General features: G+C 46.1%; 46 protein-coding genes and 1 pseudogene (2 of these 47 running past the window's edge). 38 read left to right on the top strand and 9 right to left on the bottom strand.

Annotation, left to right across the window (positions count from 1 at the left end; genetic code table 11):
• The 33 genes and pseudogenes from DWY57_RS12265 to DWY57_RS12420 form a co-directional block, all read left to right on the top strand.
• On the top strand, positions 1 to 2,290 hold the 3' portion of the coding sequence (locus DWY57_RS12265; protein ID WP_016273537.1) for an SLBB domain-containing protein. The gene continues 131 nt to the left of window position 1, outside the view; the window shows 2,290 of its 2,421 coding nt (coding positions 132–2,421); the start codon falls outside the window, past its left edge; its stop codon occupies positions 2,288 to 2,290.
• Positions 2,291 to 2,327: 37 nt separating this feature from the next.
• Entirely contained in the window at positions 2,328 to 3,419 is a 1,092-nt protein-coding gene (locus DWY57_RS12270) for a Wzz/FepE/Etk N-terminal domain-containing protein (RefSeq protein ID WP_016273538.1), read from the top strand.
• A 12-nt stretch (positions 3,420 to 3,431) separates the two neighbouring features.
• Positions 3,432 to 3,974: a dTDP-4-dehydrorhamnose 3,5-epimerase gene (gene rfbC, locus DWY57_RS12275; RefSeq protein ID WP_016273539.1), complete on the top strand. Its 543-nt coding sequence runs from the start codon at positions 3,432 to 3,434 to the stop codon at positions 3,972 to 3,974.
• Between the two features lie 2 nt (positions 3,975 to 3,976).
• On the top strand, positions 3,977 to 5,482 hold the full coding sequence (locus tag DWY57_RS12280) for a lipopolysaccharide biosynthesis protein (protein WP_098032048.1): 1,506 nt from the start codon (positions 3,977 to 3,979) through the stop codon (positions 5,480 to 5,482).
• A 99-nt stretch (positions 5,483 to 5,581) separates the two neighbouring features.
• On the top strand, positions 5,582 to 6,748 hold the full coding sequence (locus DWY57_RS12285; protein WP_192914857.1) for an O-antigen polymerase: 1,167 nt from the start codon (positions 5,582 to 5,584) through the stop codon (positions 6,746 to 6,748).
• Between the two features lies 1 nt (position 6,749).
• Positions 6,750 to 7,898 carry a glycoside hydrolase family 99-like domain-containing protein gene (locus tag DWY57_RS12290; RefSeq protein ID WP_016273542.1) on the top strand — a complete coding sequence of 383 codons (1,149 nt, stop codon included), beginning with the start codon at positions 6,750 to 6,752 and terminating at the stop codon, positions 7,896 to 7,898.
• Positions 7,899 to 7,908: 10 nt separating this feature from the next.
• Entirely contained in the window at positions 7,909 to 8,895 is a 987-nt protein-coding gene (locus tag DWY57_RS12295; RefSeq protein WP_016273543.1) for a sugar-transfer associated ATP-grasp domain-containing protein, read from the top strand.
• Between the two features lie 4 nt (positions 8,896 to 8,899).
• Positions 8,900 to 10,060 carry a glycosyltransferase family 4 protein gene (locus DWY57_RS12300; RefSeq protein ID WP_016273544.1) on the top strand — a complete coding sequence of 387 codons (1,161 nt, stop codon included), beginning with the start codon at positions 8,900 to 8,902 and terminating at the stop codon, positions 10,058 to 10,060.
• Complete coding sequence (locus DWY57_RS12305) at positions 10,057 to 10,686, top strand: acetyltransferase (RefSeq protein WP_016273545.1); 630 nt, start codon at positions 10,057 to 10,059, stop codon at positions 10,684 to 10,686. The genes DWY57_RS12300 and DWY57_RS12305 overlap by 4 nt, the downstream gene beginning before the upstream one ends.
• 12 nt (positions 10,687 to 10,698) lie before the next feature.
• The gene (locus DWY57_RS12310; RefSeq protein ID WP_016273546.1) at positions 10,699 to 10,929 is read left to right on the top strand and encodes an acyl carrier protein; all 231 of its coding nucleotides are present in this window, start codon (positions 10,699 to 10,701) and stop codon (positions 10,927 to 10,929) included.
• A complete protein-coding gene (locus DWY57_RS12315; protein WP_035457922.1) occupies positions 10,929 to 11,681 on the top strand; it encodes an SDR family oxidoreductase in 753 nt (250 codons plus the stop codon). The genes DWY57_RS12310 and DWY57_RS12315 overlap by 1 nt, the downstream gene beginning before the upstream one ends.
• Before the next feature lie 5 nt (positions 11,682 to 11,686).
• Complete coding sequence (locus DWY57_RS12320; protein WP_016273548.1) at positions 11,687 to 12,445, top strand: SDR family oxidoreductase; 759 nt, start codon at positions 11,687 to 11,689, stop codon at positions 12,443 to 12,445.
• A gap of 14 nt (positions 12,446 to 12,459) precedes the next feature.
• Positions 12,460 to 13,857 carry an AMP-binding protein gene (locus DWY57_RS12325; protein ID WP_016273549.1) on the top strand — a complete coding sequence of 466 codons (1,398 nt, stop codon included), beginning with the start codon at positions 12,460 to 12,462 and terminating at the stop codon, positions 13,855 to 13,857.
• Between the two features lie 14 nt (positions 13,858 to 13,871).
• A complete protein-coding gene (locus DWY57_RS12330) occupies positions 13,872 to 14,111 on the top strand; it encodes an acyl carrier protein (RefSeq protein WP_009126887.1) in 240 nt (79 codons plus the stop codon).
• An 11-nt stretch (positions 14,112 to 14,122) separates the two neighbouring features.
• Complete coding sequence (locus DWY57_RS12335) at positions 14,123 to 15,217, top strand: ketoacyl-ACP synthase III (RefSeq protein ID WP_098032047.1); 1,095 nt, start codon at positions 14,123 to 14,125, stop codon at positions 15,215 to 15,217.
• Positions 15,181 to 15,657 carry an acyltransferase gene (locus tag DWY57_RS12340; RefSeq protein ID WP_098032046.1) on the top strand — a complete coding sequence of 159 codons (477 nt, stop codon included), beginning with the start codon at positions 15,181 to 15,183 and terminating at the stop codon, positions 15,655 to 15,657. The genes DWY57_RS12335 and DWY57_RS12340 overlap by 37 nt, the downstream gene beginning before the upstream one ends.
• Positions 15,658 to 15,669: 12 nt before the next feature.
• Complete coding sequence (locus tag DWY57_RS12345) at positions 15,670 to 16,278, top strand: sugar transferase (RefSeq protein ID WP_098032045.1); 609 nt, start codon at positions 15,670 to 15,672, stop codon at positions 16,276 to 16,278.
• A 1-nt stretch (position 16,279) separates the two neighbouring features.
• Positions 16,280 to 16,867 (top strand): MBL fold metallo-hydrolase, encoded by a 588-nt coding sequence (locus DWY57_RS12350; RefSeq protein WP_098032044.1) that lies wholly within the window; start codon positions 16,280 to 16,282, stop codon positions 16,865 to 16,867.
• Positions 16,868 to 16,973: 106 nt separating this feature from the next.
• Positions 16,974 to 18,224, top strand: coding sequence for an aminotransferase class I/II-fold pyridoxal phosphate-dependent enzyme (locus DWY57_RS12355; protein WP_005836416.1), 1,251 nt, complete (start codon positions 16,974 to 16,976; stop codon positions 18,222 to 18,224).
• A 59-nt stretch (positions 18,225 to 18,283) separates the two neighbouring features.
• Positions 18,284 to 18,511 (top strand): annotated as a pseudogene (locus tag DWY57_RS12360) (hypothetical protein); the annotation flags it as partial.
• A gap of 187 nt (positions 18,512 to 18,698) precedes the next feature.
• Positions 18,699 to 19,199, top strand: coding sequence for an HU family DNA-binding protein (locus tag DWY57_RS12365; protein ID WP_119961864.1), 501 nt, complete (start codon positions 18,699 to 18,701; stop codon positions 19,197 to 19,199).
• Between the two features lie 32 nt (positions 19,200 to 19,231).
• Entirely contained in the window at positions 19,232 to 19,327 is a 96-nt protein-coding gene (locus DWY57_RS20905; RefSeq protein WP_005828262.1) for a smalltalk protein, read from the top strand.
• Positions 19,328 to 19,479: 152 nt separating this feature from the next.
• Positions 19,480 to 21,942 carry a phenylalanine--tRNA ligase subunit beta gene (pheT, locus tag DWY57_RS12370; protein ID WP_119961865.1) on the top strand — a complete coding sequence of 821 codons (2,463 nt, stop codon included), beginning with the start codon at positions 19,480 to 19,482 and terminating at the stop codon, positions 21,940 to 21,942.
• A 45-nt stretch (positions 21,943 to 21,987) separates the two neighbouring features.
• A complete protein-coding gene (locus DWY57_RS12375; protein WP_005828265.1) occupies positions 21,988 to 22,725 on the top strand; it encodes a YebC/PmpR family DNA-binding transcriptional regulator in 738 nt (245 codons plus the stop codon).
• Positions 22,725 to 22,970 carry a TIGR03905 family TSCPD domain-containing protein gene (locus tag DWY57_RS12380; protein ID WP_005828266.1) on the top strand — a complete coding sequence of 82 codons (246 nt, stop codon included), beginning with the start codon at positions 22,725 to 22,727 and terminating at the stop codon, positions 22,968 to 22,970. Before DWY57_RS12375 ends, DWY57_RS12380 begins: the two co-directional genes overlap by 1 nt.
• A 126-nt stretch (positions 22,971 to 23,096) precedes the next feature.
• Positions 23,097 to 24,362 carry an Nramp family divalent metal transporter gene (locus DWY57_RS12385; RefSeq protein ID WP_022401336.1) on the top strand — a complete coding sequence of 422 codons (1,266 nt, stop codon included), beginning with the start codon at positions 23,097 to 23,099 and terminating at the stop codon, positions 24,360 to 24,362.
• A gap of 32 nt (positions 24,363 to 24,394) precedes the next feature.
• On the top strand, positions 24,395 to 25,159 hold the full coding sequence (locus tag DWY57_RS12390) for an exodeoxyribonuclease III (protein WP_061411850.1): 765 nt from the start codon (positions 24,395 to 24,397) through the stop codon (positions 25,157 to 25,159).
• Positions 25,159 to 25,629, top strand: coding sequence for a C-GCAxxG-C-C family protein (locus DWY57_RS12395; protein ID WP_034532774.1), 471 nt, complete (start codon positions 25,159 to 25,161; stop codon positions 25,627 to 25,629). Before DWY57_RS12390 ends, DWY57_RS12395 begins: the two co-directional genes overlap by 1 nt.
• A gap of 150 nt (positions 25,630 to 25,779) precedes the next feature.
• Entirely contained in the window at positions 25,780 to 25,980 is a 201-nt protein-coding gene (locus DWY57_RS12400) for a winged helix-turn-helix domain-containing protein (protein ID WP_005828272.1), read from the top strand.
• Between the two features lie 124 nt (positions 25,981 to 26,104).
• Positions 26,105 to 27,886: a translation elongation factor 4 gene (gene lepA / locus DWY57_RS12405; protein ID WP_117600558.1), complete on the top strand. Its 1,782-nt coding sequence runs from the start codon at positions 26,105 to 26,107 to the stop codon at positions 27,884 to 27,886.
• 39 nt (positions 27,887 to 27,925) lie between these two features.
• Positions 27,926 to 29,245, top strand: a complete 1,320-nt coding sequence (nhaA, locus tag DWY57_RS12410; protein ID WP_119961866.1) for a Na+/H+ antiporter NhaA — start codon at positions 27,926 to 27,928, stop codon at positions 29,243 to 29,245.
• 191 nt (positions 29,246 to 29,436) lie between these two features.
• Positions 29,437 to 31,713 (top strand): PAS domain-containing sensor histidine kinase, encoded by a 2,277-nt coding sequence (locus DWY57_RS12415; protein WP_119961867.1) that lies wholly within the window; start codon positions 29,437 to 29,439, stop codon positions 31,711 to 31,713.
• 108 nt (positions 31,714 to 31,821) lie between these two features.
• Entirely contained in the window at positions 31,822 to 35,223 is a 3,402-nt protein-coding gene (locus DWY57_RS12420) for a TonB-dependent receptor (protein WP_117600555.1), read from the top strand.
• Between the two features lie 99 nt (positions 35,224 to 35,322).
• Here DWY57_RS12420 and DWY57_RS12425 read toward each other — a convergent pair whose 3' ends face one another.
• The 5 genes from DWY57_RS12425 to DWY57_RS12445 form a co-directional block, all read right to left on the bottom strand.
• Positions 35,323 to 36,405 carry an endonuclease/exonuclease/phosphatase family protein gene (locus DWY57_RS12425; protein WP_119961868.1) on the bottom strand — a complete coding sequence of 361 codons (1,083 nt, stop codon included), beginning with the start codon at positions 36,403 to 36,405 and terminating at the stop codon, positions 35,323 to 35,325.
• A gap of 100 nt (positions 36,406 to 36,505) precedes the next feature.
• Positions 36,506 to 37,462 carry a D-2-hydroxyacid dehydrogenase gene (locus DWY57_RS12430; RefSeq protein WP_119961869.1) on the bottom strand — a complete coding sequence of 319 codons (957 nt, stop codon included), beginning with the start codon at positions 37,460 to 37,462 and terminating at the stop codon, positions 36,506 to 36,508.
• 76 nt (positions 37,463 to 37,538) lie between these two features.
• Positions 37,539 to 38,810: a replication-associated recombination protein A gene (locus tag DWY57_RS12435; RefSeq protein WP_119961870.1), complete on the bottom strand. Its 1,272-nt coding sequence runs from the start codon at positions 38,808 to 38,810 to the stop codon at positions 37,539 to 37,541.
• A gap of 12 nt (positions 38,811 to 38,822) precedes the next feature.
• Entirely contained in the window at positions 38,823 to 41,408 is a 2,586-nt protein-coding gene (locus tag DWY57_RS12440) for a DUF5686 and carboxypeptidase-like regulatory domain-containing protein (protein ID WP_117964448.1), read from the bottom strand.
• Positions 41,409 to 41,707: 299 nt separating this feature from the next.
• A complete protein-coding gene (locus DWY57_RS12445) occupies positions 41,708 to 42,802 on the bottom strand; it encodes a UDP-N-acetyl glucosamine 2-epimerase (protein WP_117964447.1) in 1,095 nt (364 codons plus the stop codon).
• A gap of 189 nt (positions 42,803 to 42,991) precedes the next feature.
• Here DWY57_RS12445 and DWY57_RS12450 point away from each other — a divergent pair, with 189 nt between their 5' ends.
• Positions 42,992 to 43,618: a trimeric intracellular cation channel family protein gene (locus DWY57_RS12450; RefSeq protein WP_034528739.1), complete on the top strand. Its 627-nt coding sequence runs from the start codon at positions 42,992 to 42,994 to the stop codon at positions 43,616 to 43,618.
• Positions 43,619 to 43,809: 191 nt separating this feature from the next.
• Here DWY57_RS12450 and DWY57_RS12455 read toward each other — a convergent pair whose 3' ends face one another.
• On the bottom strand, positions 43,810 to 46,713 hold the full coding sequence (locus DWY57_RS12455; protein ID WP_117964446.1) for an insulinase family protein: 2,904 nt from the start codon (positions 46,711 to 46,713) through the stop codon (positions 43,810 to 43,812).
• 271 nt (positions 46,714 to 46,984) lie between these two features.
• Between DWY57_RS12455 and DWY57_RS12460 the strand changes: the two genes are divergently transcribed.
• On the top strand, positions 46,985 to 47,488 hold the full coding sequence (locus DWY57_RS12460; RefSeq protein ID WP_117600548.1) for an RNA polymerase sigma factor: 504 nt from the start codon (positions 46,985 to 46,987) through the stop codon (positions 47,486 to 47,488).
• 146 nt (positions 47,489 to 47,634) lie between these two features.
• A complete protein-coding gene (locus DWY57_RS12465) occupies positions 47,635 to 49,410 on the top strand; it encodes a biotin/lipoyl-binding protein (protein ID WP_117600662.1) in 1,776 nt (591 codons plus the stop codon).
• A gap of 89 nt (positions 49,411 to 49,499) precedes the next feature.
• Here the strand turns inward: DWY57_RS12465 and DWY57_RS12470 are convergent, their stop codons facing one another.
• The 3 genes from DWY57_RS12470 to DWY57_RS12480 form a co-directional block, all read right to left on the bottom strand.
• Positions 49,500 to 52,190 (bottom strand): ATP-binding protein, encoded by a 2,691-nt coding sequence (locus tag DWY57_RS12470; RefSeq protein ID WP_117600547.1) that lies wholly within the window; start codon positions 52,188 to 52,190, stop codon positions 49,500 to 49,502.
• 16 nt (positions 52,191 to 52,206) lie between these two features.
• On the bottom strand, positions 52,207 to 53,397 hold the full coding sequence (locus DWY57_RS12475; RefSeq protein WP_117600546.1) for a glycosyltransferase family 2 protein: 1,191 nt from the start codon (positions 53,395 to 53,397) through the stop codon (positions 52,207 to 52,209).
• Positions 53,398 to 53,601: 204 nt separating this feature from the next.
• Positions 53,602 to 54,804 carry a BamA/TamA family outer membrane protein gene (locus DWY57_RS12480; protein WP_098032475.1) on the bottom strand — a complete coding sequence of 401 codons (1,203 nt, stop codon included), beginning with the start codon at positions 54,802 to 54,804 and terminating at the stop codon, positions 53,602 to 53,604.
• Positions 54,805 to 54,963: 159 nt separating this feature from the next.
• Here DWY57_RS12480 and DWY57_RS12485 point away from each other — a divergent pair, with 159 nt between their 5' ends.
• Both DWY57_RS12485 and DWY57_RS12490 read left to right on the top strand, forming a co-directional pair.
• Positions 54,964 to 56,364 (top strand): C1 family peptidase, encoded by a 1,401-nt coding sequence (locus tag DWY57_RS12485; RefSeq protein ID WP_119961871.1) that lies wholly within the window; start codon positions 54,964 to 54,966, stop codon positions 56,362 to 56,364.
• 221 nt (positions 56,365 to 56,585) lie between these two features.
• A protein-coding gene (locus tag DWY57_RS12490; RefSeq protein ID WP_117600543.1) for a Na(+)-translocating NADH-quinone reductase subunit A crosses the window boundary here: on the top strand, positions 56,586 to 57,671 show its 5' portion. The gene runs 264 nt beyond the window's last position; the window shows 1,086 of its 1,350 coding nt (coding positions 1–1,086); it begins with the start codon at positions 56,586 to 56,588; its stop codon lies beyond the right edge, outside the window.

Raw genomic sequence — 57,671 nt, forward strand, 5'->3', positions numbered from 1 at the left:
GATGACTGCCGAACTGTTGCGCCGTGGTGTGACCCGCGAACAGGTGCTCCGCATCAAGGATAAATATGAGAACTCGGGTGTTGCTGTCCCGGGTTCCGAAGCTCCCTCACAGATGCGCAAGCGTTCGGTTGCTGTGGGAGAATCCTACGAGGCTGCCGAACTGGATGACCAGAAAGCGGTTGTTGATGAGAGACTTGAAAGCCAGTCCGCCCCTGAGGCTGCCGGCATACAGATTTTCGGTCATAATCTGTTCCAGAACCGTAATCTCTCCTTTGAACCTAGTGTGAATTTGGCTACTCCGGCAAATTATCGGCTGGGGCCCGGTGACGAGGTGATCATAGATATCTGGGGAGCTTCCGAGAATACCATCCGCCAGACCATCAGTCCCGAGGGGAGTATCCAGGTGAAAGACCTCGGTCCCGTTTATCTGAACGGCATGACTGTTAAAGAAGCCAACGCTTATCTGCAACGGGAACTGTCCAAGATCTATTCCGGTATCGGAGGGGGGGATCCCAATTCACAGATCCGTCTGACTTTAGGCGATATACGTACCATTCAGATTCATATTATGGGTGAGGTCACGGTGCCGGGTACTTATACACTTTCGGCTTTTTCTACGGTTTTCCATGCCTTGTACCGTGCCGGTGGTGTGAATAATATCGGTAGCTTGCGTGACATCCGTCTGGTTCGTAACGGAGAGACGATAGAGCATTTGGACGTCTATGAGTTCATCATGCAGGGCAAGATGAATGACGATGTCCGTCTGCAGGAGGGCGATGTGATTATCGTGAGTCCCTACCAGTCGTTGGTCGAGATAGTAGGTAAGGTGAAACGTCCCATGTATTATGAAATGAAGCCTGCCGAGACGGTTGCTTCCTTACTGAAGTATGCGGGTGGCTTTATGGGAGATGCCTATAAGAAGGCTGTACGCATCATCCGTAAAAGCGGACGTGAACATCAAGTATATAATGTGGATGAGATGGACTATTCTGTATTCCGTTTAGACGACGGTGACTTAATGACGGTTGACGCCGTACTCGACCGTTTTGAGAACAAGGTTGAGGTCAGTGGTGCCGTCTATCGTCCGGGGCTTTATCAGTTGGACGGTGAGGTGAATACGGTGAAGCAGCTGATAAAGAAGGCTGAGGGACTCCGGGGAGATGCTTTCCTTGCCCGGGTCCTTCTGGACCGTGAGCGTGAAGATCTTACGCACGAAATGGTTGCCGTTGATCTAGAGGGTATCATGAACGGTACGGTTTCTGATATACCCCTTCAGAAGAACGACCATCTGTATGTTCCCGGTATCCATGACCTGAAGGAGAGCGAGACGGTCTCCATTTATGGTGAGGTGCTCAATCCCGGTACTTTCCTGTACTCCGACAACTTAACGATAGAGGATATGATTGTCCAGGCGGGAGGTCTTACTGAGGCTGCCGCCACTACCTGTGTGAGCGTGACGCGCCGCATCAAGGATCCCAAGAGTACTGCCTACAGCAGCAAGCTTGCGGAGACATTCACCTTTGACATCAAGGACGGTCTTCTGACGGGTGCCGGTAGTTTCTACCTGCAACCTTTCGATGTAGTCCAAGTTCGTCGCAGTCCTGCCTACCAAGTTCAGCGCATGGTGACAATTGCGGGTGAGGTGCTTTTCAGCGGCAGCTATTCGTTGTTGAAAAAGAATGAACGTCTGAGTGATGTGATAGGTCGTGCAGGCGGAATTACTCCGGCGGCATATATAAAGGGGGGACGTTTGATTCGCAAGCGCAATGATGAGGAACGTCGGCGTGAGACGGATGTGCTTCGCATAGCTCAGGGTGGTGAGGGGAAGGATAGCATCTCTGTGGACAAGCTTGCCATCTCTGAGACTTATGCAGTAGGCATCGATATGGAAAAGGCTCTGTTTAATCCGGGAAGTGACTATGACATTGTCCTGCGTGAGGGAGATATCGTTTATATTCCTGAATACGTCAATACGGTGAAGATCAGCGGTTCAGTGATGTATCCTAATACAGTAACCTGGGAGAAAGATGCCAAGCTGAAACATTATATCAATATGGCAGGTGGTTATGGCGAAAATGCGAAAAAGAAGAAAGCATACATCATTTATCTGAATGGTACGGTAGCCCGTGCTAAGAAGAGTGACAGTGATTTAATCCAGCCGGGTTGTGAGATTGTGGTTCCCACGAAGTCTGAGAGGAAGCGTCTCCAGCTTTCCGAGATTATGGGTCTGAGCTCCACGACTGCGACTATTGCGGCGATGGTGGCTACTTTGGCTAATACTTTTAAATAAGAAACAAGTGGAAGATATAAAAAGAAAAGATACCGGTATGAGTGACGAACAACAGAATAAACATACACAGGAAGAGGAGATTGATTTGCTTGAGCTTGCCTTGAAGGTCTGGGCGGAGCGCAGGTGGATATTGAAGTGTTGCGGCTATGCGGTGATTGTGGGGCTGGTGATTGCTTTCAGTATTCCCAAGGAATATACGACAAGTGTAATGATTGCTCCGGAAGCTTCTGATAATAAAGGCGGAGGGCTTTCCTCATTGGCAAGTTTGGCTGGCATCAATCTGAATACATCTTCGGGATCTGATGCGATTTATCCTGATTTATATCCGGATATTGTGAGTTCCACTCCTTTTGTGACAGGGTTGTTTGATGTCCCAGTCCGTGATATGGATGGGGAGATAAACACCACACTTTATGACTATATGGACGAATACCAGCGTATGCCATGGTGGTCGTATATCATATCTGCCCCTTTCAAGGCTTTAAGTTGGACTATTTCTCTGTTTAAGGAATCAGAAGAAGAGGTGGATAAATTAGATCCTTTTCAGCTGACAAAAGAGCAGACTGATATTGTGAAAGCACTGAGTGATCATATAGGTGTTTCGGTAGATAAAAAGACCGGGGTTACTACAATTTCCGTCACGATGCAGGATCCCCGTATTTCAGCATGTCTGACAGATACTGTTGTGAACAGGTTGCAGTCTTACATTATTGATTATCGGACTAATAAAGCCCGTAAGGATTTTCATTTCCAAGAAAAGCTTTTTGAGCGTAAGAAGAAGGAGTACGAACAAGCTCAAGAAAACTATGCCAAGTTTGCCGATGCCAACAAGAATATCATCCTCCAGAGTTACCGTGCCGAACAAGTGCGATTGGAGAATGAAATGAATCTTGCTTATCAAGTATATACAAGCGTTGCGCAGCAGTTGCAAATGGCGGAGGCAAAGGTGCAGGAAATTACTCCTGTTTATACGGTGGTTGAGCCTGCGACAATTCCTGTAAAGGCGTCAAAACCTAATAAAGTTATGATACTTTTGGGTGTTGTATTTCTGGTCGGTATAGTATGTGTTAGTTGGATACTCTTGGGAAGGAGGTTTATTGATACTTTCAGAGGTGAAAAGTATGTATAGTAATGTTTTACAATGAATATAATAGAAACAAATATTGAAGGAGTTATAATTATTGAACCTCGTCTATTTGAAGATGAACGTGGTTATTTTTTTGAATCTTTTAATCAAAAGGAATTTCAAGAAAAAGTATGTAAAACCACATTTATACAGGATAATGAAAGTAAATCTAGTTATGGAGTAATTCGTGGTTTACATTTTCAAAAGCCTCCTTTTGCTCAAAGTAAATTAGTCCGTGTAGTGAAAGGATCGGTATTAGATGTAGCTGTTGATATAAGAAAGGGATCTCCAACCTTTGGTCAGCATGTAGCTGTAGAGTTAACAGAAGATAATCATCGACAATTTTTTATTCCAAGAGGTTTCGCTCATGGTTTCTCAGTTTTAAGTAAAGAAGTCATTTTCCAGTATAAATGTGATAATTTTTATGCTCCTCAGAGTGAAGGCGCTATTGCATGGGATGATCCAGATCTAGGAATAGACTGGCAAATTTCTATTGACGAAATCCTTTTAAGTGAAAAAGATAAGTCACATCCTAAGTTGGCAGAAATAATATTTTAAGCATGGCATCGGATAAACAGCGAATAGCTCAAAATACCTTATTTTTATATGTTAGAATGTTTCTAATAATAATCGTATCTCTATATACTGTTAGAGTTGTTATTAGAACACTTAATGTAACGGATTATGGTATATATATGGCTGTTGGTGGTATTGTATTGGCACTATCTTTTTTATCTCAGACAATAGCTTCTGCTTCTCAACGTTTTTTCGCTTATGAGTTAGGGCGAAAAGACTTTTGTCAATTGAGACATACTTTTAGCATGATTTTTATAGTCTATATAATTATTGTTTTGGCGATATTATTTATCGCTGAAACTTTAGGATTATGGTTTTTGAATAATGTAATGACTATACCAGTCAATCGTTTGGAAGCGGCTAATTGGGTTTATCAGTTTGCATTACTATCGTTTATAGTTAAGATATTGACAAATCCTTATAATGCAGTGATTATTGCTCGTGAAAATATGAAGATTTACGCATATGTTAGTATTGTAGAGGCTTTTCTTAAATTATTGATTGTTTATTTATTAGTAGTTTTTGCAATAGATAAATTGAAGTTATATGCTGTATTGACGTTCGCGGTGACCTGTATTGTTTCGGCTATTTATGTTTTGTTCTGCTTTAAAAAATATGAAGAATCCCGAATTTCACTATTTTGGGACAAAGCACTTTTCAAATCTATTTTCTCATATTCTTCATGGAGTTTGTTTGGAACAATGGCAGGAGTTGCTAATACGCAAGGTACTAATTTGCTGTTGAATGTTTTTTGGGGACCTGTTGTTAATGCTGCCTATTCGGTTGCCCAGCAAGTCAGTACGGTTATTCAACAATTTTCAGGAAATTTTTTCATGGCTATTCGCCCTCCTTTAATAAAGAGCTATGCAGAGGGGAATTATGTTGATATGATGCAATTATTTTATTTGAGTAGCCGTTTTTCTTTTTTATTGTTGTACGCCGTTATATTACCATTGATATTGGAGGTTGAATTTATTTTGAAATTGTGGTTGGGCGATGTAGGAGAATATATGATTTCTTTTACTAAGTTGATTTTAGTTTATTGCCTTGTCTTGGCAATAGGGAATCCCATAACTATCATTATGCAAGCGGCAAAGAAAGTGAAATTATATCATGGTATTGTGGATAGTTTTGTATTACTTACTTTACCTTTGTCATACGTATTCTTAAAATTTGGGTGTCCGCCAGAGGTTAGCTTGCTGGTTGCTGTTGTTATGCTTATGATAGCGCATATCATACGTTTATTTGTTTTTGCTAAAGTTGTGACATTTTCTTTTAAAGAGTATTGGAAGAAATTTGTTTTTCCAACTATGTTGGTAACTTTTTTTTCAGCACTACCTGCTTTTTATATTCAATCTGTCATTTCTGGTGGATTTGTACAATTTGTTGTAGTATGTTTGGTTTCTTTGTCGTGTATTGGGATAAGTGGCTATTTGGTTGTACTAACTCCAATAGAGAAGAGTTTTTTGTGTAGAAAGCTTAGATTCTGATTATGTGTTATGGATGCAAGCACTGTCATTTTAATTATAAATTCACTTTTCTATATAACAGCATTTGTGATGTATCAGATACGTATGAGAACATTTCAGATGGGAAGTTTTATTTTACTTTTTTATTCTTTACTTTCTGTTGGTAGTGTTTGGTTGTATAATATAGATAGTGTTTGGACCTTTGAAACTATCACGATTTTTCCTTTGGTATATTTATATATTGTTTTGATGATTTCTTTTTATCCTTTGTTGAAATTCTCCAATAAAAAAATGAGCAATATAAAAATGCCGGATGATATGGTGATGAGTATGATTTCTGTAGTAGTGATAATTGTCTATTTATGTTTCTTTTTCCAAACGATACTTTCAAACTTTTCTCTGTCGAATCTTTTTGATCCAATGACTTTAGCAGAAAATTATGAAACAAAATCAGATAATGTTGGATACAATGATGGGAAAGTAAATATTTTTGGGATACTGAAAAATATTTTTAATAGTATTCTGTGGATATTGTTTATGTACAATTGGATTCAGAAGAAGAAATTGTTGACTATTGGTGTATTTATAGCAATTATCATTTCGGTATTTACTAGTTTGGCATGGGGAGCTCGAGGTCCGTTGGTTTTTATTATTATGCAAGTTCCATTTGTTTATTTTGTGTTTTCTCCTTTGATGAGCCAAGAAATGCGGAGAAAATATCTTTTTACAGTGGCAGCTTTTGTCATTCTCATATTTGTAGGAGGAGCTGCATTAACATTGGGGCGTTTTAATGATGCTGCAGATTTTACTATTATGGATATCGTATTGTATTATGCTTCATCTAATTTTATAAAGTTTGATAATTTTGTATTAGATGTGGGAGGATGTAGGTATGGTGATAGGGTTTTTCCTCTAATTAGAGTCTTGTTAGGATTAGATACGGCTGGTGATTACAAAACACGTCGCTTGTTATATCCGAATTTGAAGGTAGATGATTCTCAGTTTACATTTTTTGTTGGAGAGTTTGTTATTGATTTTGGTCCTATTTTAGCATTTATAATTATTTCTTTGGCAGCATATTATTTTTATAAAAAGATCATCACTAATGAATATGATTTTGGAACAATATTAATATTATCCTTGGCTTATAATATAGTGGTAATCGGTTTTACTTTATTTCCGTATTCAGAGATAAGTGGCAATCTTTCTATTATTTATACCATATTTTGGATATTTGTATTTAAATACTTTACTTTTAAACGATTAGTAATAGGTAAGAATAAGTAGTATGACAAAAAAAACTCGTGTTATAGCCTTTTATCTTCCACAATTTCACCCTATTCCAGAAAATGACAAATGGTGGGGAAAAGGCTTTACAGAATGGACTAATGTCGGAAAAGCTAAGCCCTTGTTTAAAGGACATTATCAGCCCCGTGTTCCTGCAGATTTAGGGTATTATGATTTGCGTATGCCTGAAGTTAGAGAAGCTCAAGCTGAGATGGCACGTGCAGCTGGTATAGAAGGTTTTTGCTATTGGCATTATTGGTTTGGTAATGGGAAAAAGTTGTTAGAAAGACCTTTTCAGGAGGTACTTCTCAGTGGAAAACCTGATTTTCCGTTTTGTCTTGGTTGGGCAAACCATAGCTGGACTAACAAATCTTGGGAAGTGGGAACTAAAAAGGTCAAAGAGGCTACTTTGATGGAGATGATTTATAATAAGGAAGAGTATATAAAGCATTTTTATGAAGTATTGCCAGCTTTTAAGGATAAAAGGTATATTCAAGTAGATGGTAAACCCTTGTTTCTTGTTTTTAGACCATTGGAGATACCCAATCCTCGTGAATTTATTGAACTATGGCAGGCAATGGCACAAGAAAATGGCCTTAAGGGTATTTATTTTGTAGGAATTGCCTATAATATGCTTCCACAGGACTGGACTTTAAAAAATATTATTTTGAAAAATATAGCAGATAAATCGGCTTTATATTATAAAGCTGTGTTAAATGCAGGATATGATGCTGTTAATTCGCGAGGTTATCATCGGGCCGATTACTATTGCCGTTCTTTGAAAGAAGTTTTGTGGCGTAGTATCTGTATGCGCTTATTTAAGTACACTCCTGTTTCAAGGTGTGAGCAGAAGAATATAAATAAATATCTTTATGTCAAGGAAGATAGATGGGAAAATGTATTTCCTACTTTGTTGCCTAATTGGGATAGAACTGCAAGAAGTGGAGCAAGAGCAAGAGTTTATACGGGTAGTACTCCGGAAGTATTTAGTGAGCAATTGAAATCTGTAGTGGATTTATTGTCAGATAAAGAAGATGAACATAAAATTACTTTCTTAATGTCATGGAATGAATGGGCAGAGGGTAATTATGTGGAGCCAGACTTAAAGTATGGTCATGGCTTTTTAGATGTATTAAAGAAAATCGTTTAATTGTTTATATATGAATCTGAAACGTTTTTGTACACGATTTCGTGAAATGAGAACTTGTTATGTTGGAACGAAAGTTTCTTTTCTAGATAAAATCTTTTATGCTGTAGATTATGTTTTTGCTTTCATAATTCATGGGGCTTCTATTAGTGATTATTTTGCTTATGGTTTTTATAAACTTAGATATAAGGGAAGAAAGGAGTATATAACTTATAGGCGTTATCATGTTATACAAAATAAATGCAATAAAGTTTCAGATAGATGTTTATGTCGAGAAAAAAATAAATTTAATGAATTATTTAAAGAGTTTTTAGGGCGTGATTGGATTGATGTAAATAATGTTGATGAGATGCTGTTTATCTCATTTTGTCATAAATATCCTGTAATTTTTATTAAAGAAATTAATGGATATAGGGGTATAGGTACTCGTAAAATAGAGACGGAGAATTTGAATGCAAAAGACTTGTATAATGAACTGATTTCAGATATAAATTCTCACTATATAGCAGAAGAACAAATAACCCAAATTAGTGAACTGGCAAACTTTCATCCTTGGTCAATCAATACGATACGTATAGTAACGGTTTATGATACGATAAATGATAAAGTTCATATTATGAATGCTCGTTTACGAATGGGGAACAAAAAAAATAATGTTGATAATTTTCATTTTAGTGGAATTGGTGCAAATATAAATATAGAAACAGGCATCATAGATACAATTGGTTATGATGCACATAATAACACTTATATAGTACATCCGATTACAGGAAAGCAAATAATAGGTGCTCAAATTCCATATTGGGAAGAGTGCAAAACTTTTGTTGAGCGTGCAGCAAGACATATTCCAAGTGTTCGATATATAGGTTGGGATATTGTAATACAGAGTGGAGGTCACTTTTTATTGATAGAAGGTAATGATAATGCTGATCATGATTTTCAGCAATTGCACAATTGTGGTTTATGGAAACAATATCAATCTATAATCAAAAGATTTTAAGATTATGTATATATTGATGATTGCTCGTGGATATCCTACTGAAGAAGACCCTCAATGGGGATGCTTTGAACAAGATCAAGCTGAAGCATTATGTAATAATGGTCACCAAGTTGTTGTTCTTAGTGTTGATAGCCGTTTTTTATGGAAATTCAGAAAAGTAGGAATAACACATTATAGCAAAAATGGCGTAAATTATTATAATAGTTTTTGGTTTCCAGGTGTTTTGACGAGGACTATAAGTCGAAAATTTAATGTTTTCATAAAAAAATGCCAAGTGGATAAACTATATAAGAAAGTTGAGTTCTTGTATGGACGACCAGATGTAGTATATGGACAATTCTTTTTTAATACTGACATAGGAGTTTATCTTCAAAAAAAGTACAATTTGCCGTTAGTTGGTATAGAACATGCCGGTAGATTTAATTCTGACCGGCTAGATTCGATTACAAAATGGATGGCAACTAATGCTTATGCAAATGCTGACGAAATAATAACGGTCTCTCAAACTTTGCGAAAAAGGATATTATATCATTTTAAAAGAGATAGTTATGTTATCCATAATTTAGTCAATAATATATTTTTCGATTCTGTAAGGAAAGTCGAAAAAACAAATAGCTTTTCTTTCGTATCTACAGGGAGTTTAGTTTACGGCAAAGGTTTTGATTTATTAATAGAGGCATTTTCTCTTATTAATAGAAGAAATAAAGATATACATTTAGTTATAATAGGTGATGGAGTAGAAAGACAAAATTTGCAAAAGCAGATAGATAATTTAAAACTCTCGCATAATATTCATTTGGTAGGAAAGAAAACAAAGGGTGAGATTGTCCAAATATTAAGTGATAGTTCTGTTTTCATATTACCTTCACGTAGCGAAAATTTTTCAGTATCAATATTAGAAGGATTAGCTGTAGGTTTACCTGTTATTGCAACTCTCTGTGGCGGAGTTAAGGAGTGTATTAATGAAAAAAATGGGTTATTAGTTCCTGTTGAAAATGTACCAGCATTAGCTGATGCTATGAAAAAAATGTATGATACATTGGGTGAATATGATAGTCAGGAAATTGCTCAAGATTGTTATAATAGATTTTCACCTTCTGTGATTTCCGATAAATTGGTAGATGTTTTCCAAAAAGCAGTCGAAAAAAAGAAAAAAATGTCATGAAGAATCTTATAATTATTGCCGCCGGTGGTATGGGTCGTACTTTATATGATATGGCACGTGAAAGTTTAGGTTTTGCAACAGAATTTGTCATTAAAGGTTTTATTGATGATAATTTGTCCGCATTGAATGACTTTCCAAATTATCCTCCGGTAATAGATAAGATTAGTACTTATATACCACAGAACGATGATGTTTTTGTCTGCTCTATAGGTGGAAATGCCCGTAAAAAATGTATGGGTGAAATTATTAATAGAGGAGGACGTTTTATTTCCTTAATCCATCATACTGCTAGAATTGGTTCTAATGTAAAATTGGGTGAAGGAAATATTATCGGTGCTTATACAAGCATTGGTGCTGATGCTGTGATAGGTGATTATAATATGATACAATCTTATACAGTAGTGGGGCATGATGTTCGTTTGGGTGATTGGAATCGTATTGATACACATGTCACTTGTGTAGGTGGTACGGTTGTTGGAAATGAGGTAGATATTTATACTTCTTCCGTGTTAAATCATGGAGTTGTTGTAGAAGATAATGCTCATGTTGGCGCTTGTAGTTTTGTTATACGCAGAGTTAAAGCTGGTACTACTGTTATGGGAAATCCTGCTAAAAGATTAATATAAATAATAAATAAGATGGAATTAGTAGACTTTATTGAAAAATTTGCTGAGCAATTTGATGATGTAGATGTAGAACAACTTAGTTCTACAACTAAATTTCGCGAGTTAGATGGTTACACATCGCTGGTTGCTCTATTGATTATTACAATGATTGATGAGGAATATGATGTCACTGTTACTGGTGATGATATGAAACAGCAGGCAACTATTGGTGATTTGTATAATTTGGTATCTTCCCGTTTGTAATGTATAATCCTTTTTCTTTAGAAGGGAAGACTGTACTAGTTACAGGTGCTTCATCCGGTATCGGACGAGCTACTGCCATTGAATGTTCGAAGCTGGGAGCAACTTTAGTTCTGACAGGTAGGAATGAGAGTGCTTTGCAAGAAACTAAAGAGTTGCTATCTGATTCAAATAAAGAGCATTTAATGCTGGTTGCTGATTTAAGAATAGAAGAATCCTGTGAGAAATTGGTGGCTCAATTACCAGTATTGGATGGCTTTGTTTGCAATGCGGGAATAGGAAAAATGTTACCATTGCAATTCTACTCTTTGGATGTACTAAACGAAGTATTTCAGATGAATTGTTTTGTTCCTATGCTGCTACTGAAATTGTTGGTGAAGAAAAAGAAACTGAGAAATTCATCTTCAGTAGTCTTTACTGCATCAATTTCTGGTTATAATAATGTGGCGCCTGCAAATGGTATTTATGGAACTTCAAAGAGTGCCTTGAGCACTTATATGAAATATGCTGCCTTGGAGTTGGCAGGGAAGGGGATTCGATGTAATGCTGTACAGCCGGGAAGAATCAATACTCCTTTGATTTCTAATCGTTTGCTATCAGAGGAAGATGTGACTAAAGACATAGAACAATATCCGATGAAGCGTTATGGCAAGCCGGAAGAAGTGGCTCATGCTATAATTTATTTACTTTCCGATGCTTCTGCATGGGTTACAGGTACTAACTTGGTAATTGATGGAGGTCGTAGTCTGAAATAATTTGTATGGAAAGGCTTTTATATAATAAGATATGTATTGTTACCGGTGCCGCACAAGGCATCGGTAAATCTATAGCTGAACGTTTTGCTTCAGATGGTGCAATAGTTTATGCTTGCGACCGTGCTGAAGGAGTTATGGATGAATGGGCGAAGGCTTGTTCAGAAGATAATCATACCCGTGTGCTTCCTTTGTATTTTGATGTGACGGATGCTACTGCTGTAAAATCAGCCTTTATGTCCGTATTCAAACTAGAAGGTCGTATTGATGCACTGGTTAACAATGCGGGTGTGGTATTTAATAAGAAAATCGGTATGATATTGCGTCCGGAAACAGAACTGATGTTCCGTGTGAATGTAATAGCTGTAATTGAAATGATTCAGCTGGTTTCTCGTTTGATGGCTCGCAATCATAGTGGATCTATTGTAAACATTGCATCGGTAACGGCAGTACTAGGCTCACCGGGACAATCTGCTTACTCTGCAACTAAAGGGGCAATTATGGCTTTTACTAGATCTGCAGCCAAAGAGCTGGCATCTCAGGGGATTCGTGTGAATGCAGTTGCACCGGGTATTGTTAAAACGGAACGTTTTTCAGAACTTTATGAAGAAAGTGGCGAAAAAATCGATACTCGTATTCAAAAGATTGCTTTAGGACGCTTGGGAACTCCTGAAGATGTTGCTAATGCTTGTGCTTTTCTTGTTTCAGACCGTTCTTCTTATATTTCAGGCCAGATATTGGGAGTTGATGGCTGTGCTTCCATTTAGAATAAAATAACCGAATGATATTGAATTTAAATAAGCAGGCGCAGGATGCGTTTGCTGCAGTTGATGCTTTGGGGAATACCTTGAAGTATGGTGAGTTGTTGGATTTTTCCGAGAATATATCTACCATTCTTCCCAGTCGTTCCTTATTATTCTTATTGACAGAAAATAATGTCGGAGGTATAGCCTGGAGTGTAGGTTGTATCAATTCCGGCAATGTTCCTTTAATATTGAATGCACATATTGAAAAGGAACTTCTTTATAATTTGCTTGACATTTATCGCCCTTCTTATGTTTGTGTGCCCTCGTTGATGGCGGTTGACCTGCATTATGAAGTGGTGTGTGAATATTATGGCTATACCCTCTTGCGTACAGGAATGGAGGATTGTGCAATGCATCCGGATCTATCTCATCTTCTACCTACTTCCGGTTCAACGGGTAGTCCTAAGTTGGTACGGCATAAATATAGTAATATAGAAGCAGCGGCCTTAAATATCTCTACTTTCTTTGGCTTGACTTCCAATGACCGTCCTTTGCTTGTCCTTCCATTATATTATACTATGGGGCTGTCAGTGGTATTCAGTCATCTTTATGTTGGGGCTACTGTGTTGATAACCAATCAAAGTATGACCGATAAAGCTTTCTGGAGTTTCATGAAGGAGCAGCGGGCCACCAGTTTTACAGGAGTGCCTTACAGCTTTGAGATTTTGAATCTGATGCGTTTCTTCCGTATGGATTTGCCTGATTTGACCTTGCTTACTCAGGGTGGCGGTAAGATACCTCGCCAGCTGAATCTGAAGTTTGCTGAATATTGCCGTGACACCGGCAAACGCTGGATAGCTACTTACGGCCAGTCTGAAGGTACTGCCCGCATGGCCTATCTTCCTGCTGAATATGCAATATCCAAATGCGGGAGCATAGGTCGGGCAGTTCCCAATGCGGAACTGTCCCTGATAGATAGTGACGGAAATGTGATAGAAGGTTCTCACACGGAAGGTGAAATGTGCTACCGTGGCAAGAATGTGACGATGGGATATGCCCGTAGTCGGGAAGATTTGCTGCTGGGTGATGAGCGTAATGGCTTTATGCGTACCGGTGACTTGGCTTACAGGGATGAGGACGGCTGTTATTACATTGTAGGGCGTATGGGACGTTTCCTGAAGCTGTTTGGCATGCGTATCGGTCTGGATGAGTGTGAACAGATAATCAAAGGGAAATATCCGATAGAATGCGCTTGTGTGGGTACGGACGATAAGATGACCGTCTATCTGACCGATGAGAAATATGCAGTGGCTGTAAAGGAAGTACTGGTTGAAAAGACCAAGCTGGTAGCCTCGGCTTTTGAGGTAAAAGTGATAGCTGACATACCCAAGAATGAGGCGGGAAAAATATTGTATAGTAAGTTGAATTCATAAAAAAGACAGGAACGATGACAAATATTGAAAAGTATAATGACGCTTTTGTAGAAGTGTTTGGTGTGGACAGTGCAGTGTTGAACGATAGTTTTTCAAAAGACAGTGTGGAATCCTGGGATTCTGTTCACCAACTGAATATAATCGCATTGCTGGAAGAGTCCTTTGACGTAATGTTTGACCCGGAGGATATCATGGAGTTTACTTCCTATGGAAAGGGACGTGAAATCTTGAAAAAATACGAAGTCGAACTTTAAGGGTCAAGGTAATGGCAAGATGGGAAATTAAGAATGTCGGCATGAAGGGAGTGGCAATGGCTGTTCCGGAGAATGTGGTAAAAACTTCCGAACTGGGACTTCTTTCCCAAGAGGAAGCTGATGTATTTGACAATACAGTCGGTATAAAAGAAAGGCATATCGCTCCGGACACAATGTGTGCCTCGGATATGTGCCAGGCTGCCGCTGAGAAACTGCTTGAAGAGCTGGGTTGGGAGAAGGACAGCATTGATGTATTGCTGTTTGAGTCTGTTACGGGTGATTATCGTACTCCTCCTACTTCCTGCATATTGCAAGACAGGCTTGGCTTGTCGGAAAATTGTTTCTGTATGGATATTCCGATGGGGTGTTGCGGGTGCATGTATGCTATAACGGTTGCCGGTAATCTGTTGACGGCAGGTAATGTAAAACGTGCCTTGTTGCTTGTAGGTGATACGGCTTTGCGGATGGGGTCCATGAAAGACAAAAGCCGTGTACCTTTATTCGGTGACTGCGGTACAGCCATAGCTTTGGAATATGATGAGACTGCCAGTGATATTGTGGTTGATTTTCATACTTATGGCAAGGGATATGAAGCTTTGATGACCCCTCATGGTGGTTTCCGCCATCCGGCTACACCTGCTTCCTTTGAATATGAAGATTTTGGCAATGGCATTGTGCGTGCTCCCATTCATACATTGATAAATGGAATGAATGTCTTTTCTTTCGCGATATCCCGTCCTCCTAAATCCGTCGAGGCCTTTTTGGATGATTATAAAATTAATCGTGAAACGGATATAGACTATTTCTTGATTCACCAGGCGAACAAGATGATTGTGGATCGTATTGTGAAGAAGTTGAAGTTGCCCAAAGAGAAGGTTCCTTATAACCTGGAGGAGTTTGGAAACTTGGGTGGAGCTTCTATTCCTTCATTAATGGTGAGCCGCTTGCGTGAACGGCTGATGCAGGAAGAGACTACCTTGTTGATGTCCTCTTTTGGGCTTGGATTAAGCTGGGGGACAATGTGGATGAAGACGAAACCTATGGTGATACCTAAAATGCAGATTCTAAAATGGGAAAGGACAAATTATCTTATAGACAAAGAATAAGTAGATTAGTTAGTTTGACTTATAGTTTTTATTTGCGGAAAGTACGGAGAATTGACTTAGGAACTAATTGCCAGATATCTTGGAGAGCTACAATTGATAGAGCTAATCCTAAAGGTGTGCATATTGGCGATAATAGTAGGGTGGCTTTGGAAGCTTTGATTATAGCTCATGATTATTCTAGAGGGAAAAACATGTGGTGTGATACATATATTGGGCATCATTGTGTTATTGGAGGACGTGCAATAATATTACCAGGAGTATCATTGGGAAATCATGTTTTTGTAGGAGCCGGTTCTGTCGTAACTAAAAGTTTTCCCGATCATTGTTTAATAGCTGGAAACCCTGCACGAATTATAAAAAAAGGAATTGTAATTAGTGATAATACACAAATAATAGATGCGGGGTATCGTATAAAGAAAGAGAACTCTTTTGATCAATGAAATTGTAGGCTTATGTATAAAAGAGGATTAAAGCCTGGGTTAGACTTTGTAATTGTTTTTATAGCTCTGTTGGTTATCTGGCCCATATTACTTCTTCTGATAATTTTCCTCCATTTCACCAATAAGGGTGCCGGTGTCTTTTTCACCCAGGATCGCTCCGGAAAAAATGCTCGAATATTCAAAGCCATAAAGTTTAAGACAATGACAGATGAGCGGGATTCAGAGGGAAATTTGTTGCCAGATGCTGAACGTTTGACAAAGATTGGGAAAATAGTCCGTTCTTTTTCCATAGATGAATTACCACAACTAATAAATGTATTAAAGGGGGATATGGCATTAGTTGGTCCCCGTCCTTTATTGCCGAAGTATCTTCCTTTATATTCGGAGGAACAGTTCCGTCGTCATGAAGTCCGTCCGGGAATTACGGGGTGGGCACAGGTAAACGGGCGGAATGATATCAGTTGGAAACGTAAGTTTGAACTGGATGTGTGGTACGTGGATCATATTTCTTTCTGGTTGGACGTGAAGATTATTATGCTAACCATAAAGAAAGTGTTCGTTAGGGAAGGGATCAATAAGGAAGGTAATGCTACCACTGAGGCTTTCAACGGTCATAACTGAAATGAACATCCATCAGATTGTCAATTCTGTTTTCACCTCCAATGCTTATATACTGTCTGTTGAGGGGAAAGATGGGCATGTATTGATAGATATTGGGGATATTGCTCCTATAAAGCTGTGTGTTCAGGAAAAGTGCGGAACGGTACAAGCCTTGTTTCTGACTCATACTCATTACGACCATATTTATGGTATAAAAGATTTATTACGATTGTATCCTGATTGCACAGTTTACACTTCCTCTTTCGGTAAGGAGGCTTTAGGTTCGGATAAACTTAATTTTTCCCGTTATCACAATGATCCTGTAATATGGATGGGAGATAATGTGACGGTTTTACATGAGAATGATAAAGTGGAAATATTTCCGGGAATTTTCGTGGAAGTGTTTGAAACTCCCGGACATGATAAAAGCTGCCTTACCTATAAAGTCGAGAACAATGTTTTCTCGGGTGATTCATATATCCCGGGTGTTAAAGTCATTGCCTCATTCCCTAATAGCGATAGGGAAGATGCACGGATCTCGAAAGAACGTATCATGGAATTAACAAAGGATTGCAGTCTGTATCCCGGTCATGGAAACATTTATGAGTAAATTATCCCGATATCAGGAAAAGATTTATAAAGCCGTTTCCTTTCTTTTTATTCCCCACTATGTGAGGAATCCGGAGTCTGATCATTAAATAATCACATATATATTTATGGATAAAACTATTTATCTCTGCCTTGCCCATATGAGCGAGGAGGGTATTGAACAGAAATATGTAAAAGAAGCCTTCGATACGAACTGGGTGGTTCCTCTTGGTCCTAATGTGAATGCTTTTGAAGAGGATTTGAAACGTTTTGTAGGCGAAGGCAAGGAAGTGGTGGCACTTTCGGCCGGTACGGCGGCAGTACATTTGGCTCTGTTGGCTTGCGGAGTGGGACAGGGTGACGAAGTGATTGTACAAAGCTTCACATTCTGTGCGTCTTCGCATCCGGTCACTTATCTGGGGGCTGTTCCGGTATTTGTGGATTCTGAGAAAGAAACTTGGAACATGTCTCCGGAACTGTTGGAAGAAGCCATCAAGGACCGCATTGCCAAGACTGGAAAAAAGCCAAAAGCTATTGTTCCTGTGGCATTGTACGGCATGCCCTATGACTGTACACGTATCATGGAGATAGCCGATAGGTATGCTATTCCAGTGGTGGAAGATGCTGCCGAAGGTTTTGGCTCCCGTTTTAAGGGACAGGTACTGGGGACGTTCGGCAAGTTCGGGGTGCTGAGCTTTAACGGTAACAAGATGATTACTACCAGTGGCGGTGGTGCGTTGATTTGTAAAGATGCCGAAAGCAAGAATCAAATCATGTGGTATGCCACGCAGGCTCGTGAGGCTTATCCTTATTACCAGCATGAGGCGATAGGGTATAACTATCGCATGAGTAATATATGTGCAGGTATTGGTCGTGGTCAAATGACCGTTGCCGATAAGCATATTGCACATCACCGACATGTGCAGGCTCTCTATAAGGAACTGCTTAAGGATGTGGAGGGGGTATTGCTGCATGAAGCTCCTTCGGCTGATTATGACTCTAATTTCTGGCTTTGTACAATCACTCTGGATTCTTCACTTCGCATCAAAGGGCAGGAAAATGCTTATAAGGATGTTGTCAGGACTGCCGTAGGTGGTGCTGCAGGTGTGATTCATGCCGTAGATTGTGCTACGACAGATTGCCAACCCAACGAGAATGTGGAGGCTTTGCGTGCTTTTATGCTTGGCAAAAAAATAGAGGCACGTCCGGTTTGGAAACCGATGCACAAGCAGCCGGTCTATAAGGATGCTCCGGCTTATATCAATGGGGTATCCGAAGCTATTTTTAAAATCGGTATGTGCCTTCCTGCCGGGCCGTGGGTGACTGATGAAGATGTATATTATATCGTGGAGTGTATAAAAGAGGCTATAGTAAAATAATAGATGAAAATACAGCTTTTTTAACTACGACCTTGACAACGCTGTCGGTTGCCAATACGTTTGTCAATGCGGATTTCATCTATACCGTTGTCTGTTCCGTTCTAGTCTTCTGCTTCTTCAATTTCTGCAAGCGTGCCAAATATTCACCGCCTGATGCTTCATGAGAATATCGGACTACCGCATCGCAAACATCTTATCAGATTATGGCGAATGAGCTGAAGATTCCCCATATCATAGTATCTTTGACCTATATGGCAGTACAGGCAATCATCATCGTAGGATATCTTGATTAAGTTGGCTTGCCTAATCTGTCAGCTTGTAAATCAATACTTTATGAACTTATCTCAGAAAACAGCTTCAGCGAGGCTGTTTTCTTTGTTTGCAGGCAAATATATCCTCACCTTTGCATTGTTGATCAACAAAAGGAGATTAAAAACCATGTTGAATTAAAAATGTAAAAAGGAGAAAGATAGTATGCCTTTATTTTATTATGCAAGACAGTCGTCTCTGGCGACGAAAGAAGGTGCCAAACTTTGGCATCTGAGTTTGAAGAAAGTGGGAAGGGCCGTGGATGCGCAACAGCTGGCTGAGGTGATTGCCGAGAAGTCTTCATTGACTCCGGGTGACGTACATAATGTAATCCGTAACCTGATGACGGTAATGAGGAGCCAGTTGCTGAACAGCCGTACGGTGCGTCTGGATGGCCTGGGCACATTCACCATGAAGGCCCGTACGCGAGGTAAGGGAGTGGTCAAATCTGAAGACGTGAATCCCAATCAGGTGACTGCTTTGCGCTGCCAGTTTACTCCGGAATACACGCGCCCGGCTGCCATCGGCACTACGCGTGCCCTGCTCCAGGGTGTGGAGTTTGAGAAATGGATGGGAGTGGTTACGGACGGTAAGGATGATGCCGGTGATGGTGGTAATTCCGGTGGCGGTTCCGACGGTGACCAGGGAGAGAACCCATTAGGATAAGATGTATTTACTAATTTTGAAAGATTAAGACTATGAAAAAGAACGTTTGGGACAAGATTTTGAAGGTAGTGATAGCTGTTGCTTCCGCCATATTGGGAGCTTTAGGCGCCAATGCAATGAATGTATAAATTGTAGATTTATATAGAATATTAGGAGAAAGGCGCTGAAGGAAAAGCACTTCATCGCCTTTTTGTTATTTTCTTCATTTATAATTCCCTGCCAACCAAAAAATCTTATTACCTTTGCAAGTCACTTTTGGAAACAATAAAAATATAATGATATGAATATCTCTTATAATTGGTTGAAAGAGTATGTCGATTTCGATTTGACACCGGATGAAGTTGCTGCGGCACTGACCTCCATCGGACTGGAAACGGGAAGTGTGGAAGAGGTGCAAACCATTAAAGGCGGACTGGAAGGACTGGTCATCGGCGAAGTGTTGACATGCGAAGCTCATCCTAACTCAGACCATATGCACGTCACTACGGTGAACCTGGGACAAGGTGAACCCGTGCAGATTGTATGCGGCGCTCCGAATGTAGCTGCCGGACAGAAAGTGGTAGTAGCCACGTTGGGTACAAAACTGTATGACGGTGACGAATGCTTTACCATCAAGAAATCAAAACTTCGTGGCGTGGAATCTGTCGGCATGATTTGTGCTGAGGATGAAATCGGTATCGGTACAGACCACGCAGGTATCATCGTACTGCCGGAGACTGCTGTTCCGGGTACGCTTGCCAAGGACTACTATAACATCAAGAGCGATTACGTGCTGGAAGTGGACATCACTCCCAACCGTGCCGATGCTTGCTCACATTATGGGGTGGCACGTGACTTGTATGCCTACTTGATACAGAACGGTAAGCCGGCTACTTTAAAGAAACCTTCGGTAGACGCTTTTGCGGTAGAAAATCACGATTTGGATATTAAAGTAACTGTAGAGAACAGCGAGGCATGTCCCCGATATGCCGGCGTTACGGTGAAAGGGGTTACAGTGAAAGAAAGCCCCGAATGGTTGCAGAACAAGTTGCGTATTATCGGTCTGCGTCCTATCAATAATGTGGTGGATATTACCAACTATATAGTCCATGCTTTCGGCCAGCCGCTGCACTGCTTCGATGCAGATAAGATTAAAGGCGGTGAGGTGATTGTAAAGACCATGCCGGAAGGTACTCCGTTTGTAACTCTTGATGGCGTGGAGCGTAAATTGAACGAACGCGACCTGATGATTTGCAACAAGGAAGAGGCGATGTGTATTGCCGGTGTGTTCGGCGGTCTGGATTCCGGTTCTACGGAAACCACCAAGGATGTGTTCCTTGAAAGTGCCTACTTCCATCCCACATGGGTGCGCAAGACAGCCCGTCGTCATGGATTGAACACAGATGCTTCTTTCCGTTTTGAAAGAGGTATTGACCCGAATGCCACTATTTACTGCCTGAAGCTGGCTGCTTTGATGGTAAAGGAACTTGCCGGAGGTACCATTTCTTCTGAAATAAAAGATGTGTGCGCCGCTCCTGCCAAGGATTTCCGTGTGGAACTTGCCTATGAGAAAGTGAACTCACTGATTGGTAAAGTTATTCCGGTGGATACCATCAAGAGCATCGTGACAAGTCTGGAAATGAAGATTGTAGACGAGACAGCCGAAGGGCTTACACTGGATGTTCCTCCTTACCGTGTGGACGTGCAGCGCGATTGCGATGTGATAGAGGATATTCTGCGTATCTACGGATATAATAATGTGGAGATTCCGACTACCTTGAAGTCTTGTCTGACTACCAAGGGTGAATATGATAAATCCAACAAACTGCAGAACTTGGTTGCCGAGCAGCTGGTGGGCTGTGGTTTCAATGAGATTCTGAATAACTCATTGACTCGTGCCGCTTACTATGACAACTTGGAGTCTTATCCATCAAAGAATCTGGTAATGTTGCTGAATCCGTTGAGTGCAGACTTGAATGCCATGCGTCAGACACTGCTTTTCGGTGGATTGGAAAGCATCTCGCACAACGCCAACCGTAAGAATGCAGACCTGAAATTCTTTGAATTCGGTAATTGTTATCACTTCAACGAGAAAAAGAAGAATCCGGAGAAAGTGCTTGCCGCTTATTCCGAAGACTATCATCTTGGTTTGTGGGTGACTGGCAAGAGGGTGGCCAACTCATGGGCTCATCCGGATGAGAACAGCTCGGTATATGAGCTGAAGGCATACGTTGAGAATGTCTTTGCCAGATTGGGGCTGCACATGCATGATTTGGTTGTCGGCAATCTGACTGATGACATCTATGCTGCCGGTTTATCCGTACAGACAAGGGGTGGAAAGCGGTTGGCTACTTTCGGTATTGTAACAAAGAAGCTGCTGAAGGCATTCGATATTGACAACGAGGTTTACTATGCCGATTTCAACTGGAAAGAATTGCTGAAGGCCATCCGCAATGTGAAGGTGAGCTATACGGAAATCTCCAAGTTCCCTGCCGTGAAACGCGACTTGGCGTTACTGCTCGACAAGAAAGTGCAATTTGCGGAAATCGAGAAGATTGCCTACGAGACGGAGAAAAAGCTGCTGAAGGAGGTTTCTCTCTTCGACGTTTACGAGGGTAAGAATCTGGAAGCCGGTAAGAAGAGTTACGCGGTGAGCTTCCTGCTGCAGGATGAGAATGCCACGTTGAACGATAAGCAGATTGACAAGATTATGTCCAAACTAGTGAAGAACCTGGAGGACAAGTTGAATGCCAAGCTGCGTTGATTCATTATTCAGAATTTATAATTCATAATTTAAAATACAGTTCCAATGGGAAGAGCGTTTGAATATAGAAAAGCTGCCAAATTGAAAAGATGGGGTCACATGGCAAAGACCTTTACAAGACTGGGTAAACAAATTGCTATTGCGGTGAAGGCCGGTGGTCCGGAGCCGGAAAACAACCCGACACTGCGTTCGGTAATCGCTACTTGTAAGCGTGAAAACATGCCGAAGGATAATATTGAACGTGCTATCAAGAATGCGATGGGTAAAGACCAGAGCGACTATAAGGGTATGACTTATGAAGGATACGGTCCTCACGGTGTAGCTGTTTTTGTGGATACGCTGACTGATAATACTACCCGTACAGTAGCCGATGTGCGTTCCGTGTTCAACAAGTTCGGCGGTAACTTGGGAACAATGGGTTCACTGGCTTTCTTGTTTGACCACAAGTGTGTGTTCACTTTCAAGAAGAAAGACGGTATCGATATGGAGGAACTCATTCTTGACTTGATAGACTATGACGTAGAGGAAGACTACGAAGAGGATGAAGAAGAAGGTACTATCACTATTTATGGTGATCCGAAAAGCTATGCAGCTATCCAGAAACATTTGGAAGAGTGCGGTTTTGAAGATGTCGGCGGTGAGTTTACCTATATCCCGAACGATATGAAGGATGTGACTCCCGAGCAACGCGAAACTATCGACAAGATGATAGAGCGTCTCGAAGAGTTTGATGATGTACAGACGGTTTATACTAACATGAAACCGGAAGAAGGCGGAGAATAATGACATATACATACAAGACGCAAGGTACGTGTAGCAGTAACATCGAACTGGATGTGGAAGATGGTATTGTGAAAGAAGTGGCATTTTGGGGTGGATGTAATGGAAACCTGCAAGGACTTTCACGTTTGGTGAAAGGCATGCCGGTAGATGCGGTGATTGCTCGTTTGGAAGGAATTCGCTGCGGAAGACGTTCCACTTCCTGCCCCGACCAATTGTGCAAGGCATTGCACGAGATGGGGTATTGAGCCTCCTGCCTGAAAGAATGGATGAGAGCCCCTGACATTGAAAGATGCCAGGGGCTTTTTTTGAACCTAACATGGAGGTATTTGTTATTATTTGAGTATTTTTACGCTCTTAATTGAACAGACACAATGAAGAATATTTTTAAAGACTTGAAACGGAGAGACCACAAACGCTATCTGGGCGGTCTGGACGTTTTTAAATATATAGGTCCCGGACTGCTGGTGACTGTGGGCTTTATTGACCCGGGGAACTGGGCATCTAATTTTGCGGCAGGGTCTGAATTTGGCTATTCATTGCTGTGGGTCGTGACTTTATCCACTATCATGCTGATTGTATTGCAGCATAATGTGGCGCATCTTGGCATTGTAACCGGCTTGTGCTTGTCCGAAGCCGCTACCAAATATACTCCTTCCTGGGTGTCGCGTCCCATATTGGGTACAGCAGTGCTGGCTTCCATCTCGACTTCGCTGGCAGAGATATTGGGAGGTGCCATCGCTTTGCAGATGCTGTTTGACATTCCCATCATATGGGGCTCTATCTTGACTACCGTATTTGTAGTCGTCATGCTTTTCACTAATTCCTACAAGAAGATAGAACGTTCCATCATTGCTTTTGTTTCGGTCATCGGGCTCTCCTTTATCTATGAGCTGTTTCTGGTGAAGATAGATTGGCCGCTGGCTGCACAAGGGTGGGTGACACCTTCGTTTCCGCATGGGAGTATGCTGATTATCATGAGTGTACTCGGTGCGGTGGTGATGCCGCATAATCTGTTTCTGCATTCGGAAGTGATACAGAGCCATGAATATAATAAGAAAGATGATGCGTCCATCCGTAAGGTGTTGAAATATGAATTGTTCGACACGCTGTTCTCTATGATTGTGGGATGGGCCATCAACAGTGCCATGATACTGCTGGCAGCGGCAACTTTCTTTAAAAGCAGTATTCAGGTGGAAGAGTTGCAGCAGGCCAAATCCTTGCTGGAGCCGTTGCTGGGGAGCAGTGCTGCCGTGGTTTTTGCATTGGCATTACTGATGGCGGGTATATCTTCTACGATAACCAGCGGTATGGCGGCAGGTTCTATCTTTGCCGGTATTTTCGGAGAATCCTATCATATCAAAGATAGTCACTCGCAGGTGGGTGTGATTCTGTCGCTGGGCATTGCACTGCTGCTGATTTTCTTTATCGGAGACCCGTTCAAAGGACTGCTGATTTCACAGATGATACTGAGCATCCAGCTGCCGTTCACGGTTTTCCTGCAAGTAGGATTGACTTCTTCGCGCAAAGTGATGGGGCAGTATGTAAACAGCAAATGGAGTACATTTGTACTTTATGCCATTGCTGCGGTGGTCACTGTGCTGAATATCATGCTGCTGGTATCCGAGTTGACATCTTGAATAATTCATTTTTAAGAAATCAAATAAGTAGTATGAAGATTATTACATATAACGTAAATGGGCTGAGGGCTGCCGTGACAAAAGGTTTTCCCGAGTGGCTGGCACAAGAGCAGCCGGATGTGCTTTGTTTGCAGGAAACAAAGTTGCAACCGGAACAGTATCCGGCAGAGGCGCTGGATTCTTTGGGGTATAAGCATTACCTATATTCTGCACAGAAGAAGGGGTATAGCGGAGTCGCTATTCTGAGCAAGCAAGAACCGGACCATGTGGAATATGGTATGGGTATTGAAGAATACGATAACGAAGGGCGCTTTATCCGTGCCGACTTCGGCGATGTGTCCGTTGTGAGTGTTTATCATCCTTCCGGTACTAGCGGTGATGAACGCCAGGCCTTTAAGATGGTCTGGTTGGAGAAATTCCAGGAATATGTATTGGAGCTGGAACGTACGCGTCCTAAACTCATTCTTTGCGGCGATTATAATATCTGCCATGAGGCAATAGACATTCACGACCCTATCAGGAATGCCACCAACAGTGGCTTCCTGCCTGAAGAGCGGGAGTGGATGACGCGCTTTCTCAATGCGGGATTCATAGATTCCTTCCGTTGGCTTCATCCCGACAAGCAGGAATATACGTGGTGGAGCTATCGCTTTAATTCACGTGCCAAGAACAAAGGGTGGCGCATTGATTATTGCATGGTGAGTGAACCGGTGCGTCCGATGTTGAAGGAGGCGAGAATATTGGGTGACGTTGTTCATTCGGACCATTGTCCGATGTTGTTGGAAATTACAGAATAATGATGATGGAAACAAAAGACAGAATCGAAAAAGCTGTGGAGCTTTTCAAGAGTGGCTATAACTGTTCGCAATCGGTAGTGGGAGCTTTTGCAGATATGTATGGTTTTACAGAAGAGCAGGCTTTCCGGATGTCCGCCTCTTTTGGTGGTGGCATAGGTCGTATGAGGCAGACATGCGGTGCTGCATGCGGCATGTTCCTATTGGCCGGATTGGAAAAAGGAGCTGTGGAAGGCAAGGACCGTGAAGGTAAGGCGGCAAACTATGCGTTGGTGCAGGAGCTGGCTGCTGAATTCAAGAAACGAAACGGCTCTTTGATATGTGCTGAATTGTTGGGGTTGAGAAAACCGGAAGGTTCGTCCGTTCCGGAAGCCCGTACCGAGCAGTATTATGCTAAACGCCCGTGTGCCAGGATGGTAGAGGTAGCTGCCCAAATTTGGACCGAATACCTGGAAAAAACGTCCTCAAAGTAAGAAAAAAGAACTTTTTTACCTCTTAGTAAGAAAAAAAGTGCCTAATAACGTGTTGTATAACATAAATATACCTATCTTTGCAGCGATATAAAAACACCGACATCTCTATCTTTGGAGATGAGGATAACGTTTAACTAAAAGCAAATAGAAATGTTAAAAGAAAAAGCTGGTAATGTTGCAGGACAGATTTGGACTGCACTGAATGGCACAGATGGCTTGACTCACAAGCAAATCAAGAAAGCAACTAAACTGATCGACAAGGACTTCTTCCTGGGATTGGGCTGGTTGTTAAGAGAAGACAAGGTCTCTACTTCTGAAGTGGAAGGCGAATTGTTTGTAAAGCTGAACTAAGCGAGGAATTGATTGGAATGTTATAAAAAGATGCGTTGGTACATGAATATGTTATCAACGCATTTTTTTTATTTGCTCTGTTTTCACTATCTTTGCGCACCCAATTAATAGATAGTTATTGACAATGAAGAATATACGAAATTTTTGCATTATTGCCCATATCGACCACGGTAAATCAACTTTGGCAGACCGTCTGCTGGAATTTACCAATACTATACAAGTAACTAACGGACAGATGCTGGATGACATGGACCTTGAGAAGGAAAGAGGTATCACCATCAAGAGCCATGCCATACAAATGGAGTATACATATAAAGGCGAAAAGTATATTCTGAACTTGATAGACACTCCGGGACACGTTGACTTCTCGTACGAGGTGTCACGTTCCATCGCCGCTTGTGAAGGAGCCTTGCTTATTGTAGATGCTTCGCAAGGAGTGCAGGCGCAGACCATTTCAAACCTCTATATGGCGATTGAGCATGATTTGGAGATTATTCCCGTCATCAACAAATGTGACATGGCAAGCGCCATGCCCGAGGAAGTGGAGGATGAGATCGTCGAACTGTTGGGTTGCAAGCGTGATGAGATTATCCGTGCTTCCGGCAAAACAGGCATGGGAGTGGAAGAGATTCTGGCTGCGGTCATTGAGCGTATCCCTCATCCGGAGGGTGACGAGGAAGCTCCGTTGCAGGCGTTGATTTTCGATTCTGTCTTCAATTCTTTCCGTGGTATCATTGCATATTTCAAGATAGTGAACGGTGTGATTCGTAAAGGGGATAAAGTGAAATTCTTCAATACAGGCAAGGAATATGATGCGGATGAAATCGGAGTGCTCAAAATGGAAATGATGCCACGTCCGGAGTTGCGTACGGGGGATGTGGGCTATATCATCTCGGGTATCAAAACCTCTAAGGAAGTGAAAGTAGGCGATACGATTACGCATATTGCCCGTCCTTGCGAAGAGGCCATCGCCGGTTTTGAGGAGGTGAAGCCGATGGTTTTTGCCGGTGTGTACCCCATCGAGGCAGAAGATTTCGAGGACTTGCGTTCTTCTTTGGAGAAGTTGCAGTTGAATGATGCTTCGCTGACTTTCCAGCCTGAGTCTTCATTAGCTTTGGGCTTTGGTTTCCGTTGCGGTTTCCTTGGGCTGCTCCATATGGAGATTGTGCAGGAACGCCTTGACCGTGAATTTGACATGAACGTTATCACCACCGTGCCCAACGTTTCCTACAATATCTATGACAAGCAGGGAAATATGACTGAAGTGCATAACCCCGGCAGCATGCCCGACCCTACCATGATAGACCGTATTGAGGAGCCCTATATCCGTGCCTCGGTGATTACCGCCACTGATTACATCGGCCCTATCATGACTCTTTGTCTGGGCAAGCGTGGCGAGCTGGTGAAGCAGGAATATATTTCAGGTAACCGTGTAGAAATATACTATGACATGCCTCTTGGCGAAATAGTTATCGATTTCTATGATAAATTGAAGAGTATCTCTAAGGGATATGCCTCTTTTGACTATCATCCCAACGGTTTTCGTCCTTCCAAACTGGTGAAGCTGGATATTTTGCTGAACGGTGAGCCGGTGGATGCTCTTTCTACCTTGACACACTTTGACAATGCCTACGAATTGGGACGCCGGATGTGCGAAAAGTTGAAAGACCTGATTCCGAGACAGCAGTTCGATATCGCCATTCAGGCTGCTATCGGTGCCAAGATTATTTCCCGGGAAACGATTAAGGCTGTGCGTAAGGACGTAACGGCCAAATGTTATGGAGGTGACGTGAGCCGTAAACGAAAATTGCTTGAGAAACAGAAGAGAGGTAAGAAGCGTATGAAACAGATTGGTAATGTGGAAGTACCTCAGAAAGCGTTCCTTGCAGTCTTGAAGCTGGATTGATGTCGAAAGGATGAAATCTTAAATCAAATATACTTCTTTATGATTATTTTGCGTACTGTGAAAAACTTCTCGTCGCTGAATATAGCGGCGAGCATCTTGCTGTTTTTGATGGCTATTTTGGCGGCCGTTATTGCTAATTCGCCGATGGCTCCGCTGTATCAGGGCTTTCTTTTGCAGGAACTGCATCTGCGTATCGGAGACTTCAACTTGTTCTCCCATGGCGGTCATCCGTTGAAAATGATTGAGTTTATAAACGACTGCCTGATGACTGTTTTCTTTCTGGCTGTGGGGTTGGAGATAAAGCGGGAACTGCTGGTGGGTGAACTTTCTTCCTTTCGTAAAGCCTCTTTACCTTTTGTAGCGGCGTGTGGCGGTATGCTGGTGCCGGTCATTGTCTATTCACTTCTGGTCGTTCAGGGCACTCCGGAAACGCGCGGTATGGCTATACCGATGGCTACGGATATTGCTTTTTCATTGGGTGTACTCAGTCTGCTGGGTAAACGGGTGCCTTTGAGTCTGAAAATTTTCCTGACGGCATTTGCAGTGGTCGATGATATTGGCGGCATTCTGGTTATTGCCATTTTCTATAGTTCCGAAGTGGCTTACGGATACCTAATTGTAGCCGCTGCCCTTTATTTCTTCCTTTACTATATGGGGAAATTCGGTATGACACAGAAGATATTCTTCCTGCTTATCGGGCTGATTATTTGGTATTTGTTCCTTCAGTCGGGCATTCACAGCACTATTTCCGGAGTGATACTGGCCTTTGTAATACCGGCCCGTCCCCGTTTGGATGCCGGGAAATACATTAAGCGTATCCGCGATATCATCGGTGATTTTCCGGTTTCCAAATCGGATAATATTATATTGACCAATGAGCAGATTGCCACTCTAAAACAAGTAGAACGCGCTTCTGATTATGTGATTAGTCCTTTGCAATCCTTGGAAGACAATTTGCATGGTACGGTAAACTTTGTGATACTGCCGCTTTTTGCTTTTGCCAATGCTGGTGTGGTGTTCAGTGGAGGCGGTGGCGTTGTTGGAGCTGTTAGTATAGCGGTGGCTGCAGGATTGCTTCTTGGTAAGTTTATCGGTATTTTTCTGTTTACCTGGCTGGCGGTCAAGAGTGGTTTGTCCTCGATGCCTCCGGGAATGAATTGGAGAAGTGTTGCCGGAGTATCCTTGTTGGGGGGGATTGGTTTTACGGTATCTTTATTTATTGCCAACCTTTCTTTTGCAGGAGAATATCCGGATCTGCTGAACCAGGCGAAGTTTGGTGTATTGCTGGGAACGATTGTTGCCGGTATGTTGGGATATATGGTACTGAATGCGGTGTTGCCGAAGGTTAAGAACAAATAGATCTCCACTTTGGAATACTGGACGAAGAATCGGTTCTTTAGGGATATTCAGTAAATCCTTTGAAAGATAAGTTGGCATGTGTCAATGATTTAAGAAAACGTATTCTCTGTTACAGAAACAGAAGAAATAGCCCATTATTCTTAAAAAACATTCGTATCTTTGCTGATACAAGTCGAAAGGACCTTCCAGATATGAAACACATAAAGGCAGTTGCCGGATACATATTGATTCTTTCTCTCTGCCTCGTGTGTGCGCACCCTGCCCATGCGGAGACACGGCGCATTGCGCTGATACACTCTTTCGAGCCGGGCTATCCGCCTGCTGCGAAGGCTTTGGAACTGTTGCAAAAAGAGTTCAGCCTTCTCGGCTTGGACTGCGATGTACGCGAATACTATCTGGACTGCGACCGCTACATGGAGGAGGCAGAAAACCTTCGTATGGCCGGTTTCGTGGACGACCTCTCTGCCTGGGGAGCCGAGTTGATAGCTGTGCTCGACGACCAGGCTGCCTATGCGCTGATGGCATGCAGACACCCGTTGGCGCATGAAATACCCGTTGTGTTCAGCGGTGTGAACTATCCCAACATATCTCTGCTCCTGCAATACCCCAACATCACGGGCTATGCCGACACGCCCGATTACTTGCGTACCATACGCATGATAGAGAGTATCATGGGAAAGTCGCGCATCTGCCTGATGAACGGACAAGTGTTTCTGGACCGCAAGATATGGCATGCGTTGAATGAGCAGTGCCGTGGGCAGGGGTTCGCCATCGTGACCTCTACCGAGGGTGCTTACTTTGCCGGTTCCTCCTATCACCGTGTGCGCGAGAGGGAGACTATCAGCCCTATACTGAAACGGCAGAACATAGACGTGTTGCTGGACACCACGAAGATTGTGCGCATGACGAGCGACTCCATAGCGATACGCCATCTGATGTGGCTGGGACGCGGCGACAATACGTTGCTGCTCTACACCAAGCGAGACTATACCACCAAGCGTGTGGGCATGCTCTTCGACAATCCCACGTTTCAGACCATTAACGAGGGCTTCGGCTTTGCCGACTACTTGCTGGGAGGATATTTCACTCCACTGGAAAGCCAGATAAGATACATGGCGACCGGTATCAAGGAACGCCTCGAAGGGCGGATGCCCCGGCAGCAGGTGACGGAATGCGCCAAGCAGTACGTGCTGAACTGGCATGTGCTGCAGAAGTATGGTATCCCGCTCGAGAGCATTCCGGCAGAGTACACTGTGATGTATATCCCTTTTTCGGAGCGCTATCGCTATCCTATACTTATCGGTTCCATCTTGGGCGCTGTCTTCGTGCTGACGGTGATAGTCTTGCTCTCCTTTAGCCTGCTGCGCGAACGCAGGCGCAAGCGTGAGGCATTGCGAAACCTCCTCTACGAGCATGAGACCCTCTGCCTGGCCATCGAAGGAAATTCTACCTACGCCTGGCGACTGGAGGGAGATTCCGTGTCCTGCGACTCGCAGTTTTGCGAGCTTATTCATCATCGCCCCGGCCGTCTTCTGCTCGATGAAATCACTCCCTACATCCATCCCGACGACTTACCCGCCTTCCGCAAGAACATAGCGGCAAGGCATGAACGCACGCACCACAAGGGGCAGTATCGCTGTAACTTCACCGGTGAGTTCCAGTGGTGGGAGTTCAGCTACAATACCATCCACACCCCCGGACACGCACCCATCATAGCCGGATTGCTGCAGAATATCCAGGAACTGAAAGACCACGAGCAGGAGCTGATAGAATCCCGCGAGCTGGCGGAGCAGGCCGAACTGAAACAGTCGTTCCTCAACAACATGAGCCACGAGATCCGCACTCCGCTCAATGCCATTGTCGGCTTCTCGGACATGCTGGCCAATGAGCCGGAGTTTTCAAACGAAGAGCGGCAGGAGTTTGTGGACATTATCAACACCAATACCAAACTGCTGCTGAAGCTGGTGGGCGATGTGCTGGAACTGTCGCGCATCGAGTCGGGTAACCTCTCGTTCACCTTTCAGCGGGAGAGCGTGTGCCGGTTGCTCGATGACGTCTATCAGACGCATAGCCTGCTTATCCGGCCGCCGTTGCAGTTCCTCAAGGATTTCCCTCCCGAAGATGTGCAGGTGAATGTAGACCCCATGCGACTGACACAGGTACTCACCAACTTCCTGAACAATGCCAACAAGTTTACGAAAGAAGGCAGCATCCGGCTGGGGTATTGCTGTCCGTCCGGCATGAGCGAGGTACATCTTTATGTGGAAGACACCGGCATAGGCATTCCGCACAGCGAGCAGAAGATAATTTTCGAGCGTTTCTACAAGCGCAGCGAGTTTTCCCAAGGCGTCGGGCTGGGCTTGTCCATCTGTGTGCTCATTGTCGAAAAGATGGGAGGACGCATCGAACTCCAGTCCGAGGAAGGCCGTGGAAGCCGTTTCACAGTGGTACTGCCTTGTATTGAATAAATCCTTAAAAAATGTAATCGCGTTGTAATGCCTTTATATATAATTTTGCGTATCTTTGCCAATGTTTTAAGAAATATAACGTTTTAAGAAACTAATTTAAAAGACATTATGTTAAAGAGAGTAAGAATTATACTGACGGTGCTGCTGCTACTGGCCACCGTGGGTGTAGATGCGCAGGTCACCACAGCTTCTATGGCGGGTAAGGTGGCGGATGCAAGTAATGAGCCCATTATTGGTGCCACTGTCCAGGCGGTGCACCAGCCTTCCGGTTCGCGCTACGGAACCGTGACCAATGTCGACGGACGCTATTCCATCCAGGGTATGCGCACCGGTGGTCCCTATCGGGTAGAGATTTCCTATATCGGCTATCAGACAGTTATTTATAAGGACATCACTCTCCAACTGGGCGAGGTGTATAACCTGAACGTAGAGATGAGCGAATCTTCCGAGCTGCTGAACGAAGTGATTGTGACGGCTGCCAAGACCAAGTTTACCGCCGAAAAGACGGGTGCCACTACCAACATCTCTTCTGCACAGATAACGCAGCTCCCTACCGTGAACCGCAGTATCAGCGACATCGCCCGCCTTTCTCCCTACGCCAACGGCATGAGCTTTGCCGGAGGTGACGGACGTTCCACGAATTTCACCATCGACGGTGCCAACTTCAACAACAACTTTGGACTGAGTTCCAACCTTCCCGGTGGCGGAAATCCCATCTCGATGGATGCCATCGAAGAAGTGCAGGTAGTTGTCGCCCCGTTCGACGTACGCCAGACGAACTTCATCGGCGGTGGCATCAATGCCATCACCAAGAGTGGTACGAACACATTCAGAGGTACTGCCTATACCTATTACCGCAACCAGGACATGCGTGGTAACCGCATCAACGGCGAGGACCTGGGAGCACGTTCCGATGAGTCCAAGACCACCTACGGCTTCACGCTGGGTGGTCCCATCATCAAGAACAAGTTGTTCTTCTTTGTGAACTACGAAAAAGAGAAGACTCCGGGAGAGGTTATAAAGTATCGCGCGCGCGAGGACGGCGAAGATGCGAAAGGTATGGTGTCCCGTACACTGAAGTCGGACATGGAGAAGGTGTACAACCATCTGAAGGACAAATACGGCTATGATGCAGGCTCCTACACCAATTTCCCTGCCGACGAGGAGAACACCAAGCTGCTGGCCCGCATCGACTGGAACATCACGGACCGCCATCGCTTGAGTCTCCGCTACAACAATACGAAGAATACGGCTTGGAATGCCCCGAACGGTAACTCTTCCGATACGGGATATCGTTTGAACAATACTTACCGCGTAGGTACGCAGTCTATGGCGTTTGCCAACAGCATGTATTCTATGGACAACAAGGTGCAGTCTTGGGCGGCAGATTTGAATAGTCGTTTCACCGATAAGATTTCCAATCAGTTGCTGTTTACCTACACCAATATTGAGGACATGCGCGGCACCAATTCTTCTCCTTTCCCCTTCATTGACATCATGGCAGGCAAGGACGAGAATGGAAACCAGATTCTGGAACCGTATATGAGTGCCGGTTACGAGCTGTTCACTTACAACAATGGTGTGAAGAACAAGATTACGAACATTACCGATAACTTCACCTTCTTCACCGGTAACCACAAGCTGACGGCAGGCCTTAGCTACGAGCACCAGTTTGCCAATAACGCCTATATGCGTAACGGTACGGGATACTATCGCTACAACAGTCTGGAAGATTTCCTGAGTGGCGCAGCTCCCGAATCATTCGCTTTGACTTATGGTTTCAACGGTGTGGCCAACCCCAATGCCCAGGTTACCTTCAACCAGCTTGGCTTCTATGCCCAAGATGAATGGAATCTCGGCAACAGTCTGAAACTGACCTACGGTATCCGTTTCGACAACTTGATGTTCGACAACGACGACCTCCAGAGAAACGATGCCATCTATGAGCTTGACTTCGACGGGCAGCACATCGACACCGGCAAGTGGCCGGATTCCAGATGGCAGATTTCTCCCCGTGTAGGTTTCGTTTGGGATGTGTTCAAGGACAAGTCGCTGAAAGTACGTGGAGGTACGGGTGTGTTTACGGGACGTCTGCCGTTGGTTTTCTTCACCAATATGCCGACCAATGCTTCTATGGTACAGAACTCTGTTACCTTTAAGACCCAATATGACAATGGAAAAGTGGTGGGCCACGATTCCCGTCTGGATCAGTTGGCAGGTGGCATGATTACGGACATGAACCAGATAATCGACAAGTTCAACCTCCCCACCACGATTGAGAAACACGTGGCGGGGAGTAAGATTTCGGGTGTGGCCAAGGACTTCAAGATGCCACAGGTGTGGAAGTCGTCTATTGCGGTGGATTATCAGGTACCCGTATCTTTCCCCTTGACCGTGACGGGAGAGTTCATGTTTACAAAGAATGTGAATGCCGTTACCATCAACAATATCAATATCAAGAACCCCGACGAATGGAAATACAATAAGCTGACCACCGTCAAGGGCGCTGATGGAAAAGAGGTGACAACTACGGAACTGCTGCATACAGGTATGCAACGTTTCAATGGTGCGGATAACCGCATGGTGTACTCTTATTCTCTTTATGACAACCCCGATAAGAATGTGAAATATGCAGGCGACTTCGTGCATTACAATGGCAAGAATGCCGTGGTGCTCGACAATACATCCAAAGGCTACGGCTATACGGCAAACATCACGGTGAATGCCCAGCCGTTGGACGACCTGATGCTGATGCTGGCTTATACGCACACGGAGTCCAAAGAAGTTTCCGGTCTTCCGGGCAGCGACCCCATCTCTACTTGGCAGGGACTGAACACGATTGACGGTTCCAATTATGTGGATGCACAACGTTCACAGTATGTGGTTCCCGACAAGGTGATTGCTTCCGTGGGCTACTACATTCCCTTCAGACACAAAGGCCTGCTTCGCGGTACGCACCTGAATCTGTTCTATTCCGGTTATTCTTCCGGCGGTTACAGCTTCTGCTACACCAATGACATGAACGGTGACGGCATCAACAACGACCTGATGTACATTCCGAAGGACGATAGTGAAATCAACTTCAAGACAGAGGAAGACCGCGTTGCTTTCTGGAAATTCGTAGAGCAGGATTCGTACCTGAAGAATCACAAAGGACAGTATGCCGAGGCTTATGCTGCCCGTGCTCCGTGGGTGCACCGCTTTGACTTCCGTCTGCTGGAGGATTTTGAATTCAAGATTGGCAAGACCAAGCATTGCTTCCAGTTGAGTTTCGACATCATGAACGTGGGTAATCTTATTAACTCCAAATGGGGTATCTCCAAGACCAACACCGTTTCCAACAGCAACCGAATCCTGAAGTATGAAGGGGTGAAGAGCGTCACTGATCTGACTCCGGTATTCTCCATGTATAAGGTGAACGGTGAATATCCTACCAAGACTTACGACACCTATCAGAACTACAGCGAATGCTGGAAGTTGCAAGTCGGCATCCGTTATGTGTTCAACTAACCGGATGTAGACAACCTCCGCTGAATGGCGGAATATGATAAGGCAAGGGCTGTCCTGGAAATTCCGGGATAGCCCTTGCTGTTTTGGGCTTTCTTTACTTTATTGTATTTCAACCTCCATAATCACTGGATTGTGGTCGCTGCACAAATCCAGGTCCGGAGAGTAGTATGCAATACCCTTCAGACTGGGGGAGTGGAAGATGTAGTCAATACGCAACATGCGTTTGGCATAGCGGTAGGTGTACATGTATCCGTTTCCGGCAGTGCGGAATCCGTCTTTGAGGGTTTTCCTCAAATGGTGGTAGGTGTAGGAGGAAGGTATCGAGTTGAAATCGCCGCATAACAGCACGGGATAGGGGCTGGCCTTGGCGTAGTGGCTGATGACGTAAGCCTGTGTGGCCCGTTTCACGAAGTTTTCGTGCAGGGTGCCTGCGGCATCTTTGGCTGCCTGGACTTCGCGGCGGGTGTCGTCGGTGGCCAGCTCGCGTTCCCACTTCCTGCGCTTCTGGCTGACGCTGGTGGTCTGCAGGTGGTTGTTTATCAGACGTATGGTATCTGTATCCATCACTACATCGCACATCATGCTACAGTTGGAGCTGCGCTGGTAAGTGATGAAACGGTGGTTCGCCAATGGATAGCGGCTGAATACGGCGATAGGCAGTACGCCCTTGGAGTCTTCGGAAGGGATGAGCGCGTGTGACCAATGCGAGAGTATGCGCCGTATGCTGTCCGTGGGGAAGTCGCTGTTGTCTCCGAACTCCTGGAAGCACAGCACATCCACGCCCTCCTGCTGCATGTACCGGGCTATCTCCTTGCAGGAATAACCGGTAATCTCACCTCCAAAGTTGTGTATGTTGTAGGTGGCTATCTTCAGATACTTGCCTGCCGGGGTTTTGTCTTTCGGCAGGTGGAGCTGGAAGACAGACGTCAGATATCCCCAGTTGCAGAAGAATGCCGCCAGCGGAACCAGTGCCCAGCGCTTATGGGCCAATGCCCAGCAGAGTGCCGTTATCAGATTGACAATCAGGAGTACGGGCACTGCCAGCCCCAGTAATGGCATGATGGCGGAATCGACCGGAGCCACGTTTCTTGAGAAGGCTGCCACTATGGTGATGGTGGCCAAAACGAATGTTGCTGCTATCAGGCAGATGTAGAACAGACCTTTTACGGCGGACTTTCCCATGTTGTTTGCTTGTTTGTTTTGTTATGGTACCCTGCCATACAGAGCTTGTTACAGCATCTCTTCCACCGGGATATACAGCGAAGAGATGCTGTAATGTCTGTTATTTATTCACTACGTTCACCGGCTTGCCGTCTTGGTAGGCTTTGATGTTTTCGAGCATAATCAGCATGAGGCGTTCGCGTGCGGCCGTGCTTGCCCAGGCAATGTGCGGAGTGATGTAGCAGTTACGGGCAGAGAGCAATGGATTGTCGGCACGGGGAGGCTCCTGCGAGAGTACGTCTACGCCGGCGGCATAGATGGTGCCGTTGTTAAGTGCATTGGCAAGGTCTTGTTCGTTGATGAGCGGGCCGCGTCCGGTATTGATGAGGATGGCGGTGGGCTTCATCAGCCGGAGCCGTTCTGCATTCACCATCTCGCGGGTGGAGTCGGTGAGGGGACAGTGCAGGCTGATGATGTCACATTCGCGGAACAACTCGTCCAGCTCCATCTTGCGGATTTCGGGAGGAAGCTGGAAGTTGGTCTTGGAGGTGTAGGCACATACCTTCATACCGAAGCCGATGGCGATGCGGGCGGTGGTGAAGCCGGTGTGCCCCAGGCCTACGATTCCGAGCTTTTTTTCGCGCAGTTCGATGAGCGGCGTGTCCCAGAAGCAGAAGTCCTTGCTTGCTGTCCAGCGGCCTCGGTGCACCTCTTCAGAGTGGTGTTGCACTTGTTGGGTGATGTTCAGAATATGGGCAAAGACCATCTGGGCAACGGAGTCGGTGCTGTAGGCGGGAATATTGGTGACAATGATGCCGCGTTCTTTGGCAGCGGCGGTGTCTACGATGTTGTATCCGGTAGCCAGCACACCGATGTATTTCAGTTCGGGCAGTGCCGTCATGTGCTCAGCGGTGAGCACGGTTTTGTTGGTCAGCAGGATTTCTGCACCAGCGGCGCGTTCCAATACTTCCGCAGGGGCGGTGCGGTCGTAGATGGTGCACTCGCCCAAGGCTTGCAATTCGTCCCAGCAAAGGTCGCCGGGGTTGGCGGCATAGCCGTCTAATACTACTATATTCATGGAGTTATAAGTTATTTGTTGTGGGGATTTTCTGTATCCGAGTTTTAATCTCTAACTTTTAATTTTAATTGATAGTTTACCATTTCTTTTCCTCTCCCCAGAGTTGCTGCATCCGTTCCTTGTGCTTCTGCTCGGCAGGGTTGAGTTGTGGCTCCCAGATACGGCGGTCTTTCAATTTGTCGGGCAGGAATTGCTGCTTGACGAAGTTGCCGGGGTAGTCGTGAGCGTACTTGTACTTCTCGCCGTAGCCCAACTGCTTCATCAGCTTGGTAGGGGCGTTGCGCAGGTGCAGGGGGACGGGGAGGTTGCCCGTTTCACGTACCAGTTCCAGGGCATTGTTGATGGCCATATAGGCGGAGTTGCTCTTGGGGCTGGTGGCAAGGTATATGGTGGCTTCTGCCAGTGGGATACGTCCTTCGGGCCATCCCACTTTCATCAGCGTGTCGAAGCAGGCGTTGGCAAGCAGCAGTGCGTTGGGGTTGGCCAGTCCGATGTCTTCGGAGGCGGAGATGACGAGGCGGCGGGCTATGAAGGCAGGGTCTTCACCTCCTTCGACCATGCGCGCCAGCCAGTAGATGGCGCCATCCGGGTCGCTGCCGCGAATGGATTTGATAAAGGCGGAGATGATGTCGTAGTGCATCTCGCCGTCCTTATCGTAGGCAAGAGGGTTCTGTTGCAGGCGTTCGGTCACCATGTCGTCGGTGATGAGGACAGGGTCTGCGGCTTCGGAGTCTACCACCAGTTCGAGGATGTTGAGCAGCTTGCGGGCGTCTCCTCCGCTGAAGCGGAGCATGGCGGTGGTTTCTTCCAGTTCTATCTTCCGTTCCTTCAGCACGGTGTCTGTGGTGATGGCACGTTGCAGCAGTTCCAGCAGGTCGTCCTTCTCCAGTGACTTCAAGGTATAGAGCTGGCAGCGGGACAGCAGCGGGCGGATGACCTCGAACGAAGGGTTCTCCGTGGTGGCGCCTATCAGCGTCACGGTGCCTTGCTCCACGGCTCCCAGCAGTGAGTCTTGCTGCGATTTGCTGAAGCGGTGTATCTCGTCAATGAAGAGGATGGGACTGGCTTGCGAGAAGAAACGGTTGCTCTTGGCGCGCTCTATCACGTCGCGCACGTCCTTCACGCCGCTGGTCACGGCACTGAGCGTATAGAAAGGAGTTTCCAGCTTGTTGGCGATAATCTGCGCCAAGGTTGTCTTTCCCACTCCCGGAGGACCCCATAGGATAAACGAAGAGATACGTCCTGCATCAATCATCTTACGCAGCACTGCACCTGGTCCCACTAAATGTTTCTGACCGATATATTCATCTAATGTTCTTGGTCTAAGCCGTTCTGCTAATGGTTGCATAGTATGTAACTCTTAAAATATCATTAATATCATGAAGCGTATACCGCCCTTCTTCACTCCCGGTATGTCCGTATAGGTCAGCCTACGTACATATTCTATGTGGAGCAGTTTGAAGATATTGTAGATACCTACGCTGGCTTCCACATAGGGAGTCTTGCCCATGACGTGGCTGGTGGGTACACCGTCGCGCATGGGGAAGAGGAATAAGTCGGGATTGTTGCTCTTGTACGGGTTGTTCTTGTCCGTCAGCGTGCCCCACAAGCCACGGATGCGGAACATCTCGCGCCACTTCAGCTTCTTGATGAGCGGGATGCGGTTGAAGAGTTTTCCGTTCATGTCGTAGCTTAGGTTGAGGGAGGCGTAGCGGTCGTTCAGGAACTCCATGTTGTTGATGAGGTTGAAGGACTCGTTGTTCTGCGTGATGTACGAGAGGTTCGCCATCGGCAGGTTCAGCAGGGGGAAGGGAACGGTGTTCCATTGCGCACCGGCACGTGCCGTTACGTCCAGCTTGCCCCACGAGCCGAGCCAGAAGCGCTTGCGGATGCTGGCTTCCGTCAGGTTGAAGTTATACTCTCCACCCAGCACGCCCTTGAATCCGGCGGTGTGGGAGAGGGTGAAGGTGGGCGCATCCAACGATACGGGCACGCGGCGTTGCTTGGTGTTGACGAAGGTCTCACCGGGAGCGTAACGCAAAGTCACACCCAGCTCGGTGGTGGTGATGTCGTGCACCAACGTATTTTTTTCGTCCCATTGTCCGGGTGTCCCTCCGTTGTTCTTCCAGTATTGCAATTGTCCGGCAGGCTGGTCGTTACGATGGCGCGCCATGGCCTGTACGGAGAAGCCGGTATTGGTCTCCAGCTCGTAAGTCAGCGTGGCGTCGCGCATGTAGGACATCTGGTCCACCGTCGTCCATTTCCAGCCGACAAACAAGTTGTCCTTGTCCGTGGCGAGATACTTGTCCATGGGAGACATCACGTCGTAGGTGTACTTGAAGGCGATATAGTGTTTCGGGAACTCCCACAATACGTATTCGCGCTTGTTGAAGGAGTAGGCCACCTGTCCGGAGTAGAACCATTTCTTGTCCTTGGTTCCGTAGGCACCGTAGCCGCTCAGGCTCCAATGCGGGTCAAGGTTACCTGTTGTCATACCGCTCAGACGGAAGCGCGTGCCGTTGACGTAGTTGCTGGTTATCATCGTGTTGATGGGACCGAAGTCGAACTTGCTGGGATGCTTCTTGCCACCCGTCTCCACGAAGTTCTCAATCAAGGCTTTCGCCCCGAAGATAACGTACTTGAAGCCGGGAATCTGCTCGATGCGGTTCATGAATACGTCCATCGTGCTCTCTTTCTTGGTGAGGGGCACTTGGCGGACTTTCGCCCAGTATTCGTCGCTCTTGGCAAGCATGTTCGCTTCCTTGATGACGTTTCCTTTCAGACGGAAGAGGCGGGGCTCTATTTCCGTGAATTGATAGTCGCTGTATTTGGTGGTCCGTTGCACTTCCAGGCCTTGGATACCTTTCACGAAGTGCAGTTCCACGGTCATGTCGTCGTCGGTCAACACCCAGTTGCTGTCGGGCAGTTGTTCGAACTGCTGCACGATGTCGAGGTTTTCCACGAAGTTGACACCCGTCTTCTTGGGTAGGTTCATGGTACATTTCTTCACGGCATAGGTGGAGTCCTTCACCACGTAGAGGTGCCCCGTGAAACCGAAGTCCTGCGGGTTCTGCGGAACGAAGGTGAGGTGCACGCACTCCTGCTTATCCACCATGAGCGTGTCCATCAAGTAGTATTTGTAGAAGTTGATGGCTCCGCGACCGATGGGGCTGACGAAGCGGCGTTGCAGCAGCCGGATGTCGTCGTCGTAGATGTTGATGTCGGAGAATACGTCCGTAAGGATGGTCCCCAGCATGTCTCCGGTGTTGAAGAACTCTTCGATACCAGTGGAGTTCATGCCTTCGATGATGGTCTTTTCGCTCTTGGGGCTTTTACGGAAAATGGTCTTGCTCGCCGTCTCCTTGATGGAGATGGGTAGAATCATCTTGTTGGTCTTGGGCGATACCTCCACCTGGTCTTTGAAGAAGGAGAATTTCTTGTAAATACCTTTCTCCATTTTGTCGGGGGTAACGTCGTTGAGCGACATCTTCATCTTTTCATATTTCTGATACTGATAGTAGTCGTTCTCTTCCAGTTTCAAGGCCTTCTTGTTCTCGATGACCTTCTTCATAAACTCCACGGCGGGGTTGTTCTTGCGGGAATATTTCTCCTTCTTGGGTTTCACGACGACCTCGGAGAGCATGATGTCGTCCGGTTGCAACTTGACGTTCAGCACCCGGGTACCGGGATTCAATTTCACTTTCTTGGTGATATAACCTACAGCGGAGAATGTCAGCTCATCCCAGCCTTTGTGGGTTTCAACCTGGTATTCACCGTTTGCGTTGGAGATGCCGCCTACACCTTTCCCTTCATACTGTACGGTGATATACATCAGCGGTTCGTTCGTGAGAGAGTCTGTGATGACACCCTTAATTTGGGCGGATGCGCTGATGGAGACAAACAGTGACAGCAGGAAAAGGGCATAAATTATATATCTTTGCTTCATAAGTTACAGATAATTCGGGCACAAAGTTAACAAATTAAGGTTAATCAAGAAGCAAATATAGACTAAAGAAACGGGAGATATGGTTAAATGAACGTGAAAGTCGTATGTCTTGTTTGCTGGATACAGATAAAAAATGTACGGAATCCTTGTAGAGAAGTTGCCGGATATAAAGGATAAAGTTGCGCAATGTATGGAGAAAGCTCTATCCCAAGCCTTGGGATAGAAAGACCCAAGCTTGGGATAAGCGTCCGTAGGTTTGGGATAGACGTTTGCAAGCTTGGGATGGAATTTATGGAGGATTATGAATTGTTGCCGTTCAGTAGTGTCTGTACGATGCGTTCCGCCGTCCGTCCGTCCCAGCGGTCGGGTAGGATGGCGTGCTTCCATTCTCCGTGCAGCAGCTTGTCGAGCGAGGCGGAGAGGGCGAAGGAGTTTTCGCCGACCAGCTCGTTGGTACCGATACGCCAGGTTTCGGGATGCTCGGCGTAGGTGTTGAGGGTGATGCAGGGGACATCAAGGAAGGTGGCTTCTTCGGCAATGTTGCCCGAGTCGGTGACGATGCCCCGTGCCTGATTGATGAGGAACCCGAAGTGCAGGTAGCTCTGTGGAGGCAGGATGTGCAGGTTAGGGGCATCCAGTCCCAGTGACTTCACTGCCTTTTGTACATAGGGGTGCAGAGGGGCGACGATAGGCATGCCGTCGGCTTTTTCGATGACGGTTTGGAGCAGGGAGTGCAGCACGGCCTTCTTTTCCAGCAGGTCACGGCGGTTGAGGGTTAGTAGCAAGTAGTTTCCTTTCCGCAGGCCGAGGCTGGAGAACCACATGGGCTGCACCAGGCGGTGGCGGTTGAAGCGGATGGTGTCAATCAGTATGTTGCCCACGTAGTGGATATAGTCGGGTATCATACCCTCTTGGTTGAGATTGCGGTTGGCCACCATGCCGGCAGTGAAGAGATAGTCGGAGATGGCGTCCACGATGGTTCGGTTCACTTCGCGGGGCATGTTCATGTCGAAGGAGCGCGTGCCTGCTATGACGTGCGCCACCTTCAGCCCGCGCTTCTTGGCGACGATGGAGCAACTCATGGTGGCGGTCATGTCATCTACCACCAGTACGACTTGTGCTGGGTGCCCGTCCAACTCGCGCTCGAAGGCAAGCATGATGGAGGCTGCCACCTGCGAGTGGTCATGTCCGGTGACGCCGAGGCAGGCATCCGGTTTCCTCATAGAGAGGTCGGAGAAGAGCGAGGCATCCAGGCTGGTGTCATCCTGCGGACCGGTGTAGACGATGCGGTAGGAGATGTTCTTTCCTGCCTCTCTGGCGGCGTCGATGGCGCGGCAGATGGGGGCTATTTTCATGAAGTTGGGGCGTGCGCCCGATACGATTGTTATTTTCATTGTCGTAATTGGTAAAAAAATGTCGATACAAAAATACGCTTTCTTAGGGAAATTATTTGTTACTTTGCCTATTATTTTCAGAGTGTCTGTTGAAATATGTATTATCTTTTTCGGTTTTGGATGCTCGGATTTAATTTTGGATACTCGAAGCACTTGTTTAATTTTTAATTTTTAATTCTCGAAGTGATAATGCCAACATTTGTTCAGATACTCGATTTCATTGGCACATTTGCCTTTGCCATTAGTGGCATACGTCTGGCCTCGGCCAAGCGGTTCGACTGGTTTGGAGCGTATGTGGTGGGTTTTGTGACGGCCATCGGAGGCGGTACGATACGCGACCTGCTGCTGGACGTCACCCCGGGTTGGATGACGGACCCTATTTATTTGATTTGTACCGGACTGGCCTTGTTGTGGGTCATCCTCTTCGGTAAGCATCTCATCCATCTGCACAATACATTCTTCATATTCGACAGTATCGGCCTGGCACTGTTCACGGTCGTTGGTGTGGGCAAGAGCATCGCGCTGGGCTATCCCTTCTGGGTGGCCATCATCATGGGCAGCATTACCGGAGCTGCGGGAGGTGTGATACGTGACGTATTCATCAACGAAATTCCGCTGATATTCCGGAAGGAGATTTATGCGATGGCTTGTGTGGTGGGAGGAACCTTCTACTGGATGTGCCACCTTCTGGGGATGGAGTCTTTCGTGTGCCAGATTGTGGGTGGTGTGACGGTGTTCGTTACCCGTATACTGGCAGTAAAGTATAGGATTTGCCTTCCTATCCTTTCGGGTAATGAAGAGGAGCAGGAAATGTAGTCTGTTGTTTGCAGTCTGAAAACCTCAGGGATTTTCCGGTGAAACTCGGACATTCCGGAGAAGCACTTCCCAGATGTTTTAAAATAAGATTCCCCGGCATTTTCAAACCGAAATGTCGGGGAATTTTTCATATGTCTCGTTCCCCTTATTAAAGGGAGCGAGGATAGGATTGCTAAAGAGATAAGACTAGGTTAGAACAATGCATCCTTCGTGTTGAAGAGCTTGCGTTCGTTCAGTTTCACTACCTTGCCGAATTTCTCCAGCCGCTTCAGGTCGATGTCCTTCGGGTTGCCCATGATGGAGATGCAGTAAGGTTTGCCTTTGATGTTCTCTTCGTAGAACTTCACGATGTCGTCAAAGGTCAGTGCATCTACTTTCGGCAGGTTTTCTTTGGCTGGGTCGTCCGTGTAGCCTCTGTAGCCCAAGTCTACCAGTTCCATAGCTTTGTTGCGGAAGCTGGGGTGGCTGGTCAGCATGGCTTGGCGGAGGTAGCTCTTGATGTTGCCGATACGTTCCGGATTCTTCGGCATGTCATTGACGAGACTCATCAGTACGTCCAATGCATCGTTTGCCTTGTCGTTCTGGGTACCGATGTAGCCGCGCAGGTAGCTTGCTTTTCCGGCTATGCCTTGCGTGCCGACGAATGCGTAGGCTGTATAGGCCATGGAGCGTTTTTCGCGTATTTCGTTCAGAACGATGCCGGTGAAGTCGAGACCGAAGTACTGGTTGAATGCGCTACGCAGCACGTCGTCCTTCTTGTCAGCCTTCTGCATCGGGATGTAGAGGTGGATTTGGGCTTGTTCTGCATCGTTGTTAGGCAGGAAGTAGACGGTGTTTTCGGTTACCGGCATCATCTCCTTTGCCTGCGGGGAGTTGGACGGGCGTTCGTTGGCTACCAACGGGAGGTTCTTGCTCAGGATGTCGTATACTTGGTCGAAGGGGAGTGTTCCGGTAAAGAATACCTTTGCCTCGTAGTTGGAGGCACGGTTGATGTCGCCCGTCAGTTCTGAAATCTGCAATTCGTAAATCTCCTTGTCGGTCAGCTCCTTGATGTAGTCTGATTTCTCTCCGTAGAGCATGTACTGGCGCAGCGCTTCGTTCAGGATGCTGACGTTGTCTTTACGCTGCTGGCGCATACCCATTGCCGAACCTTTCAGACGTGCTAGTTGCTTTTCGTCCAATTTCGGCATCAGAATCTGGCGTGAAAGTAGCTGGCAGGCTTGCGGCAGGGTGGCTTCGTAGCCCTCCATGATGATGTAGAGGTTGTCTTCATCGGCTGTCACGTGGCAGGTTGCGTTCAGCTTGCTGAGTTCTTCTTTCAGCTCTTGCGGTTCGTAGGCTCCCATGATACCTGCGTTGTTCATCAGTTGGGCGGCATAGCCCAGTTTCGGGAATTCGCGTTCACCGGCTCCGTATTGTACAATCAGCTGGAATACGTTGTTCTCCTTGTTGGGCGTGTAGTACATCTTGGAACGGTCGTTCAGCTGCTTGATTTGCACTTCGCCGTAGTCTGCGAATTTCTCTTCCATCTGTCCGATGGGCAGGTTCTTGAATTGCGTTGCATAAAGCGATTCCTTGCCTACCGGAGGTTCTACGGGTTTGTACCCCGGCTTCTCAATCTTGGCGTTTTTGTCAGGTTTCCCTTTTTCGATATATAGGGCCAGGTAGTTGTCCGACAGGTATTTCTTGGCTACCCGCTTGATGTCGTCAGTAGTGATGGCCATAATCTTGTCCTTGTAGTTGAGTATGTCGCCCAAATCCTGCTCGTTGTAGAAGGCGTTCATCAGTATCATGGCCTTGTCCTCGTTCGACTCCATTTCCAGGTCGAACTGGCGGCATTTCTCGGCTTTGATGGCATCAATTTTCCAGTCCTCGAATTCTCCGTTGGCGATTTGCTGGATGGCTTTCAAGGCTTTCTTTTCGGCGCTTTTGGTAGACTCGAAACGGCGCTGGTTTTCGTCGTAGAGGGGAATGGCCGCTACGATGGCGCGCCCTTGTTCACGGAAAGTACGGGTGTAGGCTCCGGCGCTGGTCAGCTCACCGTCCAGTACCAGCTTGTCCATGGTTCCGGTCTGGCTGTTGTTGTTCAGCAGTGCCAGGGCGATGTCCAGAGCATCTTCGTCGGGATGTCCGGCAGGCACTCCGTTGAATACCATTGCCACTTGCGGGTAGAATCCCACTTTGGCCGAATATTGTTTGCGGCCTTTTATTTCGAGGTTCTGGTAGACCTTGCGCTCGGGTGCGGGCTTTGCAGCCAGACGCCCGAAGGCGGCATTGATGCGTCCGCTGATTTGTTGGGCTTTGATGTTTCCTACGAGTACCAGTACCATGTTTTCGGGTACATACCATTGTTCGTAGAATTCAATCAGCTTGCTCAGGCGGGGATTCTTCAGATGTTCGGGCAGGCCGATGATGGAACGGGAGTAAGGATGTCCCTCAAAAGCTTTCTCCATCACGAACTGGTTCTGTGCACGTCCCTGGTCATCTTGTGAACGGTTATATTCTTCGTACACGTTTTCCAGCTCCGACTGGAAGGAACGGAATACGGGATGCAGGAAACGTTGTGAGGAAATCTCCAGCCATTTGTTTATCTGATAGGCAGGGAAGGAGCTGTGATAGAAGGTCCAGTCATAGTAGGTTCCTGCATTTACCCCTTTGGCGCCCATGCTTTCCATCAGGTTGGAGTATTCATTGGGAAGCCCCAGCTTTCCGGCCTTGACGGTCAGCTCATTGATTTCCTTGCTGATGGCTTCTTTTTTTACCGGGTCGGCTTCTTCGGCCATCTGGTCGTACTTGGCGATGATTTCCTTGTAGATCGGTTCTTCTTCCGTCCAGTTCAGCGCGCCTATCTTGTCTGTTCCTTTAAACATGACGTGCTCCAGGTAGTGTGCAAGTCCCGTGTACTCTTCGGGGTCGTTGATGGAACCGGCACGTACGCCTACCAGTCCGAATACGTCCGATTTGGATTCGTCTTCCCATATATATACGGAAAGACCGTTCTTCAGCTTGAACGCTTTCAGTCCTTGTCCAAAGGAGGGCAGGGAGATGATGACGGCAGCCAGCAGAAGAAGTGACTTTAATTGAAATGATTTCATAAAATAAAGTGTTTTTATATAATAAAAGTGTTTCCCTATATGTAGGCAAAGCTATAAAAAAATCACGTAACATTTACGAAATCTTCGGAAAAATGATGATTTTCAGTACATGATATCACCCGTAAACTATCATAGAGGGGGTGGAAACTGTCAAATGATAGTTTTTACCCCTAATAAAAACCGTATTCCGTCCCCCGGAGCTTCAAATCTTCCTTATACTTGCAACCGTAAAACCTAAACCATTATTAACTATTTAAAAATTGAGCAAAGTATGAATACTTACAGTTTTAGAAAAGATTTACTTGCAGTGCAAGAAGAACTGCTTCGCTTTGCATACAAGTTGACAGCCGACCGGGAAGAAGCGAATGATTTGTTGCAAGAGACGTCTCTCAAGGCTTTGGATAACGAAGACAAATTTGAACCCGACACCAATTTCAAAGGTTGGATGTATACCATTATGCGCAACATCTTTATCAATAATTACCGGAAAATAGTTCGCGAACAGACTTTTGTAGACCAGACGGACAATCAGTATCACCTCAGTATGCCCCAGGACTCTGGTTTTGCCAGTACCGAAGGTGCCTACGACCTGAAAGAAATGCACCGCATCGTCAATGCCCTTCCACGCGACTATAAAGTCCCTTTCTCCATGCACGTGTCCGGTTTCAAGTACCGTGAGATTGCCGAACGTCTCGGTCTTCCACTCGGAACAGTGAAAAGCCGCATCTTCTTTACACGTCAGAAGTTGCAGGATGAACTGAAAGATTTCATCTGATAATAGTTTGGTAGTAGCAATATGATATATAACATATTGATTGCGATGAATTTTTAAGGATTATTCTTGACTATATGTCAGAATAATCCTTTATATTTGTATATGTTAAGTTAACCGAAGAAAAAAATCTCTTATTACTGACTATGATGAAAAAGGAAATTAAATTCAGTCTTGTTTACCGGGACATGTGGCAGTCGTCCGGTAAGTATCAACCCCGGGTAGACCAGTTGGTACGCATTGCTCCGTTGATAGTAGAAATGGGCTGTTTTGCACGCGTCGAAACGAACGGAGGAGCTTTTGAGCAGGTAAACCTTCTGTACGGCGAAAATCCCAATAAGGCTGTACGCGCCTTTACCGCGCCTTTCAGGGAAGCAGGTATACAGACGCATATGCTTGATCGCGGGCTGAATGCACTGCGCATGTATCCCGTTCCAGCAGATGTGCGCCGGCTGATGTACAAGGTGAAGCATGCCCAGGGTGTGGACATTACCCGTATCTTCTGCGGACTGAACGAGACGCGGAACATAATTCCTTCCATCAAATATGCCCTGGAAGCGGGCATGATACCGCAGGCTACGCTCTGCATCACGTATTCTCCTGTCCATACGGTGGAATACTATGCCGGTATTGCCGACCGATTGATTGAAGCCGGGGCACCCGAAATCTGCTTGAAGGATATGGCTGGCATCGGACGTCCGGGTATGCTGGGACAGCTTGTCAGAACCATTAAGGAGAAGCATCCCGATGTGCTGATACAATACCACGGGCATAGCGGTCCCGGACTTTCTATGGCTTCCATTCTCGAAGTCTGCGAGAACGGTGCCGACATCATCGATGTGGCGATGGAACCCATGTCGTGGGGCAAGGTTCATCCGGACATCATCTCCGTGCAGGCCATGCTGAAAGATCTGGGTTTTCAGGTGCCCGACATAAACATGAAAGCCTACATGAAAGCCCGTGCCATGACGCAGGAGTTCATTGACGATTTCTTGGGTTATTTCATGGATCCCACCAATAAACATATGTCCTCACTCTTGCTGAAGTGCGGTTTGCCGGGTGGCATGATGGGCTCCATGATGGCCGACTTGAAGGGAGTGCATTCCGGCATCAACATGATACTGCGCGGCAAGAATGAGCCGGAACTCAGTCTGGACGACTTACTCGTCATGCTGTTCGACGAAGTGGAATATGTATGGCCCAAACTGGGCTATCCTCCTTTGGTGACTCCTTTCAGCCAGTATGTGAAGAATGTGGCTCTGATGAACCTCATGCAGCAAGTAAAGGGAGAGGAGCGCTGGACGATGATAGACAACCATACGTGGGACATGATTCTGGGCAAGAGCGGACGCCTGCCCGGTACTTTGGCGCCCGAGATAGTGGAACTGGCCAAGTCCAAGGGTTTTGAGTTCGTGGATACGGACCCGCAGCTGAACTACCCGGATGCTCTGGATACATACCGGAAAGAGATGGACGAAAACGGTTGGGAATATGGCGATGATGACGAGGAACTCTTCGAGCTTGCCATGCACGACCGGCAGTATCGCGACTATAAATCCGGCGTTGCCAAGAAACGTTTTGAGGATGACCTGCAGCGTGCCAAGGATGCGGCGATGGCCAAAAATGGATACTCGGAAGAGGAAATCAAGAAGCTGAAGCGTGCAAAGGCAGACCCGATAATCGCGCCTTCCAAAGGGCAAGTGCTTTGGGAGGTTTCTGTCGAAGGTCCTTCTTCTGCTCCTTTCATTGGACGCAAGTACCAGCATGATGAGGTGTTCTGCTACATCTCTACGCCGTGGGGTGAATACGAGAAGATATGGACCGGATTTACCGGACGTGTGGTGGAAGTCTGTGCCAAGCAAGGGGATGTGGTCAATAAAGGCGATGTGATAGCCTATATCCAGCGGAGTGATATCTTTGCATAAATGAGAACTTGAAAAAGTGGAATTTCACTGAAAGTTGATAACGTAGTAGGGTGATAATGCGATAGTTTATCACCCTACAGTCCTTTCAGTCATCCTTTATTGTCCAACCATTTCTTGATGGTTTCCTTCAGTACTTCTTGGGTGAAGGGTTTGGTAAGGAAGTCGTTGCAACCTGCTTCCAGGGCAGCCTGCTTGTCGTGTTCGTAGGCATAGGCTGTAAGGGCGATGATGGGGATGTCCGGCGCCAGTTCACGGATGATGCGTGTGGCGTCGATTCCGTCAAGGTTGGGCATTTTCATGTCCATCAGGATGAGGTCGGGATGGACTTCCTCGAACATAGTTACGGCTTCCATGCCGTCTTTGGCATGTTTCAACCGATAGAGCCGGCCTAAAATGGCGTTAATTAGGATGAAATTGCTTTCTGTATCTTCGGCAATCAGGATGGTTTTGGAAGGAGGGGTAGGGAGTGTTCCGGCTTCTTCATTCTTCGGGGAAGTTCCGGGGGCTGTATTTCTGCTCCTCTGCTCTGTGGAATGTGCCTTTGCTGTCGTTTCCCGGTTGTTCTCTTCCTTCTTTTCCATCTCTGTTTTGCTGGAGGATTCCAGTGGGAGGACAAAAATAAATGTGGTGCCTTTATCCACTTCCGAAGTGACGGATATGTTGCCGCCCAGGCGTTCGATGATAGTCTTGCAGATGGAAAGTCCCAATCCGGTGCCTTGGGCAAAGTTGTTCACTTTGACAAAACGTTCGAATATCCGGTCCACTTTGTCCGGTGCAATTCCCATACCCGTATCGGTGACGTGGAATGCTACATACTTGCCTTCCCGGTGATACCCGTAACTGATGTACCCGGCGGGGGTGAACTTGAAGGCATTGCCTATCAGATTGGAAATGACCTGGAAAATCCGGTTCTTGTCTCCGTCAATCACGATATTCTCGTCAGAGGGTTCGTATATCAGCTCCACTCCTTTGGGACAGCGGAAAATATGTGCGTCGTGTATCTCCTTGCAGAGCGGATGGAGGCGTACGGGCGTGATGGTGAACTCCACGATACCCGATTCGATTTTTGATAAGTCGAGAATTTCGTTAATGAGCTGGAGCAGGCGTTCGTTGTTCGATTCTACTATTTCGTAATAGCCTAGCCGTTCCTTCTCGTCGGTGCTTTCGGCAATGATGCGCGAGAAGCCTACAATGGCATTGAGCGGTGTGCGTATCTCATGGCTCATGTTGGCGAGGAAAGCGGATTTGAGCTGGTCGGAAGTCTCGGCTTTCTCCTTGGCTACGAGCAATTCCCGTTTCATCTGTTCCATTTCCGTGATGTCCCATTCGATGTTCAGCAGGATGGGGGAGAAGTCGTTGCTTTCAATCTTCATCTTTCGCTTGTCCAGATAGATGGGGGTTCCGTTTCCGTCGCGTTCTTCCGCAATCCAGTGCATCTCTTTGCCGGTCCTGGCTATTTCAATGTCTTGTGCTCTTTTTTCCTGGGCAGTCTCCAGGGGATAAAAGTCGAAGTCGTCTTTCCCCAATGCCTCTTGTATGGGGATTTCGCGGTTGTACGATTCGCGGTTGCGGTAGAGGTACTTGAAGTTGTTGTTGATGTCCTTCACGACAATGCCTGCCGGGAGGTTTTCGATGATTTTGTCCAGAATCAGGTTGAACTGTTTGATTTGTTGCTCATGCCGGATGCGTGTGGATACATCCCTTCCGAAAGTCCAGACCGTCCCTTCGCCTTTGTCACTCGTCACCCAATAGGCGTTTCCTTCTATGGCGAGTACTTCCGGACGCAGTGGCAACGGATTGTGAACAATATAGCCTTGGGAGGTTTCTCCGCGTTTGACACATTCTGCAAATTCTTTCCACGATTTTTTGTCTCTTCCATACGAAGGCAAGTCGTATATTTTCAGTTTCGTGATGTCTTGGGTATTGCCGATGCCATGTCGCTCCTTGAAGCAGCGGTTGCCGAATATCAGTGTACCGTCTTCGTGTGCCGAGTAAATATCTTCGGTGGAGTTGTTGATGGCATGTGTCAGCAAGTTGATATCGTTGCGCCGTTGCTGAATGTCGGTGATATTCTGTATATATCCTTCCAGAATGGTATTTTTGTCTTTATGATATTCGCGTGCAAAGGCCTTGAGCCGTATATAGAAAATCTTTTCCTGAAGCAAGATGCGGTAGTCCACACTGTTTTCCATTTTCCCTTTTAGGTTTTCTTTCAGCCAGTTGGTGAAAGATTTCCGGTCTTCGGGAAGTATCAGTTTCAGATAGTCGTTCAGATTGATTTCTTGTGTCTCCTCTGTGCATAGGATATCGGTGTGTCCGGCATATTTGAAGCTTTGGGTGTCTGAATCGTATTGCCAGTTTCCGATAAGCGCAGCTTTTTGGATTTCATTCAACTCTTGGTTTTTTCTTTCGAGTTCCAGCTTGCGCTGGCTACGTTCCGTGATGTCGCGGTATTGGCAGAGCACCATTCCGTCAAAGGGGGACATGATACACTTGAAGAAATAAGTGGTGCCGTTCAAGGCCATTTCGTAGTTATGGGTAGAGCGTATTTTGTGCGTCAGTACTCTTTTAAAGTCCGGATAGATTTGGTTATAAGTGGATAAGGGAATTAGTTGGAACAGATTCTTGCCCAGTAACCGGTCTTCCTTCAAGAACCAGAGATTGATGTTGTAAACTGCAATGTCCACACAAATACCGTCTTTGTCCAGAAGAATCATGGTGTCGGATGTCAGCTTTAACAGTCTTTCGGCGTTTTCAGCTTGTTTTAAAATGTTTTTCATTCTTATAGTATTAGTTTCATGCCCTTCTGGCCTTCTCCCATGCGCCGCTTGCATTGTCTTTACGTTTGCGCAGGTAGTTGAATCCTCGTATGACGTTGACGTTCATAAAAAGGAAATAGTAGGGGATGAAAAGTATCTTGTTCTTTATATGCTTCGTTGAAAGGTAGTACCCCCAACTTCCCATGAGGTAGAAAAAAGCTTGTAACAGCCAGATGATGGCATACAGTAATGGCGTGCTTGTCGTAAAGATGAGAATTGTGTTGAGGGGAAGCAATAGAAACAATAGGATAGGAGTGAGCGACCAGCGCAGCACCCGGTGGGAAATATATTGGAAACAGAATGTGCCGTAACGGAACGGGTTGAGCAGCGGACGTAGCCGCCAGATAGACTGCAAGCCACCGGCAGCGATGCGCACCTTGCGCTTTTCTTCCTCGCGCATATCTGCCGAGCCGCTTTCTACGGCATAGGCATTGGCGCAATAGGCAATGGTGTGTCCCTGCATGACGATGTGCAGGGAGAGTGTGAAGTCGTCGAGCAACGTGTCTGTTTGCATTTCTTCGAACAGATTGCGGCGCACGGCAAACAACTCACCCGCTGCTCCTACTGCTGAATAGAGGCGTGCGTCGAGCGCTTTGAGGGTGGATTCGTATTTCCAGTACAACCCTTCTCCCCCAGAGGCAGCATTGTCCTTACTTTGCACAGCAATACGTTTTTCGCCTGCCACGCATCCCACTTTAGGGTCGGTGAAGGCGTGCACTATCTCCCGTAGGGCTTTTCGGTTGAGGTGCGTATTGGCATCGGTGAATACGACAAGGGGCGTTCCTACGAAATGTATACCGCGGTTCAGGGCGGCTGTCTTGCCTTGGCGTTGGGGTTGGTGGAGGACGGTGGCTTGCGGCCAGCGGGAGAGGCGTTCGTTGGTACGGTCGTTGCTGCCGTCGGTCACCCAAAGAATGCGTAGCTTGTCGGCAGGATAGTCCAGCTCCAGACAGTTGCGCATTTTTTCGTCCACTACATCTTCTTCATTATAGGCGGCGATAAACAGAGTCAATGGGGGCAATGCGTTGTCGGTGGGCATAGGCCAGAGGGTAGGTGTGTGGAAGCACTCTTTTATCTTGACCAGAATATATAATAATATACCATAGCCTATATAGGTATAGAACACTATGAATAAACTTATCCAGAAGAGTATCTCAAGAACTTTCATGCTTCTGTTTTGTTTGCTATCTTTTTGAGGAAAAAGAAATGTGATTGCCAAAAGTATGGATAATCTTTTACTGATGCAAGAAAAAGAAAAGAAAAATGAAATGTTTGTGTCTCAAGAGGTAAAGTTTGGTTTTCAAGGCATTTTGATGTTATAATCATTCTCCATAGGAGGGAGACGGGCAGATACGGCAAGGTAAGGCGTTACTCAAAACGCTTCTGTCATATTGAAGTAAAACAACATCTGGTTGTTTACCGTGTTTTTGCCTAAATCCAGGCGGACGTTCATGCGTGGCTGTACCTCAATGCGTAGACCTACACCATAGTTGGGCAGTACGCCCTCTATCTTGCCAGGAGTGGGGCCCATGAAGCCGCACCCGGTCCAGGCTACAAAACCTATGTGGTTGAGCATCCGCTTCAGCCAGGTGCTGCGGTCGGTATTGAGCATCTGCCGGTATTCTGCCATGACCACGTGCGAGGACTTGTCGCGATACTGCCCCATGTAGTAGCCGCGCAGGTCGAAAGGCGTTCCGGTGAGGGCGTATTGCGTCAGTGGGACGTCGCCGAACACGTTCTTGGTCTGTGCCGTCCACGCAAGCACCCTGCGCTTGCCCAGTGACTTGTATTGGCGGTAGTCTATCTCCAGGCGGTAGAAGGTCTGGTCGCTTCCGATGAATTTGGTGTACATCATGCCGCGGAAATCCAGATACATGCCGCGGTAGGCGTTGGCGGGAACGTCACGGCTGTCGTATGTCAGCAGGAAGCCGAGGCCGGAGTTGAAGTTGTTGTAGCCGTTGGCCGTACCGCCTGCCTCTTTGTACGAAGGTTCGTTCACCAAGAACTTGCCGGGCTCCGTCAGGTGGTCATAATTGATGTCTATTTGAGGTCCGGCAAAGATATTGCTGTTGCCCAGCCGGAAGAGGAACCAGGGGTTGATTTGCACGCCGCTGTATCGGTATTTGCTGGTACTGTCGCTTCGTACGTAATCTTTATTGGTATTATAGCCGATGCCGTAAAAGTTTTCTTCCGTATTTTTATAGCTAAACTTTCCGAAGATACGGAAACGGTCACCCTTGAAGAAGAGTTGAGGCTTGGAGAAAAGATTGATGCCACCGTTGAACATGAAGGCGATGGCCATGGGCACTACGGAGCGCAACTGCGTGGTGTCGCTGGGGTTTATGCGGAAGGTCATCAGGGCGCTTCCTCCCAGCACGGCACCGAAGTCGGGAGTGTAGCTGGGTCCACCCAGAATATTGTAATGCAGATTCCGGCGCGCTACCTTTTGCTTGCGTAGTTCTTTTTTTGTCAGTGCGGGAACGCTGTCGTTTGTGGCGGCCGCAGTCTGTTCCTGGGCATAAAGGGTGGTGGCGAACAGCACCAGTGCGATAATGCTTAGTATATATCTTTTCATGTCGTACGAAATGTGGGTGCAAAGGAAACTATTTTATTCCGAATAGTTTTCACTGTAATAGATAATAAATCTAAAGATGTCACTAAAATTATCAAAAAAGACATTACTTTTGTCTGCTTCACGAAGCAAGACATCAATAACTAAAAACACATAATCTGAATGAAGAAACGATTTTTATCTGTAATTGTTCTGAGTGCCGCACTGCTTTCTGTGCAGGCACAAGAAGGAAAAGGCGGCATCAGCCCCGAAATGCTTGGGCAAATCAAGCAAAGTTATCAAGGCACGGCTGCCGACAAGGCTCTCCGCAATGCCATAGGCAATAATGACATCCGTAAACTGGCACTCAACCAGGAGAATATGCAGGGCATGGATACCCACTTCTCCGTCAAGGTAGAGTCCAGAGGCATCACCGACCAGAAGTCGTCCGGCCGTTGCTGGTTGTTCACCGGGCTCAACGTGATGCGGGCCAAGACCCTTGCCGAATACGGTTTCCAGTCTTTTGAGTTCTCCGAAGTCTATCCTTTCTTCTGGGACCAGTTGGAGAAGGCAAACCTCTTCTTGCAAGGCATCATCGACACCTCCAAGAGTCCCCTGACTGATAAAACCGTAGAATGGCTCTTCCAGCATCCGCTGAGCGATGGGGGTACCTTTACCGGTGTGGCCGACATTGTTTCCAAATACGGCCTTGTTCCTAAAGATGCCATGCCTGAAACAAACAGCAGTGAAAATACCTCCCGCATGGCCAACCTCATCTCTCTGAAGCTGAAAGAGTATGGTCTGCAACTACGTGATATGGCTGCCGCCGGTGCCAAGCCCGCAGCTCTGGAGAAGGAGAAAACCACAATGCTCGGAACCATCTACCGCATGTTGGTGCTGAACCTTGGTGTACCTCCCACGGAGTTCGACTATGTCTGCCACGATGCTAAGGGTAATCCCGTGGAGATAGAGCATCACACTCCCATGTCTTTCCTTGAGAAGTATGGAGACAAACAACTGCTGACCAACTACGTAATGCTGATGAACGATCCCAGTCGTAAGTATTATAAGTGCTATGAAATAGACTACGACCGTCACCGTTACGACGGTAAAAACTGGACTTATGTCAACCTGCCCGTAGAGGATATTAAGGAGATGGCCATCGCCTCCTTGAAGGACAGCACCATGATGTACTTCTCTTGCGATGTGGGCAAGTTCCTGAACTCTGAACGCGGTCTGCTTGATGTGAAAAATTATGACTACGAGTCACTGATGGGTACTACCTTCGGAATGGATAAAAAACAACGCATTCAGACCTTCTCCAGCGGCTCGTCCCACGCCATGACCTTGATGGCTGTTGACTTGAACAAAGACGGAAAGCCCGTAAAATGGATGGTAGAGAATAGCTGGGGAGCTGCTTCCGGTTACCAGGGACATCTCATCATGACCGACGAGTGGTTCAATGAATACATGTTCCGCTTGGTGGTGGAGACAAAGTATGTTCCTGCCAAAGTGATGGAATTGTTCAAACAAAAACCTATCCGCCTGCCGGCATGGGACCCGATGTTTGCTGAAGAAAAGTGATGATAAGGATTAGAGGTTAAGGATTAGTGATTAGTGGGGCTGCGCTATGATTCCGCAGGGTATTAATCCCTAATCCTTAACCCCTAATCCTTGTTCTCGTGTTCGTTAACGAAAGGGATTACGGAAATTTCTCCGTAATTCCTTTCTTTTTTGCTCTTTATTCACGTTCTTTTTTGCTACTTTTGCGGCAAATTAATGAAACCATTATTTTAAATAAACGCATGGCAAATGTAATTAAGTTACGTAGAGGCCTTGACATCAACCTGAAAGGCGCTGCTGCCCAGGAACTTGTGTCTGTTAAGGAACCAGGATTTTATTCGCTGATTCCCGATGACTATACAGGCATCACTCCGAAAGTGGTGGTCAAAGAGCAGGAATATGTGATGGCCGGGGGACCCTTGTTTATCGACAAGAATCATCCTGAATTGAAATTTGTTTCGCCCGTCAGTGGCGTAGTGACAAGCGTGGAGCGTGGTGCGCGCCGTAAGGTGCTGAACATCGTTGTAGAGGCTGCCACTGAACAAGACTATGAGGAATTTGGCAAGATGGACCCGTCCAAGATGAGCGGCCAGCAGGTAAAAGAAGCTCTTTTGCAGGCAGGTATGTTCGCTTTCATCCGCCAACGTCCGTACGACGTTATCGCTGACCCGACGGTGACTCCGAAAGCTATTTTCATTTCGGCTTTCGACAGTAATCCTCTGGCTCCCGATTTCGAATTCGCTCTGAAAGGAGAAGAAGCAAACTTCCAGACGGGACTCGACGCTTTGTCAAAGATGGCAAAGACGTATCTGGGTATTAGTGTAAAACAAAAGGCTGCTGCCCTTGTGCAGGCAAAGAACGTTACCGTAACAGCTTTCGACGGACCGCATCCGGCAGGCAACGTGGGTGTACAGATTAACCACATCTCTCCGGTAGTGAAAGGTGAAACGGTCTGGACTATCAGTGCCGAAGCCGTACTTTTCATCGGACGTCTGATGAATACCGGTCATGTAGACTTGACCCGTACGGTAGCTGTAACGGGTTCCGAAGTGTTGAAACCCGCTTATTGCAAGCTGAAAGTCGGCGCTCTGCTGACGAACGTTTTCAAAGGTAACGTGACTACCGACAAGGACCTCCGCTACATCAGCGGTAACGTGCTGACCGGTAAGAAAATTTCTCCGAACGGCTTCCTCGGCTCTTTCGACAGCCAGCTGACCGTTATTCCCGAAGGAGATGAAATCCATGAAATGTTGGGTTGGATTATGCCGCGCTTTAATCAGTTCAGCGTCAACCGCTCTTACTTCAGCTGGCTGATGGGCAAGAAGGAA

Source organism: Bacteroides sp. AF25-5LB (genome assembly GCF_003602965.1).
In the GTDB taxonomy this organism is placed as follows: Bacteria; Bacteroidota; Bacteroidia; order Bacteroidales; family Bacteroidaceae; genus Bacteroides; species Bacteroides uniformis.

Excerpts from the sequence above, each read along its gene's own strand:
- DWY57_RS12330 (WP_009126887.1), top strand. The coding sequence starts at position 13,872 with ATGACAAATATTGAAAAGTATAATGACGCTTTTGTAGAAGTGTTTGGT.
- DWY57_RS12345 (WP_098032045.1), top strand. The coding sequence starts at position 15,670 with ATGTATAAAAGAGGATTAAAGCCTGGGTTAGACTTTGTAATTGTTTTT.
- DWY57_RS12480 (WP_098032475.1), bottom strand. The coding sequence starts at position 54,804 with ATGAAAAGATATATACTAAGCATTATCGCACTGGTGCTGTTCGCCACC.
- pheT (WP_119961865.1), top strand. The coding sequence starts at position 19,480 with ATGAATATCTCTTATAATTGGTTGAAAGAGTATGTCGATTTCGATTTG.
- DWY57_RS12400 (WP_005828272.1), top strand. The coding sequence starts at position 25,780 with ATGTTAAAAGAAAAAGCTGGTAATGTTGCAGGACAGATTTGGACTGCA.
- DWY57_RS12270 (WP_016273538.1), top strand. The coding sequence starts at position 2,328 with ATGAGTGACGAACAACAGAATAAACATACACAGGAAGAGGAGATTGAT.
- DWY57_RS12445 (WP_117964447.1), bottom strand. The coding sequence starts at position 42,802 with ATGAAAATAACAATCGTATCGGGCGCACGCCCCAACTTCATGAAAATA.
- DWY57_RS12470 (WP_117600547.1), bottom strand. The coding sequence starts at position 52,190 with ATGAAAAACATTTTAAAACAAGCTGAAAACGCCGAAAGACTGTTAAAG.
- DWY57_RS12335 (WP_098032047.1), top strand. The coding sequence starts at position 14,123 with ATGGCAAGATGGGAAATTAAGAATGTCGGCATGAAGGGAGTGGCAATG.
- DWY57_RS12285 (WP_192914857.1), top strand. The coding sequence starts at position 5,582 with ATGGGAAGTTTTATTTTACTTTTTTATTCTTTACTTTCTGTTGGTAGT.
- DWY57_RS12315 (WP_035457922.1), top strand. The coding sequence starts at position 10,929 with ATGTATAATCCTTTTTCTTTAGAAGGGAAGACTGTACTAGTTACAGGT.
- DWY57_RS12435 (WP_119961870.1), bottom strand. The coding sequence starts at position 38,810 with ATGCAACCATTAGCAGAACGGCTTAGACCAAGAACATTAGATGAATAT.
- DWY57_RS12290 (WP_016273542.1), top strand. The coding sequence starts at position 6,750 with ATGACAAAAAAAACTCGTGTTATAGCCTTTTATCTTCCACAATTTCAC.
- DWY57_RS12325 (WP_016273549.1), top strand. The coding sequence starts at position 12,460 with ATGATATTGAATTTAAATAAGCAGGCGCAGGATGCGTTTGCTGCAGTT.
- DWY57_RS12390 (WP_061411850.1), top strand. The coding sequence starts at position 24,395 with ATGAAGATTATTACATATAACGTAAATGGGCTGAGGGCTGCCGTGACA.
- DWY57_RS12300 (WP_016273544.1), top strand. The coding sequence starts at position 8,900 with ATGTATATATTGATGATTGCTCGTGGATATCCTACTGAAGAAGACCCT.
- DWY57_RS12380 (WP_005828266.1), top strand. The coding sequence starts at position 22,725 with ATGACATATACATACAAGACGCAAGGTACGTGTAGCAGTAACATCGAA.
- DWY57_RS12340 (WP_098032046.1), top strand. The coding sequence starts at position 15,181 with ATGGGAAAGGACAAATTATCTTATAGACAAAGAATAAGTAGATTAGTT.
- DWY57_RS12320 (WP_016273548.1), top strand. The coding sequence starts at position 11,687 with ATGGAAAGGCTTTTATATAATAAGATATGTATTGTTACCGGTGCCGCA.
- DWY57_RS12355 (WP_005836416.1), top strand. The coding sequence starts at position 16,974 with ATGGATAAAACTATTTATCTCTGCCTTGCCCATATGAGCGAGGAGGGT.
- DWY57_RS12475 (WP_117600546.1), bottom strand. The coding sequence starts at position 53,397 with ATGAAAGTTCTTGAGATACTCTTCTGGATAAGTTTATTCATAGTGTTC.
- DWY57_RS12465 (WP_117600662.1), top strand. The coding sequence starts at position 47,635 with ATGAAAAAGGAAATTAAATTCAGTCTTGTTTACCGGGACATGTGGCAG.
- DWY57_RS12485 (WP_119961871.1), top strand. The coding sequence starts at position 54,964 with ATGAAGAAACGATTTTTATCTGTAATTGTTCTGAGTGCCGCACTGCTT.
- DWY57_RS12280 (WP_098032048.1), top strand. The coding sequence starts at position 3,977 with ATGGCATCGGATAAACAGCGAATAGCTCAAAATACCTTATTTTTATAT.
- DWY57_RS12305 (WP_016273545.1), top strand. The coding sequence starts at position 10,057 with ATGAAGAATCTTATAATTATTGCCGCCGGTGGTATGGGTCGTACTTTA.
- DWY57_RS12425 (WP_119961868.1), bottom strand. The coding sequence starts at position 36,405 with ATGGGAAAGTCCGCCGTAAAAGGTCTGTTCTACATCTGCCTGATAGCA.
- lepA (WP_117600558.1), top strand. The coding sequence starts at position 26,105 with ATGAAGAATATACGAAATTTTTGCATTATTGCCCATATCGACCACGGT.
- DWY57_RS12385 (WP_022401336.1), top strand. The coding sequence starts at position 23,097 with ATGAAGAATATTTTTAAAGACTTGAAACGGAGAGACCACAAACGCTAT.
- DWY57_RS12420 (WP_117600555.1), top strand. The coding sequence starts at position 31,822 with ATGTTAAAGAGAGTAAGAATTATACTGACGGTGCTGCTGCTACTGGCC.
- nhaA (WP_119961866.1), top strand. The coding sequence starts at position 27,926 with ATGATTATTTTGCGTACTGTGAAAAACTTCTCGTCGCTGAATATAGCG.
- DWY57_RS12415 (WP_119961867.1), top strand. The coding sequence starts at position 29,437 with ATGAAACACATAAAGGCAGTTGCCGGATACATATTGATTCTTTCTCTC.
- rfbC (WP_016273539.1), top strand. The coding sequence starts at position 3,432 with ATGAATATAATAGAAACAAATATTGAAGGAGTTATAATTATTGAACCT.
- DWY57_RS12295 (WP_016273543.1), top strand. The coding sequence starts at position 7,909 with ATGAATCTGAAACGTTTTTGTACACGATTTCGTGAAATGAGAACTTGT.
- DWY57_RS12365 (WP_119961864.1), top strand. The coding sequence starts at position 18,699 with ATGCCTTTATTTTATTATGCAAGACAGTCGTCTCTGGCGACGAAAGAA.
- DWY57_RS12450 (WP_034528739.1), top strand. The coding sequence starts at position 42,992 with ATGCCAACATTTGTTCAGATACTCGATTTCATTGGCACATTTGCCTTT.
- DWY57_RS12455 (WP_117964446.1), bottom strand. The coding sequence starts at position 46,713 with ATGAAATCATTTCAATTAAAGTCACTTCTTCTGCTGGCTGCCGTCATC.
- DWY57_RS12350 (WP_098032044.1), top strand. The coding sequence starts at position 16,280 with ATGAACATCCATCAGATTGTCAATTCTGTTTTCACCTCCAATGCTTAT.
- DWY57_RS12460 (WP_117600548.1), top strand. The coding sequence starts at position 46,985 with ATGAATACTTACAGTTTTAGAAAAGATTTACTTGCAGTGCAAGAAGAA.
- DWY57_RS12395 (WP_034532774.1), top strand. The coding sequence starts at position 25,159 with ATGATGATGGAAACAAAAGACAGAATCGAAAAAGCTGTGGAGCTTTTC.
- DWY57_RS12310 (WP_016273546.1), top strand. The coding sequence starts at position 10,699 with ATGGAATTAGTAGACTTTATTGAAAAATTTGCTGAGCAATTTGATGAT.
- DWY57_RS12430 (WP_119961869.1), bottom strand. The coding sequence starts at position 37,462 with ATGAATATAGTAGTATTAGACGGCTATGCCGCCAACCCCGGCGACCTT.
- DWY57_RS12440 (WP_117964448.1), bottom strand. The coding sequence starts at position 41,408 with ATGAAGCAAAGATATATAATTTATGCCCTTTTCCTGCTGTCACTGTTT.
- DWY57_RS20905 (WP_005828262.1), top strand. The coding sequence starts at position 19,232 with ATGAAAAAGAACGTTTGGGACAAGATTTTGAAGGTAGTGATAGCTGTT.
- DWY57_RS12375 (WP_005828265.1), top strand. The coding sequence starts at position 21,988 with ATGGGAAGAGCGTTTGAATATAGAAAAGCTGCCAAATTGAAAAGATGG.